Below are 57,671 nucleotides of genomic sequence, written 5' to 3'. Positions count from 1 at the left end.
CCCGCAAGCGCAAGGGCGGTTCGGGCGACTACCGGGAAACCTACTTTCAGAAAGTGGAACTGGCAGACCGACAGCCCTTGTACGTGAGCCGAACCACGCATGAGAAGCTGATGCGTATCGTGACGGTGATAGGCGGGCGAAAGGTGACGGTAAGCAGCTACGTGGAAAACATTCTGCTGCGCCACTTCGAGCAGTACCAAGACGAGATAAACACCCTGTACGAAAGCCACTTCCAAAAGCCTGTCTGACTATGGTAATCTATTGCATACTTACCGGGCTTTTGGTGTACTACATCGCCCTGTGGCTGTGGTATCGCTACACGGACAGCCGGACATCACCGGGCAAAACGGATGATGCGCCGCTTCCACGAAACGGGGTTTCAGGCTACACGCTGATAGGTGAAAGCCGATACAAGAGCGGACAATTTCAGACAGCGCAGGACAAATCGGGACACCTCCCGCAAGCGGCTGAAAATGATACTATTTTTGCGCCGCAGGCTGACGGACTGCCGGAAGAAACGCCCGGTTACGAGAATGACGAACCCGACTACGAGGACGAGGAAATAGCCGGGTACATGGACGGTGACGATGATACCGGGCGGGCTACGGGCGTGAGCTTTGACGAACTGGGCGAAGCGGTACGCACGGCGAACGCCGACAACCCCACCGAAACGGAACAGCGGCAAGCCGCCGGGACACTGGCAAGGATTGAGGGGACGAACCTCTACGATGCGGTGGTGGAGAACATCAACGGCGGGCTGGCAAAGGTGGCGGAACTGCTGGGACGCAACGAAGCGGAACTGGCTGCGGCTGCTGTCCCTGCCGAAGCTGGCAATAAAAGCAAGGAACACGAAGCGTTCGACATGAACGATTTCCTATAATATAATAATGTATAAGCCTGACAGCATGAAACAGCGTGATTACGGTTGATTGGCAACCTGAAAACCAAACAGACAAACGGGACTATCCCCGACCACTAAAATTTCAAATTATTCACCAGCCGGGAAAGGCGGACTATCCACCCGCCGCCCGGCATTAAAAACAAATCACAATGAGAAAGAAAATCTTCTTGTCGGCGGCTATACTTGCCGCCGTGGTAAGTGCCTACGCACAAGGAAACGGGCAGGCGGGCATCACCGAAGCCACGAACCTAATCACCGGGTATTTCGACCCCGGAACAAAACTGGTGTACGCAATCGGGGCGGTCTGCGGCTTGATTGGCGGGGTAAAAGTATATAACAAGTTTTCAAGCGGCGACCCCGACACCTCAAAGACCGCCGCCAGTTGGTTCGGGGCGTGCATCTTCCTGATTGTAGCCGCCACTATCCTGCGCTCGTTCTTCCTCTAAACCTGCGGCTATGTCTGACGAGTTGTTGAGGGCTAAGCCCGAAAAATATCAGGTAAACAGGGGTATCGGGAAGCCCGTGGAGTTCAAGGGGCTGAAAAGCCAGTACCTCTTTATCTTTTGCGGCGGCTTGCTCGCCGTCTTCGTGGTGTTCATCGTCCTGTTCATGGCGGGCGTGAACCAGTGGCTATGTATCGGTTTCATCGTGTCGGCTTCGCTGCTGCTCGTGTGGCAGACGTTCCGGCTCAACGCCAAGTACGGCACGCACGGGCTGATGAAAGCCGCCGCACGCAAACGGCATCCACGCTTCATTATCAGCCGAAAGGCGATACCCCGATTATTCACCTACAAAAAAAGAAAGGAAGAAAGACCATGAGAAATATGTTAAAGGCTACCACGCTGGAAAGGAAATTCCCCCTTTTGGCGGTGGAGAACGGCTGCATCATTTCAAAGGATGCGGACATAACGGTGGCTTTCAGGGTGGAACTGCCCGAACTGTTCACCGTCACCAGTGCCGAGTACGAAGCCATACATTCGGCATGGTACAAGGCAATCAAGGTGCTGCCCGACTACTCCATAGTACACAAGCAGGACTTCTTCATCAAGGAGAACTACCAGCCCGACACGGAAAGGGACGAGCTTAGTTTTTTAAGCCGCTCCTTTGAACGGCACTTCAATGAACGCCCGTTCCTGAACCATTACTGCTACCTGTTCCTGACAAAGACGACAAGGGAGAGAAGCCGCCGACAGAGCGACTTCTCCACCCTATGCCGGGGCAGGATTGTACCGCAGGAGATAGCCGACAAGGAAGCGGCGGCAAAGTTCATCGAAGCGGTCGGGCAGTTTGAAAGGATTATGAACGACAGCGGGTTTGTCACCCTTACCCGGCTGGCGGCATCGGAAATCACCGGGCAGGACGGAAAGGCGGGCATCATCGAGAAATACTTCTCGCTATCGCAGACAGATACCACCTGCCTGAAAGACATCGGGCTGTACCCGGAAGAAATGCGTGTCGGGGACGACATACTGTGCCTGCACACGCTTTCGGACGTGGAAGATTTGCCCGGAAAGGTCGGGACGGACACACGGTTTGAGAAGCTGTCCACTGACCGGAGCGACTGCCGACTGTCATTCGCCGCCCCGGTGGGCGTGCTGTTGTCGTGCAACCACGTCTATAACCAGTTCATCTTCATAGACGACCACGCCGAAAACCTGAAGAACTTCGAGCAGACCGCCCGGAACATGCAATCGCTCTCCCGTTATTCCCGTGCCAACCAAGTGAACAAGGAATGGATAGACGAGTACCTGAACGAAGCGCACAGCAAGGGGCTTGTATCGGTGCGCTGCCACTGCAACGTCATGGCATGGAGTGACGACCGGGAAGAACTCAAACGCATACGCAACGATGTGGGAAGCCAGCTTGCGCTAATGGAGTGCAAGCCACGCCACAACACGGTCGATACGCCCACGCTCTTTTGGGCGGGCATACCCGGAAACGAAGCGGACTTCCCCGCAGAGGAAAGTTTCTACACGTTCTTGGGGCAGGCTCTCTGCCTGTTCGTGGAAGAAACGAACTACAAGAGTTCGCTTTCGCCGTTCGGCATCAAAATGGTGGACAGGGTGAGCGGTCGCCCGCTGCATATCGACATATCGGATTTGCCCATGAAGAAAGGCATCACGACCAACCGCAACAAGTTCATACTTGGGCCGAGCGGGTCGGGTAAGTCTTTCTTTACCAACCACATGGTGCGTCAGTATTACGAGCAGGGGGCGCACGTGCTGCTGGTAGATACGGGTAACAGTTACTTGGGGCTGTCCCAGCTTATCCACAACCGCACGCACGGCGAGGACGGGATTTATTTCACCTACACCAACGAGAACCCGATAGCGTTCAACCCGTTCTATGTCGAGGACGGGGTATTCGACATAGAGAAGAAAGAGAGCATCAAGACCCTTATACTCACCCTGTGGAAGCGGGATGATGAAGCCCCGAAGCGGTCGGAAGAAGTGGCGTTGTCAAACGCCGTGAGTGCCTATATCGAACTGACAGGCAAAGACCGTTCGGTAACGCCCTGCTTCAACACGTTCTACGAGTTTGTCCGGGATGATTACCGCCGACAGCTTGAACAGAAGAACGTCAGGGAAAAGGATTTTGACATAAACAATTTCCTGAACGTGCTTGAACCGTACTATCGTGGCGGTGAGTACGACTACCTGCTGAACTCCGACAAGGAACTGGATTTGTTGCACAAACGCTTCATTGTCTTTGAGTTGGACAACATCAAAGACCACAAGATTTTATTCCCGGTAACGACTATCATCATCATGGAAGCCTTTATAAACAAGATGCGCAAGTTAAAGGGAATAAGGAAGTTAATACTAATCGAGGAAGCGTGGAAAGCGATTGCATCGGCGAACATGGCGGACTATATCCGCTACCTCTACAAAACCGTCCGAAAATATTTCGGGGAAGCGATTGTAGTCACGCAAGAGATTGAGGATATTATTTCTTCCCCTATCGTGAAAGAGAGTATCATCAATAACTCGGACTGCAAAATCCTGTTAGACCAAAGAAAATATCTCAACAAGTTTGACAGCATACAGAACCTCTTGGGACTGACCGACAAGGAGCGTTCGCAGATATTGTCTATCAACATGGCGAACCACCCCGGACGGAAGTACAAGGAAGTTTTCTTCTCGCTGGGCGGCACGCAGTCGGCGGTGTACGCCACAGAAGTTTCATTGGAAGAATATTACACCTTCACGACAGAGGAAAGCGAGAAAATGGAACTGTTCGCACTTGCCGACAAGCTGGGCGGCAACCTTGAACTGGCTATCAAGAGGCTTGCAGAAAGCAAACGTAATCCCCAATCATCAACAACTTAAAAATCAGGAACATGAAAAGAACAATTCTCCTTATGGCGGTATGCCTTTGCTTCATCGGCAACGCATCCGCACAGTGGGTGGTGTCAGACCCCGGCAATTTGGCACAGGGCATCATCAACACCACCAAGCAGATAGTGCAGACTTCCACCACAGCCAAAAACACGCTGGACGGCTTCATGGAAGCGCAGAAGATTTTCCAGCAGGGAAAAGTCTATTACGATGCGCTCAAAGCGGTACACGATGTTGTCAAGGGCGGCATCAAGGTGAAGAAGTCCATTGAACTGGTGGCGGAAATATCCGAAATCTACGTGCGAAACTACCAGAACATGCTGGCTGACCCGAACTACACGCCGGATGAACTCACCGCCATTTCAGCCGGGTATGCCAAGCTGCTCTCCGAAAGTGCGGACGTGTTGCAGGACTTGAAGAATGTAGTGAACGTGACGGGTATGTCGCTGACGGATGCCGAAAGGCTGGCGGTAATCAACAACGCCTACAAAAGCCTGCTCAACTACCGCAACCTCGTGAACTACTACACCCGAAAGAACATATCCGTGTCCTACCTGCGGGCAAAGAAGAAGAACGACACAGACCGGGTGCTGGCTCTTTACGGCTCGGCGGATGAACGCTACTGGTAACATATAAATCGGTATGCCTATGTTATTAGCAGCGGTGGATTTTGACAACCTGCACCAAGTGTTGCGGGTGCTGTACGATGAAATGATGCCCTTGTGCAGCAACATGACGGGGGTAGCCAAAGGAATAGCCGGGCTGGGTGCGCTGTTCTATGTAGCCGCCAAAGTGTGGCAGTCGCTCGCACGTGCCGAACCCATAGACGTGTACCCGCTCCTGCGTCCCTTTGCGCTGGGGCTGTGCATCATGTTCTTTCCCACGTTCGTGCTGGGGACTATCAACACGGTATTGTCGCCAGTGGTGAAAGGGTGCAACCAACTTATGGAAACGCAGACTTTCGACATGAACGAATACCGGGCACAGAAAGACCGACTGGAATATGAAGCCCTGATGCGTAGCCCCGAAACGGCTTACCTCGCTTCGGACGAGGAATTTGACAGGCAACTGGAAGAACTGGGCTGGTCGCCCTCCGATATGGTAACTATGACGGGTATGTATATGGACAGGGCGGCGTACAATATAAAGAAGTCCGTCCGGGACTGGTTCAGGGAACTGCTGGAAATGCTCTTTCAGGCGGCGGGGCTGATTATAGACACGCTGCGCACGTTCTTCCTAATCGTGTTAAGCATACTGGGTCCGCTGGCGTTTGCGATTTCCGTCTATGACGGTTTCCAAAGCACGCTGACCCAGTGGATTTCACGCTATATATCCATTTACCTGTGGCTACCCGTGTCGGACTTGTTCAGCAGCGTGCTGGCACGCATACAAACCCTGATGCTACAAAAAGACATCGAGCAGCTTTCAGACCCGAATTTCATTCCTGACGGGAGCAGCACCGTGTATGTAATCTTTATGATTATCGGCATCGTGGGCTACTTCACCATTCCAACGGTGGCAAGCTGGATAGTGTCGGCTGGCGGTACGTCTGCCTATAACCGCAACGTGGCACGGGCTGGGTCAATCGCCGGGGCGGCGGTCGGTGCGGCAAGCGGGAAAGTAACCGGGAAACTACTCAAATAACCAACATCAATATTTAGTATATGGAATTTAAGTCATTAACGAACATCGAAACGAGTTTCCGGCAAATCAGGCTCTTTGCGCTGGTATTCATCTGCCTGTGCGCACTGGTGACGGGCTTTGCCGTGTGGAACTCGTACAGCTTCGCCGAAAAGCAGCGGCAGAAGATATACGTCCTCGACAACGGCAAAAGCCTGATGCTGGCACTCTCGCAGGACATGGCGCAGAACAGACCCGTGGAAGCCAAGTCGCACGTGCGGCGTTTCCACGAACTTTTCTTCACGCTCTCACCCGACAAGGGGGCTATCGAAAGCAACATCAAACGCTCGCTGTTCCTCGCCGACAAGACCGCTTTCAACTATTACAAGGACTTGGCGGAAAAGGGCTACTACAACCGGGTGATTTCCGGAAACGTCACGCAGACGGTGGAGATTGACAGCGTGAAGTGCGACTTCGACCAGTACCCCTACAAGGTGAACACGTATGCCCGCCAGTTGATTGTCCGGGAAAGCAGCCTGACGGTGCGAAGCCTTGTGACCTCGTGCCGCCTGCTCAACGCCACACGGAGCGACAACAACCCGCACGGCTTCATCATCGAAGCGTTCACCATTACCGAGAACAAGGATTTGCAGACCATTAAGAGATAGCCTTATGGAAAGAAAACGAAACTACATCGGAAAGGTGCGGGACTGGGCGGACGACCGCCTGCGCCGAATGTGCGGACGGATTACGCCGGGCAAAAGGCTGGCGGTTATCCTCGTGATGTTCTTCTTCCTTGGCGGCTTGTCTATCTACATTACCGTTTCATCAATCTACAACATCGGGAAGCGGGACGGCAGGCGGCTGCAAATAGAACACATCAGGCAACTGCCGTTGCACGGCAACGACACAACCAAAAGTATCAACCCCTTAAACAGACCGCAATATGGAAGAAGTACAGAAGAATGAGAACGGCACGACCGTACCGCAGGCGGACGGGAAGCCGAAAAAGGAAGATAAACCCAAACGGGAACTTACCCCGCAGCAGGTGCAGCAGCGCAGGAAAATGATAGTCTTCCCGCTGATGTTCCTTGCCTTTGCCGGGTGCATGTACCTGATATTCGCACCCTCCGGCAAAGAGGACGTGAACGTGGAAAGCGTGGGCGGCTTCAACGCCGACATACCCCTGCCCGCAGAGGACGGGATTATAGCCGACAAGCAAAAGGCTTACGAACAGGCGATGATAAGCCGCAGGCAGCAGGAGAAGATACAGTCCTTGCAGGACTTCGGTTTCACCGGGAACGATGAAGCGGAAGAACCGCAAGCGGAAATCGACCTGATGCCGGAAGAGGATGCGAAGCCCCAAAGGGGCGGCGGTGCTTCTTCGGCATACGCTTACCGGGACATCAACCGCCAGTTAAGCACGTTCTATGAAACTCCGGCGGTGGACGAGGAAAAAGAGGACTTGAAGCGGCAGGTAGCGGAACTGACCGATAGGCTGCAACAACAGAACGCCACACCCACCGCTGACGACCAAATGGCACTCTTGGAAAAGTCCTACGAGCTGGCGGCAAAGTACATGAACGGCGGGCAGGGACAAGTCGCACAAGTCCCGGTAACGGGCGACATTGACCGCAAGCCGGATGCGGTGGCGGTGCAGGCTGTCAGGGAAACGACCGTTTCGGGATTGCGGCAGCCCATGAGCGATGCCGACTTCATCCGGGCTTACAGCCAGCCACGAAACTACGGCTTCAACACGGCAGTAGGCACGGGGTACGCTATGGGAAAGAACACGGTAGCCGCCTGCATCCACCAAGACCAAACCCTGACGGACGGGCAGGCGGTGAAACTACGGCTGCTCGAACCCATGCAGGCGGGGAACATAGTCGTGCCGAAGAATACCCTCGTGGCGGGGACGGCAAAGGTGCAGGGCGAGCGGCTTGACATACTGGTGTCCTCGATTGAGTACGCTGGCAACATCATCCCGGTGGAACTCGCCGTGTTCGACACGGACGGGCAAAAGGGGCTGTCCGTCCCGTCCTCTATGGAGCAGGAAGCGTTCAACGAAGCTATGGCGAATATCGGAAGCGGGCTGGGTACAAGCATTTCCTTTGCCCAAAGTGCCGGGCAGCAGGTGGCTATGGACGTGACAAGGGGATTGCTGCAAGGAACGTCCGGCTACCTCGCCAAGAAGTTCCGAACCGTGAAAGTGAAGCTGAAAGCCGGGTACAGGGTGATGCTTTACGCCAAACAACAATAACCATTTTATCAACCGTTAAAATTTCAATTAGCAATGAAACAGATTTTTGTAATGTTCGCCCTCTTGCTGGGCGTGTGTGCGGCAAACGCACAAACCACTGACACCGTGAAGTATGCGGCTGGCAACGACTTGTACCGGGGGATTACCCGGAAACTCCCGTACCGCCAAATGGTTACGCCCTACGGCGTGGAAGTGACCTTTGCCAAGACGGTGCATATCATCTTCCCCGCCGCCGTCCGCTATGTCGATTTGGGAAGCAACCATATCATAGCGGGCAAGGCGGACGGTGCGGAGAACGTAATCAGGGTGAAAGCCACGACAGAGGGCTTTCCGGGAGAAACGAACTTCTCCGTTATCTGCGAGGACGGCAGTTTCTTTTCGTTCAACGCCAAGTACGCCCGTGAACCGGAAATGCTCAACATCGAAATGAAAGACTTCTTGGAGAATGAAGATACGTCCGACTTCTCACATACCCGGATGAACATCTATTTCCGGGAACTGGGGAATGAAAGCCCGCTATTGGTGAAACTGATAATGCAGAGCATCTACAAGAACAATGACCGGAAAGTGCGCCACTTGGGTAGCAAGCGTTTCGGCATACAGTTCTTAATCAAGGGGATTTACACCTATAACGGGATGCTCTATGTACACACGCAGACAAAGAACAGTTCCAACGTGCCTTTCGATACCGACTTCATCAAGTTTAAGATAACCGATAAGAAAGTACCCAAGCGCACGGCTATTCAGGAAACGGTGCTGGATGCGGTACGTAGCTACAACGAGGTGATAGAGATTGCAGGAAAAAGTACCGTGCGCACGGTGTACGCCCTGCCGAAGTTCACCATTCCTGACGACAAGCTGCTGGTCGTGGAACTCTACGAGAAGAACGGCGGGCGGCATCAGACCATACGGGTGGAGAACGCCGACATCGTGAACGCAGAAGTGATTGACGAACTAAAAATCAAATAGGGAATGAAAAGACACATCTTTATAATGATGCTCTTTGCGCTGTGCCTGACCTCGTTTCAGGCACATGCGCAAAGATACCTGCCGGGCATGAAAGGCTTGCAAGTCACGGCGGGCATGGCGGACGGGGTGCATTGGAACTCCGACACGGATTTTGCCTACCACATCGGGGCGGCGTACAGCGTTTACACCAAGAACGCCAACCGCTGGGTGATTGGCGGCGAATACCTGCACAAGAAGTATGACTACAAGGATATGCAGATACCCGTAGAACAGTTCACCGCAGAGGGCGGCTATTACCTGAAATTCCTATCGGACAGGCGAAAGACTTTTTTCCTTTCATTGGGATTGTCGGCTCTCGCCGGGTACGAAACAAGCAACCGAAGCGAAAAGCTGCTGCCGGACGGCTCTACCTTGCTGGATAAGGATTGCTTCATCTACGGCGGTGCGCTGACGCTGGAACTGGAAGCCTACCTGACCGACCGGATAGCCTTGCTTGTCAGTGCAAGGGAACGGGCGTTGTTCGGCTCGGACATAGGCAAGTTCCACACGCAGGTATCTTTGGGACTGAAATTCATTATCAACTGACCGCTATATAATAATGTATATGAAGAATGTAATGTATAAAATCATCATGGGCTGCTACATCGTGGCCGCCCTCGTGCTTGTCACCGCCTGTAATGACAACTTGGATATTCAGCAGGCGTACCCGTTCAGCATCGAAACACTGCCAGTACCCAAAAGGCTGAAAGTCGGGGAAACCGCCGAAATACGCTGCCGACTGGTGCGTGGCGGCTATTACCAGCCGACTACCTATCAGATAAGGTATTTCCAGCCGGACGGCAAAGGGAAGCTGGAAATGGATAACGGCACGGTGTTCCTGCCCAATGACCTCTACCCGCTGGAGAAAGAAACGTTCTGGCTCTACTACACCTCGGCATCGACCGACCAGCAGACGATTGACATTTATATCATCGACAGCTTCGGGCAGATGCAGCAACTTACACTATCATTTAATAATGACAACAGCGAAGAAGAAACGGAAACAATAACCCCCTAATAATAAAACGACATGGTAAAAATAGAATTGGATATAGAAGGCATCTCGTGGTACATAGAAACCACGTTGGAAACAGATACAGTTCCGGCAGTAGGTGACATCATCATTATGGACAAGGACTGTATTTCCGAACGTGACAGTGCTGAATTATGGAAAACGCCGTCCAATCAGGTTTTCAAATGGGCGGACGAAGAAGATGATGCGCCTGTAATGGAATGGTTCGATTGCGACACGGAAATGCTTGTCAATAAACGGACATGGAAATATGACATCGAGGAAGAAGAAACCGTGTGCATACTTGGTGTAAAATTTATTCACTATGAGGATTTATAGTTGCGACATTCGTTTTTATCATCCTCTTGGGAAACCGGGTATGGAATGATACGCAAAGCGTAAATATCGGGCAGACATCCCGCCGGGAAGCATCGGCGGGATGTTTCCATGATAGGGAAAACGAAAGGCTTCTTTGTTACTTTCTTCACCCGCTGGCAGGCTCACGGAAGAAAGTAACGGCGGCAAGCAGCCGCCGTTTTCTATCAACTGGTTTTAAGGCTCTTTATGGACGTGTATTTCTCTAACCACACCTTTACCTGCTCCATGTTATATTCGCCCGTGATGATTGCCGTATGGTCGTCTATAGCTACAAACCGGACACTTTCATAGCTGTTTACCCAGCCTTGCAGGGAACAGACACCCCACGTTGCAACATCTTCAAAAACACTGCGGTCTATCCGGCTGATTGGTTCGCCGAAAACTACCGTCATTATCTGAAAGTCCGGTTTATCCTCCAACAGTTGCAAATGGTGCAGCGTGCCGAACTCGTCTATTTTGCGCCCCCACGCCCACACATCATTATACAAATCATCGCCCCACTGGTGCGGGTGGTCGAAACGGACTTTTACCTCTATGGTGTGTTCGTTTTCTTCTGTGTCCTCGATAACGCCCGTTACCATTAAGCCCGTAAAAATGCACTCGCAACGCCTGCCGATAAGCTCCTTGTTTACTTCTGTTGTTTTCATGTCCCTAAAATTTACTTGTTTATTACTCCGTTCTTCTTCGCTATCCATTCGTCACGCCTGCGGCGGCACTCGTCCAGCGTTTTGGCTACCGTGCTGAAAAGTTCGCCGTCCGTGTGGCGGTAGTCATATTGATAATAAATTTGTCCCCTGAAAGCCCCTAAACAGCATTTCACGAACTTTTCTTCTCCCGGTGTTTGGGTAATGCTTACCCCGTTTTTGTTAAGTGACTGCATGATGTTCTATTTTTTTTAATGGTTATAATATCAGTAAAGAAAGCAACAGCAGGAAAAGCAGAGCCACGCCCAGCGCATAAAGGGCTGAAAGGCAGACCCGGAGCAGGAAACGGGCGGCACAAAACACGATATACGCCGTTATCGCCGTGCCTGCTCCGGCTACGCTGGTAAACCGCCATGCAAGGCAGAGCAGCAACACCCGCCAAAGGATTTTATAAATGCTTTTCCGTTTCATCGCTTGGTCGTTTTTAACGGGCAGGGCTTTGACACCCCGCCCGGATTGGTTGTTATGCCGCACGGAACACAAAACCGTCATCAAACCAGTAATCGCACATAAAAAGGTCACGGGCGAACTTTTCATAATCGAAATAGGTCTTTGCGAACTCCGGCAGGTCGTAGCATTCCTCGATAATTTCATAGGCGAAATCTTCTTCATCGTCATATTGACCCAGATACTCGTCCCGGAAATCACGTACAAGGTCGTCCGCATCTTCCTCGCCCAAATCATGGCTTTTATAGTTGCACCACACGAAAAAGGCTTCCTGCTCGGTGTCGCTCAAATCCTCCACCGCATCACGCAGGGCGAAGAAGTTTTCAGAAATCCAGCTTTCGCCGATTAAGCCCTCCGGCACGTTCTCCCAGTCCTGAAACATGTATTCCGCATCTTCCTCGTCCTTGTGAAGTTCCCGGCAGGCTTCATAAAATTCTTCCTTGTCCGAATAGTCCGAAAGGTCGAGCCATGCGCCGGACAATGAACCGTTGTTGTACTTGGCATAAGTGCCTACATAAACTTTTGCTTCCGATAATACCTTTGCTTCCATATTGCTGTAATTTTTTAAGTTTTTAATTTTATGCGGATTTGAGAGGTGAGGGAGTTGAAGTTTCACTGAATTTTTTTCCTGTTTCCCGTAAATCCGACTTTTTTTTTATGCGTCTTCCGGTCGGGTCGGTCGTTTTCGTTTCACATAGGCGTAAAAGGGTAGTGTTTAGAGTTTGCAAGGTTTTGGGCAAAAAATACCTCGCAAGGCAGGGAAGATTTTTTCGCCAAACCGGAACGGCTCGACCTTGCAAAATCGTGAAGAACACGTAACTACCTTTGCCTATTGAAATGATTAAAACGACTGTCCCGGCTGGGGGACTGCGTAAGAGGAAGATTTACAAATAGGGAAACTGGGGAAAAGTGCCTGTTCTCTTTCATCTTTTAGGGAACACTCCATGCGGGCGGGAAAGGCAAGGGTGTTGTGAGCTTGCTTGCAATACGCTTGTGCGGGTTTCCAACGGCTCTTTTCACGAAATACAGTCAGCCATGCCACGCACGGCTGGCGTTTCGGGAAATGTGCCAGTTGGAAAAGGATATAAAAAATGCGGGTAGTCGGTAGACTGCCCGCAAGGTGGAAGAATGTACAATGCTGGGATATAGGTTATTAAGTGGAATTTCGTTACCGAAATCGTTACCTATTCGTTCTTGCCACGGTTATAGGTAACGAAACCTACCGGACGGCGTTCTTTCTGTTGTTTCGACTGGCTCAAAAGCTGGGTAAGGACTTGGTACAGTTCGTTGAACTGCGCATCGGTGCTTACCTCCAGTTCCTCGATGCGCCTTGACAGTTCCTCGTAACCGATTGCCATTTGGCGCATGAGGACAAAAGCCCGCATGATTGAAATGTTTACTTCTATGGCTACTTTGGAGCGGAGAACCGAAGAAAGCATGGCTACGCCCTGCTCGGTGAAAGCCATAGGCATAGCAACGCCGAAGTTGTAAGCAGGGGGTATCACATTTTGTGATACCCCTGTGGATAACAGCAAGTTAGCTTCCTCTTGGGTGAGTACAAACATAAAATCACCCGGAAAACGCTCGATATTGCGCTTGACCGCCTGCTTCAAGGCTCGTGTTTCCACTTGGTAGAGTTCTGCCAAATGATAATCGAGCATCACCCGGCAACTTCTGACCTCAAAAATCTTGTTTTGGATAATCTGCAAATCCATAATCGTATATTTTAGGAGATTTAGCAATGTTGGAATAATAGTAAGGACTGGTCACAAATTGTGACCAGTTCCATATAATCAAGATTACATGGCAACTTCCTTGTAAATCTTCTCAATGCCGACAAACTTCTTGTCAAGCCCCTGCATATCGCTGCCTATCTTGCTGTTGGTGATGCGGGCGTAGATTTGCGTAGTTTCTATGTTTGTGTGTCCCAGCATCTTGGACACCGTTTCAATGGGTACGCCCTTTGACAGCGTGGTGGTCGTGGCGAACGTGTGCCGGGCAAGGTGGAATGTCAGGTTCTTTTTAATACCGCATATATCGGCAATCTCTTTCAAGTAGGCGTTTAGCTTCTGATTGCTGATTACGGGAAGTATCTTGCCGTCCGGCAACTTGCCCTTGTACTTCTTCAAAATCATCTTGGGAATATCCAGCAGGGGGACATTCACGTCCGTGTTGGTCTTTACCCGCTTGGTGATTATCCAAAGGTTGCCGTCAAAAGACTTTTGGATATTCTCCTGCCGCAAATTGGCGACATCGCTGTATGCCAGACCGCAGAAACAGGAAAAGACGAACAAGTCCCTGACGTGTTCCAGCCGTTCGGAAACCATTTTCTTTTTAAGGATAATTTTAATCTCGTCCTCTGTCAGATAACCCCTGTCCACTTTTTCCAGCCGGATTTTGTAGCTGGCGAAAGGGTCGCCCACCAGTATGCCGTTGTTACGGGCGATGATGATGATACGCTTGAAGAACTGCATGAACTTGGCGGTGGTGTTGTAGCCGCACTTGCAGGCGGTACGCAAATACAACTCAAAATCGGTAATGAACATCGGGCTTATCTCCTTTATGGATATGTCCGATACGTTGTACTTGCTTTGGATAAATTCAGCGAGGTGGCGGCGGGTCACTTCATACTTGCGGTAGGTCGCTATCGTCTTGGATATGCCTACAAGCTGCTTCACATCGTCATTGTGCTTTTGGAACAATGAAAGGATTGTTTCGTGGCTCTCGCTGTGTCCCAAGAACTCGTTTTTCACTTTCTCGGCGGTCACGTAATTGTCACGCCGCTGCATTTCGTGGTAAATGGTATTCAGGGAAGAACGTATGTCGTCCAAAAGGGCGTTTATCCTCCCGGCATCCCTGCCTTTGGCTTTGCCCGCAGTAATGCTCCAGTTGTCGGGCTGGATGCTCTGTTTCGTACTGAACTGGCAAAGTTTGCCGTCTATGGTGATGCGTGCCATAATCATAACCTCGCCGTTTTTCTTTTCAGAACCTTTCTTCAAATAAAAAAGAACCTTGAATGTCGATTTCATAACTCACTTTTTTTAGTTGCAAAATTAATTTTTACCTCTCGTTTTCGAGTTATGCAGACTATGGACTAATCAAGTCATTATCAGGTCATTTATGGACAAATCGTTACCGTTTTTGTCCGGCGGGGAATAGGTAACGATTTAGTAACGAAACTTTGTCTTTTACCGTACTTTTGAAGTCTTGGAAGCAGGACTTTCGGGCAATAAAAAAAGCCACAAATCATTGATTTGTAGCTTTTTGTCCGTTTGCTGACCATTTCTGTCCAGCACGTTCAGCGGAGAGACAGGGATTCGAACCCCGGGTGCCTCGCAGCACAACGGTTTTCAAGACCGCCGCAATCGACCACTCTGCCACCTCTCCAAAACTTCCTATTCAAGAAGTGCTTTTCTTCTAAAGCGGTGCAAAGGTACAAATCATTTTTAATTCTGCAAACATACTTCCTGTTTTTTCATGAATTAATTGTACTTTTGCATCCATGATATACCCACAGAACTTTGAACAGAAGATAGGTTTCGACCAAATACGCCAGCTGCTAAGAGAGAAGTGCCTCAGTACGCTTGGCGAAGAGCGAGTGACAGACATGGCATTCTCCGACCGTTTTGGTGAAGTGGAAGAGCGTCTGGATCAAGTTACAGAATTTGTACGCATACTTCAGGAAGAAGACAATTTTCCCGCACAATATTTTTTCGATGTACGTCCATCCCTGAAACGAATACGGGTGGAGGGTATGTATCTGGACGAGCAGGAACTTTTCGATCTCCGCCGCTCATTAGAGACGATACGTGACATAGTACATTTCCTTCAAAAAAACGAAGATGAGGAAGACGACCCATCTCCCTACCCTTGCCTCAAACGACTGGCGGGAGACATAACCGTATTCCCGCAACTTATCGGAAAAATAAACGGCATTCTCTCCCCCTACGGAAAAATAAAAGACAACGCATCGGCAGAACTGGCACGTATCCGCCGGGAATTGGCAAGCACAATGGGAAACATTTCGCGTTCATTGAACAGTATCTTGCGCAATGCACAGTCTGAAGGGGTTGTAGATAAGGACGTAACTCCCACAATGCGCGACGGACGACTGGTTATTCCCGTAGTGCCGGCCTTGAAACGGAAAATAAAAGGTATTGTACACGATGAATCTGCCAGCGGAAAAACCGTATTCATCGAACCTGCCGAAGTGGTGGAAGCCAACAACCGCATCCGCGAGCTGGAAGGAGACGAACGACGGGAGATTATCCGTATACTAATGGAGTTTTCCAATCTGTTGCGACCATCTATTCCCGATGTCTTGCTATCCTATGAATTTCTTGCTGAAATAGATTTCATACGTGCCAAAGCATTATTTTCCGAACAAATCACCGGGCTGAAACCCGCTTTCGAAAACAAACAGGTTTTAGACTGGACAATGGCTGTCCATCCGCTGCTGCAACTCTCCCTTGCCAAACATGGCAAAAAGGTAGTACCGCTGGATATAGAGCTGAACGGACAGCAACGCATCCTCATCATTTCCGGTCCTAATGCCGGCGGCAAGTCTGTCTGCCTGAAAACCGTAGGATTGCTGCAATATATGTTGCAATGCGGCTTGCTCATCCCGATGCACGAGCGCAGCCATGCCGGCATATTCAGCAATATATTCATTGACATCGGCGATGAACAATCCATCGAAGACGACCTGAGTACCTACTCTTCGCATCTGACGAACATGAAGATAATGATGAAGAACTGCAACGAACGCAGCCTCATCCTGATTGACGAGTTTGGCGGCGGTACGGAACCCCAGATTGGCGGAGCGATAGCCGAAGCAGTACTGAAGCGTTTCAACCAAAAGCAGACGTTCGGTGTTATTACTACACACTACCAGAATCTGAAGCATTTTGCCGAAGATCACGAAGGGGTAGTAAATGGTGCCATGCTATACGACCGCCACTTGATGCAGGCTTTATTCCAACTCCAGATAGGTAATCCGGGCAGTTCATTCGCCGTAGAGATTGCCCGCAAAATCGGATTACCGGAAGATGTAATCGCCGATGCCTCGGAGATTGTAGGCAGCGAGTACATCAATGCCGACAAATACCTGCAAGACATCGTACGCGACAAACGATACTGGGAAGGCAAACGCCAGACTATCCGGCAGCGTGAAAAGCATATGGAAGAAACCATCGCCCGATACCAGACGGAGATAGAAGAATTACAGAAATCCCGCAAGGAGATTTTGCGAAAAGCCAAAGAAGAAGCCGAGCAACTGATGCAAGAAGCCAATGCCCGCATCGAGAATACTATTCGTACCATAAAAGAGGTGCAAGCAGAAAAAGAAAAGACACGTCAGGTACGCCAGGAACTGAATGATTTCCGCGAATCAATGGACGCTCTTGCCGCTAAGGAACAGGAAGAGAAGATTGCCCGCAAAATAGAAAAGCTGAAAGAAAAGCAGAACCGGAAAAAGGAAAAGAAAGCCGATAAAGGACAGGAAAATACACTGTCCGCCCAGGCATTGGCAGAGCAACAGGCGCGAAAAGAAGCCGAACGCCTGGCAGCAATCGTACCCGGCAGCAATGTCAAGATAAAAGGGCAAACTTCGGTAGGTGAAGTGTTGGAGATAAACGGAAAGAATGCCACCGTTGCTTTCGGCAGCATCAAAACCACCGTCAAGCTGGACAGGCTGGAGCGGACAAACGCACAGCCCAAGCAAGCAGACGTCTCTGCCAAAAGTACCTACATCAGTTCGCAAACCCAAGACAGTATGTACGAAAAGAAGCTGAACTTCAAACAAGATATAGACGTACGCGGTATGCGTGGAGATGAGGCCTTACAAGCGGTTACCTATTTCATAGACGATGCCATACTGGTGGGAATGTCCCGCGTACGCATCCTTCATGGCACAGGTACAGGCATCCTTCGTACCCTCATCCGCCAATATCTGCAAACTGTACCCGGTGTAAGCCGCTTTGCCGACGAACATATACAGTTTGGCGGAGCGGGAATTACGGTTGTAGATTTGAGTTAGTTGAGAATTAAGAAACAGAAGACAGAAAATAGAGACTAATAATCCGATAACTAAGTACTAAAATGAAATCAATCAAAGAACTCTATCGCATTGGCACTGGTCCTTCAAGTAGCCACACAATGGGGCCTCGTAAAGCTGCCGAAATATTTCTGGCAAGACATCCGGAAGCTGCGGCATTCAAAGTAACGCTGTACGGCAGTCTGGCCGCAACAGGCAAAGGTCACATGACCAACATCGCCATAACCGAAGTCCTGCAACCGGTAGCACCGGTAGAGATTATTTGGGAGCCTAAGATTTTCCTCCCCTTCCACCCCAACGGAATGAAGTTTGTTTCGATGGATAAAGAAGGGAGAGACACCGACCAATGGACGGTTTTCAGTATTGGCGGCGGCGCTTTGGCAGAAGAGAACGACGGAGCATCTTCGGTCAATACTCCCGATGTATATTCCATGAACAGTATGACGGAAATTCTGCAATGGTGTGAGCGTACAGGCAAAAGTTATTGGGAATATGTCAAGGAGTGTGAGGACAGCGACATATGGGATTACCTGCAAGAAGTGTGGAAAACCATGCAGGATGCCGTAAAACGAGGGCTGGAGCAAGAAGGTGTATTACCCGGTCCGCTGAACTTGCGCCGCAAGGCCTCAACCTATTACATACGAGCCAGCGGCTACAAGCAGTCTTTGCAATCCCGCGGACTGGTTTTTGCCTATGCTTTGGCGGTAAGTGAGGAAAATGCTTCAGGAGGTATCATTGTCACAGCTCCCACATGCGGTTCTTGCGGTGTTATGCCCGCTGTACTTTATCATCTGTCCAAAAGTCGTGAATTTAGCGACACGCGTATCTTACGAGCCCTTGCCACAGCCGGATTAGTAGGAAATATAGTAAAAACCAATGCTTCCATTTCGGGGGCGGAAGTTGGCTGTCAGGGTGAAGTCGGCGTAGCCTGCGCCATGGCCTCCGCAGCCGCCAACCAATTGTTTGGCGGTAGTCCTGCACAAATAGAGTATGCAGCTGAAATGGGTCTGGAACATCATTTGGGAATGACCTGTGACCCTGTATGCGGTCTGGTACAGATTCCATGCATAGAAAGAAATGCCTACGCCGCCGCACGTGCCCTCGATGCCAACCTCTACTCCTCTTTCACCGACGGTATGCACCGTGTATCTTTCGACAAAGTAGTGGAGGTGATGAAAGAAACCGGAAATGACCTGCCTTCACTGTACAAGGAAACCAGTGAAGGAGGATTAGCTAAGGATTATAAGCCGATGTAAAGTTACGGCCAATGCGTATCATCTTTATCTCCACTGACATCCTTTTGGTCCAATAGGTTACCGCTTTGGTCATAGAACAATTGGTATTCCATATTGCCTTTTTCCACTTCGATGACGTACTGTACAGGCTCCACCGGATATTCCAGCATATCAATATCCTCCCGTTTCCAGTTGGCATATTCTCCGGTATTGAAGGCAGTCTGTACAGCAGCCGGCAAACCCTCCCAAGAAATGTTTACTTCGGTCAATTGCCAGACAGCCTGAGTATCAAACCACACGTCCATTTCCCTACCATCCATCCAACAGTCGGCTACAAAGAAATTACCTTTCCGCTCCCATTCAACGTCCGTAGCAGCCGGATATTTCTCCTTAAACGCTTTAGATATCGCATCCGGGGCAGTTATATTGTCATTCTTATCATCATCGCTGCATGCGCTGAAAACCATTGCGGCAATAAACAACATCGCTAACATTTGAATTTTCATTTTCATACCTTACTGTAATTTTAAAGTTATACATTTAATGTAACAATCAATCATCCATGCTGACAAACTTTCCCTTACTGTTGAATTTCAACGAATAGTCATTGGCAAGTTCCACTTCCACTCCGCTACGGTCTCGTTCAATCTTTGTAATAATCTCTTGTGGAAAATTCTTTTTTACATATTCCTTCACAGATACCGGAATCAATGCTTCGGGTACGGCAGCCTTCTTGCAATCCACATCCGTCCAGTTACCGTTACTGTCAAAATCAATTTCTGTGCGGTCGGTCAATAATACCTCATACTTTTTAGATCCCAATATTCCGGTTTCAATCTTAATATGAGAAATTTGAGGTTTGGTAAAATACTGGTTGATAAAGTTACGGGCAGTCAAAGGCAGTTGCTTGGCATCACGTGTAATGACATCGCCTGCAAATGCAAACTGTACGGCTACAAGAGCCAACACAAGAATAGATAATACTTTTTTCATAATCGTTATTTTTTTAATGTTACTAAATTGTTTTGTATCATTCACACTGCAAATAACGACAGAGAAATAGGAAAGATTTGGGAATAATCGAAGTTAACTGTTATTTTTGTTTTCTTTAACAAGCAGGAAACAATGCATCCCTTCCTGCCATTCGTACGTAAGCCTCAAGGAAGAAATCCGGGCAATGGAGCGGGCTATGGCAAGTCCCAGCCCCGTAGAATCTTTCTTTCCGTCAATGCTGTGATAGAAACGGCGGAACAGTTTCTCACCGTCCAGCGATGTATCTCCCGTATTCTTTATAGCCAGCGAAGCCGGAGTAGTGAGTATCTGCAACTCTCCTCCATCCTCATTATGGAGCAATGCATTCTTCACCAGATTGGAAACCAGAATCTGAGCCAACGAATGATTACAACGGATAATAAAAGGATGTTCTCCCCGCTCACGCACCAAGCGCACTTGCTTATGCTCGTATATATCCATCAAGTCCGGCAGAAGATTATCCAGAATTTCATCTACCGACACATCTTCCAATTCCGTATACTGCCCGTTCTCTATACGTGACAGCAGCAACAGGGATTTATTCAGCTTCACAGCACGTCCCAAAGTAGAATAGATTTCATCCAGTTCTTTCATCTGCTGTTCAGTCAGATTATCATTTTCTGCCAGCAGTTCCACCTTGCCGCGTACTATGGCAAGCGGTGTCTGCAACTCATGCGAAGCGTTTTCTATGAACTGTTTTTGTTCCTCATAGGCCTTGTAGCTACGGTTGCCCATATCTACTGCAGCTTCGCTCAGCTGACGAAACTCACGTATTTTCGTAGGATTTTCCAACACCGGCACCTCCTTTCCGGGCTGAATATTGTGCAGCCAGTCCAGCAGCTTATGCAACGGACGGAATACTCCCTTCAATATCAGCTGAATACCGGCAGACGTACAAATAAGAAGAAGCAAGAACAAAGCTCCCAAATACCAAAGCACCGCCTCTACCATATCGTCCCGTTCCAAAATGGAAATCATCAGGGTCAGTTCGTAAAACTGACCGTCGGGCATACGAAAAGCCGTACGCATCACACGTACCGGTTCGTTCTCATCCTCAAGTTCGATATAAACAGTAGAATCATAAAAGACCTCCTGATAATGCTTCCCCTCTTCTTCAGAGATAGGCAGGAATTTATAAAAAGACATCAAAGAGCCTTCCGTTTCAAGAATAGAAGGGTCATGAAGCGCATGTTCCATCAATATCCCGGCATAATTCTCCAGCGTATCGTCCGTTTCGTCAACAACTTCATCAATAATGGCATAATAAAACAGTACGCCCCACACCGCCATTAACACAAATAGCAGTAAGGAAATTTTACGGTATGTGTAGTACACCAGTTTCATAGTTCGGACAGTTTATAGCCAAAACCGTAGACAGCCTTCAGTTCGACGGAAGCATCGGCCGATTTCAACTTCTTGCGCAGGTTTTTCACTTGCGAATAAATAAAGTCCAAAGAATCGGCTTGGTCAATATTGTCGCCCCACACCGACTCGGCAAGGCTCATTTTATTGATAACCCGGTTGGCATTCACCACGAAGTAATACAGCAAATCGAACTCCTTACGGTTCAGTTGCAGGGGAGCGCCGTCGACTTCCGCCTGCCGCTTGTCCGGATAGAGCAGCAGGTTACCTACGGTTACAGTCACATCGCCTTGCGTTTGGCGGCGGCGAATCAAAGACTTTATGCGGGCATTCAGTTCTGCCAGATGGAAAGGTTTTGTCAGATAATCGTCGGCTCCGAGTTCCAGTCCATCCACTTTATCATCCAGCGAATCTTTGGCGGAGATGATAAGCACACTGTCCGTACGGTGCAATCGCTTCAACTCGCGCAGCAAATCCAGGCCGCTTCCGCCGGGCAGCATAATGTCCAGCAGGATGCAGTCATAGTCATAGTCGTTTATCTTATCCAAAGCCGAAAAATAGTCGGCAGCCGTTTCTACGACAAACTTCTCTTTCAGGAGCGAAGTGCGGATCGTCTCCCGCAAATCTTGCTCATCTTCTACAATCAGGATTTTCATATCAGCAAAGAAACCTCACAAATCTGGAATCATTCTGGAATTACCCGGATATCAGTTGGGAATAGTATCTTCCTCGTACACATCTTCCAACAGTTCTTCTTTCGCCATGGATATTTTACCGTCGGCGGAAACTGTCAATCTGAGAGGCACGTAAAGATCCGTTTGCGGATAGCAGATACTGGCAGCATAGAGAATGCCCTGAGGAGTAGTCTTGTCATATACCAATCCTTCCAGAATGGCATATTTCATAAACCGGGCATCAACCAGCGAAGCAAAACTCTCTTTTGTAAACACCTTGTCCACAATTTGCTTGCCGCCACAAGTAATACGCAGCGTGATGCTGTTGTCAACAAACTTCTCTCCCTGTTCATTCTTCACAACAGGCAAGCTGTCATCCGGACGGCGGACCACAGACGAGCGATATTCCTTACCTTTATAAGTAATAGTCACTTTTGTATCAGAAACCTGCATACGTTGTGGGGCAGACGTCACTGTGCTGTCCTTCATCAATACCTGCACATCCTCTCCGCTCTTGCTTCGGGACGCACAGGAAGCAATCAACAACGCCACTGCACAAAACACTATATAACCAACAGTTTTCATCGATTCTTTTTTTAATTGACAAGGGCAAAGGAACAAAAAGAGCGGGAGAAATACAAATGAAAGCCATAAAAACAATAAGTCAATCAAGGTTCATCCAAATAGTGGACAATGATGCCTACTTGCCTCGGCATAAATGTCCGTACCCTCACATGGTATCCTGTAAGGAGTAATTCCGCATACAATTCACGGTTGCGTTTAATCCAGCGCGTCAGTGTACGAATAGCGCAGCGCGCCGTAGCATTGGGGCAATACAAGCATGCCAGTTCTTTTTTCGTATACGTTCTGATACGAAAGCCATTTTCATTTTCCATAGTCTTTTGCAGGTTTATCATTTATGTGTCATTTTTAATTGTTGATGTAAAGATACAACATCCGGAAGGCGAAGTCAAGTAATTGGAGAAAAGATATGAACCTTTCCTGAGAAAAGTTCATATCATTCTCATACACTGTTATTTGTTTTCAGTCACTTCAGCGCATATTATCCCAACGGGTTGTTATCTTCCCCTCCATCGGGTATGGAATCATTTCCGGAAATGGTTTCCGAACTCTCCCAATTGGCGCGCGTCACGCTGACACGTGTCAGCATCTCCTTGAATTGTTGTCCCGGAGTGAAAATTATCTTTCGGCGGTAAACCGTATCCGACTTCACATCTTCCTCTTTATCCTGACTTTTAGCATTGATTCCCGGACGGAAGCACCCAAAGTCTCCCAATTGCACCGAGAAGCCTTTGTTTATATTCATATTCAGTGTATCTATCAAGCCGTCCAGCACCATTTTCACCACACCGCGCGGCGCCATGCCTACTTTAGTGACTTCATTACACAAATCTCCAAACTCCACCGTTCCCAATGTCTTCAATTGAGCCACATACTTTTCTGTTTTTGTCTTGTCAAAACCGAACACTCTCTTTTTCACTTCGTAATTTAAAGCCATAATCTTTTAATTTTAGATGATTAATAAATTTGTTTTTCGGCTTTGTTCGCTCGTCAGTTTGCAAAACCTGTTTCTTTGTGATCACGATGCAAAGATACAACAGGCACAAAACGGCATGGTGCTTTAATGGTCGTTTACATCACTTTCAAATCTATCAACCGGCATCTAATACAAGAGTAACCCACTGATAACAAAAGGAATAAAATAATCTGAAATTTTTGAGAAATAAGAAGTCCCTCCGTTACAATCTGCCTGCCATACTTTTTTTTAAGATAAGGGCGGATGCAATATCAGTCAACCTCATTCTTTATCCTCCTCCAACTGATTTTCAATATTTTCAATTTGTGGCAGTACAGAAGCCACATCTTCAAAGAGTTTTTCGGTTTCGTATTGTGCAATGCCCAATGGCTGGGTGATGCCGCGCAGAGCAAAACGTGCTTTGGTGTCACTTTTTGAGCGGCATAGTAGTAAACCAATGGTAGGCTTATCTTCAGATGTTTTTACATATTCGTCCACAGCCGAAATGTAGAAATTCAGTTTGCTGACAAATTCGGGCACAAACTCCACAGCTTTCAGTTCCACCACCACATAACAATGTAGTTGCAGGTGATACATTAGAATGTCGATGTAGTAATCATCGCCGTCTACCGTCAAATGGTATTGCCGACCAATGAATGCAAAGCCTTTGCCCATTTCCAACAGGAAATTGGTGATACGTTGAGCAAGGTTCTTTTCGATATCAAGTTCACGCTGTAAAGCTACCGTTCCCAAGAAACTGAAGTTATACGGATCTTTGAAAGCATATTGCGCCAAGTCCGATTGGTAAGCGGGTAAGGTGTCCTGAAAGTTGGTAATCGCATTGCCCTTGGCTTTGATATAACCATTCGTTATCTGCGAAAGCATTACATCACGACTCCAGCCGTTGGCAGCGGTTTCCATAATATAAAACGCACGTTCCGTATTGCTTTTTACCTTAGGTATTAACGAGATATGATGGTACCACGATATTTGGTCAAGTGGCACTTGGCCAAATTCTTCATTCGGCTTTTTGATTTGGTCAAGTATCGCTTGACTAATTGGGAGCAACTCTAATTCAGCAAGTGGCACTTGTATAAACGGAAAATTAGGATAACTCAACGCAAATCCTCTCATATACTTTAAGTTGGTTACAGAGTACCCCCTATCATCGGGAAATCGCTTCGTGAGGTCCTTCGATAATTGCACAATGACTTTTGCACCCCAACCCTGCTCCTTTTGCTTGGTTAGGATATCGCTACCAATTTTCCAGTAAAGAGTAAGCAATTCTGTATTGACGCTAAGGATAGCCTTCAATTTAGACTGCTCAATCAATGAAATGATTTCTTTACGCCAATTATTGTAATTATCGGGAAGCATAGCTTGCCTTTCAGTCATTTGCGGTACTGTTATATCATTGTCCATTGCTAATTGCATTTAGACTACAAAAGTACTGAAAATAGCCAGTTTTCTATTAGGTCAAGTCAAGTATTTAATGTGGCGTCCTATTTTCTCTTCGCATATACCACACTCCTCCCCATCCCATGCCTCATCAGCACGCCATCCTCAAGCAGCTGGTTCAGGTCTACAACCGCCTGCTTGCGGCTGCGTCCTGTGAGCCGGGCATACTGGGCGCGGTTGATACAGGGATATTTTTGCAGATACTCGTCAAGCAGATGCATCCGTTGTTCTGCGGGCAGGACGGTAGCGGCAAGGAAAGTGGATTGCGGATTGCGCTCCAGCTTCATCTTACCCCGCAACTCCTCACAAAACGGCTTGCTCAGACGGAAGTTCAGACCACGCAGAGACACCGAAGCGGCACGCACCTCATCTCTGTCCATAGCATGACGCTGAAAATTCAATGAAGGGGTGAAATAGCCGAGTTCACCCAGTTCCACACTCCAACCGTCGGCAAGGCAGTCACGCATCTCGTCCGTGAAGGCGGCCAGCGCTCCCTCAAGCACGCTGCGGCTGATGCCGGAAAAGAGATGGACACGGTCTATAAATTCTTTTTTATCAATAGTACCTTTAGGTACGAAACGGGCATAAAGGGGTTGTTGCTCACCGGTCCGGCGGATGTCGGGCTTCTCAAAAAGGTCATAATAGGCACTCATAGTAGTCTGAAGTTTGTTGCCGTCAATGCTACACTCAGCAACTTGCCCCTCGACGGTTAAGGGAGAAGATACCCGGAATAAATCGTTCCACCACGGAGAACACTGCGTTCCACCATGGAGAACTTTCCGTTCCACCGTGGAGGAACGAAAAGAACTCCACGGTGGAACGATTTAGTCTTAGGCAACAAAGGTACTAATCTTCCCCGGGAAAAAGCATAAGAATCGCTTTATTTGAAAACAAATTATCACAGCGCCTTCCAGAATTTCCGGAAATCCCGATACCGCCCGTAACACACCAGCTGATCTCCCGCCTGTATTTTATCATTATCCGGCAGTTCGTTCACCACATCATGCTCCGTAAAGGAGATGCCCAAGCAGTTCTTCAGAGTCTCGGCACGTTTCAGGGCAAGCAGCTTCAGCCCGAATTCGTTGTCGAGCTTCAGTTCATTCACATTGTAACCAACAAACCTTCCGGGCACTGTGAACTTCATAACGTAGTAGTTGGAATCCACGCGGAAAGTCTCAATATCCGCACCGAACTCCAACAGATGAACCAGTCCGCGAGCCGCATCTTCCTCAGGAGTAAGGATACGCTCCAGACCGAAGGCTTCGAGCACCGAACGATGCACGCCGTCGATGGCCCGGGCATAAATGCGCTTCACTTTTTTCTGCTTCAACAACGCCGCCACCCGGATGGAAGCGCCGAAATTTTCACCGATAGCCACGATTACGACATCAACGCTGTTCAGAGGGAGTACGGACAAAGCCTGTTCATCGGTCGCATCAATCACAAATGCGGTGGCTATCTTATCCTTTAAACTATCTACACGACCGGCACTCACATCGGCGCCTATCACCTCGTGCCCCAAGGCTGAAAGCTCTTCGGCAAGCACGTGGCCGTAATTACCTAAACCAATAATAATATATTTCATATTCCAACGAATTATATGAAGCCGCCCGCCTTCCGTTCTGCAAAAACGAGCCGCTAAAATCGTGGAAAATTACGATTTTCACCGCTATCTACCAAAAATACGGCTAAAAAACTCAGAACCAACCCAAAATATGAAAGTAAGAAAGAATTTTATTTATGAGAGCAGGAGGTCTGGAAGCAAAAAGAGCACAAAGTTCGGCAAGAACTTGGTCGGTTTACCACTTGTCTTTTGATATATATAATAAATGTATACATACATTATATAAACAAGCGATTTTTCCGCTCTTATTTAACGACACCTTTTTGGTATCTATGTAATTACACCTGTATTACGATTACAAAGTTATGTTTTTTTTTTGTAAAAATGGCATATACGGGATTTTTTTTTGCACCGTTATCTGCATTTCGTCAAAATGACACTATATGCACCGAGGAAACATCATAAAGAGTGTATTTTTATAAATTTCGTGTCTATATAAGCAGTTGGAAGAGGTTAAAAAGCACTCTGTCACCCACACGGTTATTAAGTTAAATATAAAAATGATAAATATATTATTTTTAGTAAAAAATATAAAACTTACACAATTAAAAAAGAAGCATAGGAATTTTTATTATGGTCTATTCTTCTTCCATTCCAAATACCCTGTTTCTTCTTAAAACAGAACCCTTCCGGAGTTTCTTGTAAATTCACCGTTACAGACCATTATAAGGCATATTTCAACTTGTTACCAAGTTCTTGCCGTACTTTTCTTTTCCCTGTTAAAAATGTATTTTTAGCATTTCAGGCAGAAGAATGTAAAAAGAAAGACAAGTCTGTAAGAACTTTAAGAGAGATGAAAATTAAAAAAATATTTTAACGAATTTATACTAATAAAATAACAGATATGCTAAATATCCTATCATTATTAGGTTGTTACATAGCCTTGTTTTCTTTTTTGTTTTGCAATAATCGCAACCAAGAAAACTTGATTCGGTCATTATATCAGTATTACAATGCCAACTTTAATGACAACTTCCGGTTGTCTATCGTTCCTCCCTTCTGATTGATTTTTGAAGGGGAGAAATATGCTATCCCGCCTATTCTTAATCAGAGTTATCTCCCCCAATCGTATTCACAGCACTTTATGAGACTACATTGAAAAACATTGTCGGTCACAGACCCGGCAATATTATTCGTTCAATGTAAGTATGTCCGCGATGGAGTACAACTATTCTATTGATCCATGTATTTATTAAATAATTTAGAAAGAAGTTTTATGAAAAGAAAGATGGTGTTGCTGTTAGGGCTCCTGTTATTGGGAGTCGAAGCAATAACAGCCCAGACACGTAACGTTACGGGAATTGTAATTTCCGAGGAGGACAATCAGCCCGTTATCGGAGCTTCTGTTCTCGTACAAGGAAGTTCCAAAGGAACAATAACCAATGTAGACGGACAGTTCAACTTGGACGTACCCGCTTCCGCCAAGACGTTGCAAATCTCCTTTATAGGAATGAAAACCGAGGTCGTTCCCATAAAGCCGCAGATGAAAGTCGTGCTGAAAGCCGACACACAAATGATGGACGAAGTAGTGGTAGTAGGTTACGGAACCGGTAAGAAACTCGGTTCGGTAGTAGGCTCCGTGTCTACGGTGAACAGTGGCAAGATTGCCAACAAGCCGGTAGCCAATGCAGGAGACGCCCTGCAAGGACAAGTAGCCGGCCTGCAAGTATTCACCCCCAGCGGCGAACCCAGCGGAACGGTTGTAATGCGCCTGCGCGGTGTCAGCTCTATCAATTCAGATACGGAACCGCTGTTCATTCTGGACGGTTCTCCTATCTCGTCCAGTGCGTTCACAGCACTGAACCCTAATGATATAGAGAGCATGACAGTACTGAAAGACGCCTCATCCACAGCCATTTACGGTTCGCGTGCCGCCAACGGCGTCGTAATCATGACCTCCAAGAAAGGCAAGATGGGACAGAAGGCAAGAATCAGCCTTAACGCCCAGTACGGATGGTCCAAGATGACAGGCGACAATGCAAGCATGATGAACTCCGGGCAATGGTTTAACCTTCAGGAGATTATGGACCCGGGAAAGCTGTACGACAGTGCTTTCCAAGAAAGAAAAGCCTTCTATGTAGACAACGGCATATCCACCGACTGGTCGGATGTATTCTTCGGCAAAAGCGCCCCCACACAGCAGTACGACCTTAATGTAGTAGGCGGTTCGGAAGGTGTCAATTATTACCTTTCTTTCGGACATTACGATGCGGAAGGCATCATGGACGACTCTTTCATGCGTCGTGAAACCCTGCGCAGCAATGTAGAAATGAATATCACCAGTTGGCTGAAGGCAGGTGTCAACCTGAACCTGTCTTATCAGAAGTACAACACCACCTCTTTCGGAAGCGTGGCAAACAGTGTCTACAACAAGGCCTATGCAGCCCGTGTCTACCGCCCCGACCAGACGGTGAACGAAATCCTGAAAGACAACGAAGGCAAATTCATCGGCTATGGCAAACGCCTTGACTACTTCTCGGACTTGGGTTTCTACAATCCCTATTACCTCTCCGAGATACAGCCCAACGAACGCAGCACGGCACGCATCAACGGAAATACATTCTTCAACATCAACCCCGTCAAAGGGCTGAATATCCGTGCCGCACAAGCCGTAGAAGCATACGACTACCGCAACAGCCATAAGGTATATCCCGTAGGTCCGTTCGACGGCGCCGGCGAAGCCAGCGAGTCTTTCCAGCGTTACTACTCGTTTACGTACACCAACACCGCCGAATATAAATTCGACCTTGCGGGCAAGCACTACTTCACGGTACTGGCAGGACAGGAGTCCATCATCACCAAGAACGAGAACTTCACCGCCTACGCCACCAAGATACTGGACAAGCGTATGATGCTGATGAGCACCGGTGCAGACTCCGACGTGCCGTTGCATACTAAATATAATAAGGTGTTCAACTCCTACTTCGGCACTATCAGTTATAACTACGACGACCGTTACTACATCGACCTCGCAGGCCGCCGCGACGGTTCATCCCTCTTTGCCAAGCAGAACCAGTGGGCCACTTTCTACTCCGTGGGAGCCATGTGGAACATGAAGAAAGAGAAATTCCTGCAAGACATTTCATGGCTGACCGGCCTGCAGCTGAAAGCCAGCTACGGAACAACCGGTAACTCCGGAATCAGCCCCTACAACGCCCTTGCCCTGGTGAGCGGCGGTTTGATTTACGACGGCAAGGCAGGTATCGCCCCCTCTACCGTGGGCAATGACAACCTGACTTGGGAAAGCATGAAGACCCTGAACGTAGGCCTTTCCACCAGAGTGTTCGACCGCGTATCACTGGATATAGAGTTCTACAACCGTCATACGGCAGATATGTTGATGGCCTATCCCCTCTCCTTCACCACCGGTCACAGCAACAGCGTGGAAAATGTGGCAAGTATGCGTAACCGCGGTTTCGACCTCAGCCTTGCCGTAGACATCATCCGGAACAAGGACTGGAACTGGAGCGTATCCGGCAACATCAACTACAACAAGAATGAAATCACCAAACTGTTCAACGGACTGGACGAATATACACTGCCCGACACCGGACTGAAAATGGAAGTAGGCAAAGCCTGGGGCGAATACTATTACGTACGGTGGGCAGGCGTTGACCCGCGCGACGGCTACAATATGTGGTATGACAAGAACGGCAACCTCACCAAAAACTACTCCGAAGAAGACGCCGTATTCGTGGGCAAACAACGCTACGCTCCCTGGTCGGGCGGTTTCGGCACACAAGCCGGCTGGAAAGGTATCTTCATCAGCGCCGATTTCTCCTTCATGCTGGGACAGTATATGATGAACAACGAACGATACTTTACCGAGAATCCCACTTTTGCCGGTTCCAACAACCAGACAACGAAGGTACTGTCCATCTGGCAAAAACCGGGTGACGTTACCGACATCGCCGTAGCCGATTCTCCCATGCAGTTTGATACCCACTTGCTGGAAAACGCGTCTTTCATGCGCCTTAAAAACCTGACCATCGGTTACAACCTGCCTGCACAATGGCTGCGCAAGACCGGTGTCATCAACAGCGCCAAAGTGTACTTCACCGGAAGAAACCTGCTGACCGTAACCAAGTACCAGGGTTACGACCCCGAGGTGGACAGCAACCTCCAGCTGGGTAACTACCCCAACACCAAGCAATACACTTTTGGTATTGAACTAACTTTCTAAACCTATTAAAAAGTATAAAGCCAAAATGAAGAAAATATCTATCATAGCATTTACTACATTGATGTTCGGGCTGAGCGCGTGCGACATGGACATGATGCCCTACGACTCAATACCCGCCGACGAGGCTCTTAACTCCATCAATGCTTTCGAGGAAGCACGTACCGGTATCTACGCCGCCTATATAGGTCTGGCGGGCGGCAGTTACGTCCTCGCCCCCGAATTTCAGGCAGACGGCTTTAATGCCACTGCCGACTTTTCCAATACCTACGGTGACTTCTACCGTTGGAACTTCCAGAGCAGCAACTCTTATGTAGAGGCTATCTGGTCTAACTGCTACGCCGCCATCGGACGCGCCAACTTCTTTATAGATTCTGCCAAAAAGATGGACGAAGGCGAGGAAAACGACCTTACCGACGTACAGAAACAACAGCTTGCGGTGTACGTGGGCGAAGCGTACTTCACGCGCGCTTACTGCTACTACTACCTCACCACGCTTTACTGCGCCGACTATAATCCGGCTACCGCCGCTTCCACTTTGGGACTGCCCCTGCAATTGGAGTACAAACCCAAGATTTCCGCTTCCGAATATCCGGAACGTTCTTCACTGGAAGCTACCTACAAACAGATTACGGAAGACTTGGCGGAAGCCGACACACGCATCCAGACAGCCCGTTCAGGCATTGTAGACTATGACCGTTACATCAACGGCGCCTATGTCAACATAAACACAGCCCCCAAGCAACGCGGCAACTACATCACGGTAGACGTAGTGAAAGCATTGCGTGCCCGCGTGGCGTTGCAAATGGACGACTACAAGAATGCGGCTGCCTATGCGGAGTCCCTGATAGACTCGGACTTCTATCCGCTGCTGAACAATGAAAGCGGACTTAAAGATATGTGGCAAGAGGACGGCGGTACGGAAACCATCTGGCAGATAGCCATGCAGAGCGCCGACGACGCCGGTTCTCCGCTGGGAACACTCTTCATCGGTTATCCCACCACCAAGAAAGACTACATCCCTACCAAGACGTTGATAGACCTTTACGATGCCGACGACCTTCGTCTTGCCGTATACTACGGAGACTACAAGCTGAGCGTTTCTACCGGAACGGCTGCCCAAATCAAGTTCTTCAACAAGTATCCCGGCAACAAGAACTTCAATACGCTGGGCGGAACAACCCGCTACCTGAACCAGCCGAAGCCCTTCCGCATTGCCGAGATGTATCTCATTGCCGCCGAAGCCAATACGCGTATCGGTACGGCACGCAGTCTGGAGAAAGCGCGCGGCTACCTGAAAACGCTGAAAACCGCCCGTATTCCCGGATTCTCCGGCGGAAACTACAACAACCAAGAAGTCCTGATGAACGAGATTATGGACGAGCGCGAGCGCGAATTGGTATGTGAGGGCTACCGCATGATGGACCTCAAGCGTTGGGGCAAAGGCGTGAAGCGCGGCCTGCCGCAAAATTCCGGTCTGGTATTGTTCCCCGGACAAGCCACTACCGACGGACTGAACAAACCCGCCGACGACTACCGTATGGTATGGCCCATTCCCAAGTCGGAAATGGATGCCAACACGTCACTTGCCGGACAGCAGAACCCCGGATATTAATAGATAGAAAGAGTAAACCATTAATGATAAAAAAGAGTAAGATGAAATACTTGAAGATAGCTACCCTCCTTCTGTGCGGTGTCCTGACAGTGTCCTGTTCCGAAGACGAGGCTACGCTCAATACGTCAGACGCCACCGTCAATTTTCAGAATACTGAAATGGAAGTGAAAGAGACTGCCGACCTGTGCAACATACCGGTGGAAGTGACAGGCGAACGCAACGGAGACATCAAAGTAACAATCAGCATCAGCAGCGAGAATGCCGCGGAAGACGAAAATTACATCGTGACTACCAAGACACTCGTTATCTCCGCCGATGAAGCTGTCGCCAACTTTGAGTTCAAACCCGTGGACGATGAAGAAATCAATGCAGACCGCATTCTCACCATCGCCATCACCTCGGTAGAGGGCGGACAGGCCGGTCAGAAAAGCAGCATGACCATGAAGATTCTCGACAATGACTCCAATTACTACGAAACGCTTGCCGGAACGTGGGCATTCACCGGAACGGCTTCGGGTACTTCCGTCATGGATATGCAGGTAGGCTTCTCCGTCAAGGTGAACCTCGCCGAAGAAGGTACGGAAGCCTACGGCAAATACTTGGTATGCTCCAACGAGAAAGGTTTCGACCCGGAAGGAGATATTGAATGGACCTTCAACTGGCGTATGCGCTACGAATATGACGAAGCCGCCAAGAAGATATACGTGTACATCATGCAGGGTGAAGACGTAGCTGCCAACGGCCCCTACACCATCCGTTTCCGTGAGAACGCAAGCAGCGTGGGCTATGAAGGCTACCGCGGCGAATACGATCCGGCAACCAAGACCATTACCTTCACGGGCAACACCCTGATAGGCGACCTTTACAAGGACTGCAAAGTGGCTACCATGAAATTCAATATACGCAAATGCGCGATGGAACGCATTAAATAATACTGATTATTAATTAAAACAAAGAACTACTTATGAAAACATTTATCACTGCCGCGTTATTGTGCCTGTCTATGGCTTGCACTACCGCATGGGCGCAAGTGCCCTCGGTCAAGATAGAGAACTCCAAAGGAGAGCTCGTAAATACCGCCTCACTGGTTGATAATAAAACCCCGATGATTATCTCGTTCTGGGCCACTACCTGCAAACCCTGCATCCGCGAGCTGGACGCCATTAACGAGCTGATGCCCGACTGGCTGGACGAAGCGCAGTTCCGCGTGATAGCCATCGCCACCGATGACAACCGTTCCGCCGCCAAAGCCCGTTCGCTTGCCGAAGGTCACGGCTGGAGCGACTTCACCGTACTCTACGACAAGAACCAAGAGTTTATGCGTGCCATGAACGTGACGCTTACCCCGCAAGTATTCGTGGTGGACGCCAACGGCAAGATTGTCTACTCGCACACCGGATACACTCCGGGCAGCGAGCAGGAGTTGCTGAAAACAATCAAGGGTTTGAAGAAATAATTTATTTACTGACACAGCTAACGTTTCACGAGCATGAACAAACTATTTTTCCGGACATTAGCGCTGCTGACCTTAGTGTCGGCAGCCGCCGGAGCACAAGAGACGAAAAACAAAGGTTACCTGACCGGAAGTTTTGAAACCAATACCAATTACTACAAGGACGACAGCAAGACAAAAGCTGAATCTCCCGACGACCATTTCGGTAGCAACAACTACCTGAAACTGGACTACTATCACGGAAAGTTCACCGCCGGCATACAGCTGGAAGCCTACGAGCCCGCCCTCTACGGCTATCCTTCCGAATTGGAAAAAGCCAAGATGACCAATTACTACGCTTCATGGGTGGACAAGAATTTCTCTATCACCGCAGGAACATTCTATGACCAGTTCGGCAGCGGACTGCTGTTCCGCAGCTGGGAAGACCGGGCATTAGGACTGAACAATGCGGTAATGGGCGCACGCTTCACCTATAACTATAAGAATCTGGTGGCTTTCAAGGCTATCTGGGGCGCACCCCGCTTCGGCATGGAATTTTCCGACACGCAGGTACGCGGCGCCGACCTCAGCTTCTCCCTCTCCAACCTGCTGAACTGGCAAAGCACTTCGCTGGCAATCGAGGCATCCGCCCTGAACCGCTACGAGAAAATCCAGATGGTGGACTTGCAGGAAGAAGGCGGAAAGCCCTATACCAACGGTTTCTCCGGCAGAGTGAACTTTGAGCGCAACGGCTTCACCGCCAAAGGTGAATACGTGGACGGCGGCAACAAGTTCTACGCCTTTGCCCACGATGACAAACAGTACGTCCGCAAACGCGCCAACGCGCAGCTGCTGGAGCTGGGTTACAGCAAAAACGGGCTGGGCATCAACCTGACCGGACGACGTCTGGAATGGATGGACAGCAAAATCATCTCCGACAACACCTCCACCTCCAACCTGCTGAACTATGTGCCTGCCATGTGCACGCAATACACTTACCTGCTCACGACCCTGCATCCCTATACCCCGCAGATAGGCAGCATGACGAACAGCTACACCAACAGCGGCGAGATGGGCGGACAACTGGACGTATTCTACTACTTCAAGCGCGGCACTGCCATCGGCGGCAAACGCGGACTGAAAGTACACGGTAATTTCTCTACCTACTATGCCCTCTCCGAGGAAGGCACTGCCAAGACAGGCAATATGCTGTTCCGTGATTTCAGCGTAGATGTAGAAAAACAGTGGACCAAAGAGTTCAAGATGAACCTGCTTTACTCCATGCAAGAGTACAGCCCCTCGTATGGCGCGACCAAGGTCACCAACCTCTCCAATATTTTCGTAGCCGACTTGCTGTACAAGTTTACACCGGACTTCTCCACTCGCCTGGAACTGCAATACCTCACCAGCCAAGAGAACGAAAAGGACTGGATGGCAGCTTTGCTCGAAGTGAACTTCGCCCCCAGTTGGAGCATCTACGGCAGTGATATGTACAATCACGGAGACACCAAAGTGCATTATTACAATGTAGGCGTCAGCTATGCCAAGTCACGCACCCGCATTGCCCTGAGCTACGGCCGCAACAAGGAAGGCTATGTATGTTCCGGCGGTGTATGCCGTCTGATACAGGCATATACAGGCGCCAACCTCTCTATCACGACTTCTTTTTAACAATATCAATTCCAAAACAGTAAGAGTATGAAGAAAAATTTAATGTTTTATGTATGCAGTCTGGCATTTGCCGGCTCACTCGCCTCATGCAGCGGTTCGTCCGACGAGGTGGACATCCCTACCGAAGTAACCGGCCCCATCACGCTGACAGCGGATAAGAGCGTCATTGAAGCAAACGGAGAAGACATGGTGACCTTTATCGTGAAAGACGCCAACGGCATTGACTTGACCGCCAATGAAGAATATAAGAAAGAAATATATTTCCAAGATGTCACTACCGATACATATCTGGAAAGAAAGACCAAGACTTTCAAAGCAGTGGTAAACGGTACCCACTCTTTCAAGGCATATTACAAAGACTGGGTTTCCGAGCCTTTGGAAATCAAGGTGCAAAACCGCAAGAATTACGAAGTGTTCTATCGTAAGATTGCAGTATTCAAGATGACCGGAACGTGGTGCGTAAACTGCCCGCGCATGACTGCCGGCCTGCACGCCGTAGAAGAAGAGATGCCGGGCCGCATGGTTCGTATGGGCTTCCATGCTTCTTCCAGCGCCGCAGCCGATCCTTTCCACCTGAATGAAACCGGCAAGATAATGTCCGCTTTCGGCGCAAGCGGTTTCCCGACCTGCATCTATGACCTTATAGATATGTCAAGCAACAGCGGAAAGACTGTTATCAAAGAACTGTTCAACGAGCATATGATGAAATATCCGGCTACCTGCGGTATTAAAATCAACTCAGCCTACAATGCCGCAACAGGAAAAATTACGGTAAACGCTTCACTGAAATCAAACAAAGGCGGCACTTACGATTTGGTATACGCTTTAGTACAAGACGGCTTGACCGCGCAAGACGCAGCCGAAGACGTTTACGACTATACGGTAATGGGCATTTCTCCGAACTATATGAAAATGAGCGATGCAAAATTCACGGTAGCAGCCGATAAAGAACACAATGCAGCCGAATACACAATTGAGGCAAAAGACCTTGATGCTTCCAAAGCACGTGTAGTAATTTATGCGCTGACCCGTGTAGACGGCAAAGACCGTGTGGACAATATCACCGAATGTCCCATCAACGGCAGTGTAGACTATAAGTATAACGATTAACCCGCAAGTTTATGAAGAGATTTTATTTAAACGGATTCCGCTTTTTCCTGCCCTGCCTGCTGGCGTTTTTTGCCGCCTGTTCCGGCAATGACGGTGAAATAGAAGTGGAATACCCGGACGACGGCGCAGTACGTATCAAGGCTGACAAAAAAAGTATTGTGGCTGACGGTGCGGAAACGGTGACCTTCTCCGTACACTACGGTTCAAAGGATATCAGCGAAGACCAGTCCATGAATCTGGTGGTAACGAAAGAATCGGGCGAGGAAGTAAATATGGCGCTTGGCGCACACGCATTCAGCACCACCGTAGCAGGCACCTACAAAATCAAGGCACGCTACTACTACGGCAAAGAGCTGTACAGCGATGAAGTAACGGTTACCGCTACCGCCATCAGCGGCGGCAAGGACTATTACCACAAGGTGCTTACCATGCAGTTTACATCCGTAGGTTGCACAAACTGCCCCACGCTGAGTGCCGCCCTGAAGAATATCCAGACTGAAAAGCCGGGACGCCTTGCCGTGGCATCTTTCCATATGAACTACGATATAAGCGACCCGATGGCTATTCCGGAAACCAATAAGTATAGAGTCAATGTACTGGGCAACTTCGGCGGACTTCCCCGTTGCTTCTTTAATATGCGCCCGGGAGGCGACATGATTAGCATACAGAGCCAAATCACTCAGAAGCTGGAGGAAGAACTTGCCAACTACCCTGCTACTTGCGGTGTAGCGATAGCCAGTACATACAATGCGGGCACTTCCAAAGTGAGCGTAACCGCTAAAGTAACTTCCAACACGGCAGCCGGTTACCGCTGCATCGTTTATCTGGTAGAAGACGGTATCAACTATATGCAACTCGGTGTGGACGGCGGAACTTACCAGCATAACAATGTGGTGCGTGCAGTGCTTTCCGCTTCCGGCTCGCTCTATGGCGACTTCCTGCCTGAAAAGCCTGTCAAGGCGGGTGAAGAAACAAGCATGACTTTCGACGCGACACTGAATGCTAATTGGAAAGCTGACAATATGCGCGTCATCGTATGTGCGCTGAACTCTTTGGACGGTGGCAAGAGTTATACTTGCAACAACGTGAATGAATGTAAATTGGGCGCATCAGCTGACTATCTGTATAACAAATAAACGAATTTTCTATGCTAATGAACCTTTATCAAACAGCAGCCCTGCTTGCCTTACTTGTAACGGCAGGCTGCGGGCTGAGCTCCTGCTCCGGCGCTACGGACGACTCTGAAACAGCGCTTGCCGTAGAGCTGGCTTACGACAAGGCATCCATAGATGCCGACGGAGAAAGCGCCGTAACTTTCACTGTGAAGCAGGGTGGCGTGGACATCACCGCCAAAGCAACCATCAGCTATACCTACGGCGAGGAGACAAAAGAACTGGCTCAAGCCACTTTCTCCACCAATGTAGCCGGTACATATACTTTCACGGCAACCTACGACGGACAAAGTTCCAAACCCGTTTCCATCACCGCCAATGAAATCACGGTAGTGAAATCGCAATTCGTAAGAAGAATTTGCGTCATGGAATTCACCGGAACTTGGTGCACGTTCTGTCCGAGCGGAGCGCTCCGCCTGCAAGATATGCTTGTGCGCAACTTCGACGGCATATATGACCTGATGGCTTTCCATCTTGACAAAGACCCGATGGCGATTCCGCAATCCTCCACCCTTATGAAGAAATTCAAGCAAGACGGCGCTCCCGCCTGTGCTGTGGATATGCGTGAGGGCATGGACATCAGCAGCGGGCCTGCCAAAGCAAAAAAGGCTTGTGAGAACTCACTGGAAAACTATCCCGCACACTGCGGCGTAGCCATTGCATCGGTCTATAACGAAGCGAGCAAGACAGCCGAAGTTACAGTGAAAGTAACCTCGGAAAAGACTTCCAAGTATCGCTTGGCTGTGTATGTATTGGAGGACGGAATTGTCTATCCGCAGGCCGACGGCAGCATCACACGCGACGATTATGTACACAACCATGTAGTGCGCAAGCTGATAGCCGCATCCGGCTTGGTAGAAGGTGACGACTTGGGAGAGATAGCTTCCGGCAAAGAAGCTACCAAGACTTACCAAGTAAACATCGACAAGGCATGGAACATAGAGAACCTGTCATTCTATGCATTAGCGCTCGATGCGGAAAACCGGGTGAATAACCTGTCTGTCTGTGCTGCAAAGAACGGTAAAACAGATTACGAATACAACAAAAACAATTAATCCATTAATTAATCTTTTAGGCTTATGAAAAAGTACTTTAGTTTTTTATTGCTACTGGGAATGCTGGTAGCTGTGAGTCCAATCTTCTCGGGATGCTCGGATGACAACACAGAGACTCCGCAGCCGGAACCGGAACCTACTCCCGATGTTCCTGACAACCCCACCCCTATTCAATGGGATGAAATGGAAGCCAAAGCAGGAGAACGCGGCGTAGGTATCAAAGTAACCAACCTCAGCGAAAATGACTTCTCCTTTGAACTGACACCGGGCGCCAATGTACAGTCCTACCGTATGGACGTATATCCGGTATCGCGTATGTATAACTACCTGCTGGAAGAAGGCGGTAAAGGCGCTGATGCGGACAAGATAGAAGAACTGGTTCTTGCCGCTATCTATAATTCACAGGGTGCGGGCGGTTATACTTTCAAACCGAGCGTAAAGACTTTCGACAGCTGGGCTACTTCCAAGTATGCACAATCGGAAATCGTGCCGGATGCGGAATATATAATCATCACAGTAGGATGTAACGACGACAACGGACAATCACCTGCCGATGTGCATATCTGCCACCTCACCACTCCTAAAAAAGAGATAGTAGGCGACCCGCGTATGGACATTGATGTGACACCCGGATTTACTATGGCACGCATCACCTACAAGCCGAATGCCGACTGTAAATACTTCTATCAATATTGTGTAGCCTCTAAATATATAGACACCTACATCGAAGCATACGGAGAAAAGATGTACATTGATTTCCTCCGTCACACTTCCAAGAATGCACTGGATGCGCAAACAACCGAAGAGGATTTGACCTATTATCCCAATTTCGGCGAAACGGCAGATCCCAACACCCCGATTTGCGTAACCGCCATCGCTCTGGACGAAAACAAAACGGCCGGCAAATTTATGCGTAAAGACTTCAACCTGAATGCAATTCCTGATGAAGCCAAGCAAGCAAGTTGTACAATCACAATTGGCAGAGTAGGCTCTAACACCGTAGAGCTTAAGTCTGTAATGGACAAATATTGTAGAGCGGCATTCTACCGCATATTCAGCAAATCTGATTGGGAAGACGGTAACTATGAAAATAGTGAAGAAAACACAAAGGCGCTTATCGCACAGCTGTCCGACAGCGGTTGGGGACTTAAGAACCCGAACTACTCTACTAATGAGGATGAAAGTAAAGAAGGAGAAAAAATAGACATTCCGTTCGATGTCAACCCTAACACGGAATATGTGCTTGCTTATATTGCAAGCAACAGATACGGTCAAAGCTCCGGTTTGAAAACCGCTACCTTCAAAACTATAACGCAACAATATAACCCGGAAGCTGCTTTGGGAGGAGACGAAACAACAGTAGAATGTACATCAACAGACCGTACAAAGATTGCGCTGAAATACACTTTTGATCCGGATATGGCAGTCTTATTCCATCAATTTATTTACACAGTCAAGGATGACAAGGGAAATATTATATATGATTTTGACCGAATGCTGAAACTTGGCACAGACGGCAAAACTTATGAAATCAACGATGAAAAAGAAATAATAAAATTCCTTCTCGACGATAGATTGAACACGGAATGGGATAGAAGCAAAGATGGCACATACACATATACACAGACTGGTATGTCCCCCGGCACAACATATGTCTACGCTTATATGACAGTAGACTGGTACGGTAATCTGTCACAGGTTAAGCTGCTGCAAGCCACCACAGCGGCTATCCAAGGCGGTCCTAATCCGACCATGATATTAAGCGGTAAAACAGACCAATACAACAGATTCGAAGTGGAATTCAAGATAGACAAGGATGTTGCCAAGTTCCGCTATATGATAACGAAAGATACATATTCTACAAACAGCCGATATAGCTATAAAGACTGTATGGAAGGATATAGAAGTGACGTTATGGGAGAAGCCGGTCTGGAAACAATAAACTCTACCAGCCTTAATTCTTCAGAAACCGTTGATAAAGTAGGCCGTTTCGTTGCATTATGTGTTCCTATCGGTAAAGACGAACAAGGTCAGGACAAAGTTGGAGATTTGTACACGCTATGGTATGACCAGAGCTTGGGCGGTGTTATCAGTGACCCTGCCAAGATATTCAAAGACTATGTAGCTCCTACGGCAAAATACAGCACAATTTCCGAAATGTCCAAAAGAGTACAAAAGATGGACAGAAGAACTCCCGCTTATCTGCTCACCCCGGAAACCCGGGATATGAGACGGGTCTCAACTGTAAGCAATATGGATGTGAAAACAATTGTGATAGACATGAAGCAATTGGGCACTCATCCGCATGCCAAATAATACCGGTTTCTATTCATTCAAAAATCAACCAAAGACTGCTCAGGCAAAAACAATCCGGGAAACCGGATGCCTGAGCAGTTACTAAAAAAACATGAAGTTATGGAAAAGAACAGTATTTTTTCCTGCCGACGCAACGGCAGAAGCTTTCTGTATTTATTGATAGCTTGCGTCACCATGTTTGCATCATGTTACAATGATGATGATCTTAAAAACTCTATTTCCTCATTGGAAGACAGGGTTGCCAACCTCGAATCTTCACTGAAAAGCGTACAAAGTGACATTGCCACACTGAATACACTGCTGGACGGAAACAAACAGATAAAATCTGTAGTAAAGGACGAAGAAAGCGGCAATTATACCATTACTTTCTCTGATGACACCACTGTCACTATTCAAGGTATCAATGAAAGTGCGGATGTACCCAACATCACAGTTATCAAAGAAGAGAACGGCATCTATTACTGGGGAATAGAAACAAACGGTAAAGCTGAATATTTAAAAAACAGCAAGGGAGAGAAAATGCCTGTCACGGGTTCCGCCCCCTATATCCGTATCAACTCCGAAACCTACGAATGGGAAATCTCTACCGACAACGAAAACTGGACAGGTACGGGAGTCATTGCAAGTGACAAGTCCAATGCCTGCTCTTTATTCAGCAGTATAGAGGATAAAGGTGACTACGTTATCATTACACTACGCAGCGGAGTTACTTTGGAAGTCGCTAAAGTACAGGATTTGAAATGTATGATTCTTTGCGGTAAATTATATTTTGAAGCCGGCAAGACACAGTCAGTAGCATTAGAGATGAACGGTATATCCCAATACATCATCACCAAACCTGACGGTTGGAAAGTATCTATTGCAGACAATAAACTGAATATTACAGCTCCTGCCACGGACGAAGCTGCACCTACAACTAAAGCGTATATAGTAGAAGCCGAGGAAAAAGGAAAAGTCGCAATTCTTGCAGTAGCCACAAACGGAAAGAGCGTCATTTCCGAGATTCCGGTAGAAATAGGTACTGCACCTATGACAATCAGTGCTAACAATGAAAACAGAACTGTCAGCACAACTTATGCTACAGGAACCTATGGTTGTTACTTAGGAGTGATGAAGAGCAGTGAATACTCTGCCGATAATGTCGTGAAATTACTAAGCGATGAAACGGTAAAAGCCAAATATCAGAAAAGAAGCGCCTTACAAGATGAGACGTTGGAAAGATTACTCAGCATCGAAGGCAGTACGATGGAAGATGGCACAACTTATATGATTTGGGCGATGCCTGTCGGAAGTACTTCTGAAATTGTTGCGGATAATGTTATCGCAACAAGCATACAGTCGCCCGGCATAGTAGAATTGGCATCTTCGGACATCACGTTTGAGAGTGCAAACTTAACCATCACGATGAAAGGCTGTAATGAATATGTTTGCGGTGTATTGAAAAGCAGTGCTTTCAATGCTTCCCAGCTAATCGCTTCCCTGAATCAAGATGGAATAAATGACTACGTCACTAAAACATCCGATTACAATGGAGGATTGGACAAACTGGATACTTGGGCTGTGTCCAAGATTGTTGCAGGAACTAAATACACTGCATGGGCCATCCCTGTAAGTACGACTTATGAAGAAAAAAGACTGAAACAAATAGAAATTGAAATTCCGGCTATTACTTTCGATGGCACAGCAACCATTAGCATCGGAGATATTATCGCTGACTTCAGTAGCGTAAAAGCAGACATTACACCCGGAACAGATTGCTATAAGTTCTATTATAATTACTTCAGCAAAGATTTATTAGATACCAAATATACTACAGATGAAGCCATTAGAGACTATCTACTTCAAAGTGGAGCATCTTCAAAAACGGTTGCCACCTGCAGTAAGACTTACATGAATCCGGGTGATAAAGGCTCTATTTGCGCCATTGCAATTGGAAAAGACGGAAAAGCAGGTAGTTTGGTTAAAAAAGAAGCTAATGTCAAAGAAGTAGCATATAACAATATCAGTTTAAGCATAGCAACAACTGCCGCTCCCACTTCCCTGTCATACAAGATTACGGCAAGCAATGGAACCCCTACAGCATATCGTTATTTAAACTTGACGGATGGTGATTTGGAAGGTTATGCATATGGCAATGATGAGAAAAAAGTGGAAAATGCTTTAGTTACAAAGAGTGGTAGAGTAACAGAAATCGCAATAGCAGATTTGAGTGAAGGTACATTGAAAATTGAGAATTTGCCGATAGAAACACAATATAACTTCTTTGTTATGGCTGTAGATGCAGAAGGCAATGTATCTAAAATGTTTAAAGCGACTAAAGAGGAATCGATAACTAAATTTCCGGTATTCTTGGATGAAGAGGTATGTAATGCGGCAACCTATCCTACGGTTACCGTAACAAGCTGGGGCGATGAAGTAGTAGGTCCGGCCAGTACATACAAAAGAATTACTTACAGTATTTCTATGCCTGAAAACTGCAAAGAGTATTATGTCTATAACAATAATACACAGTTATCCGGAATGTATGATGAGCAAGCCAGAAAAGTACTGCAAAGGGGAACCAAATATACGGCTATTACTTCTAATAAAACAACCACTATCGTAAAAGATGCAAAAAAATACTTCTACATTATGTGGATAGATAAAGACAATAAGTACTATAGAGTAAGGGAAACCAAAATCGACTACCAAACCGATACAACTCCGGCTAACTTATAATTTGTATTACAACAACTTTTGAAGATTACCCGCCTCCGGCGGAAACATCGGCAGGCGGATAATCTTCTTTTTTACTTACTAATATTTTAAACAACAATTTTTAATGAGAACAATTCAAAACATTTTCCTACGCACAGCATTGTGCATTATGTGTGTGTTTGCCTCAACAGCCTGTTCGGAAGACGAAGAAGGCGCAGGAGGAGGAGGCGGTCTTGATAACACCGGTATTACCGAAAGCGCCACCGAACTGGAACAAACCGTGTCTGTATACGGTGAAACCAACACACTGTCTTTTACAGCCGCTGCCGCTTGGACAGCTGCACTTGCCGAAACCGTAGACTGGGCTAAAATATCCGGAACAACAGGTAATACCGCTGCCGGAAAAGGTTCAGTCAGAGTAACTGTGGAAAAAAACACCACCGGAAAAGAACGTACCGTATCAGTCAACATCAAAGTAGAAGGCTATACCAACATCGCTACTTATAAGATTACGCAAAGTGCAACAGCAAGCGGTGCAGATGTATCTACTACAGACATGGAACTGAACGAGAAGATGCACAACTATCTGAAAGAGCATTATCTCTTTAAAGATGAATACAACACACTGACCGTAGCTACCGACAAATGTCCGTACGGTGAGTTCCTAAACCAATATCTGCCGGGTATGAAAACCAATGCAGAAGATGGCGGTATCTACCGTGAATATTCTTCTTATGCAGGCGAACGCTACATTTACTCTTATATAGAGAAAGCCGGTAGCGCCACTCGCGGCGCAAGTACACGCGCCACCACAGTAAGCGGATTGGGACTTGGAACATTCTTCTCCTCTTATATTGACAATGCTTATACTAAAATCGGTCTTGCTATCGGCTACGTGTATGAGGACTCCCCTGCCGCAAAAGCCGGCTTACGCCGCGGTGATGTTATCAGTGGTGTAAATGGAGTGACTTTGAATAAAAACAACTACAACAGTTATATGCAGGAGTTGTTCTACGCCACCGGCGGAACATATAAAATTGACTATCTCCGCCACGAACCTAATGAAGCACTAAAGAAATATGACCTGATACCGTATGAAACAGAAGTAACAGCTGCCAGCTATATCAACAGTCCGATACTGACTTCATATATAATCAGTGAAAAAGATAAACCGGAAGGTTATAAAATCGGTTATATGGTATATCAGGCATTCGACTTGAACTTCACCAAAGAACTGGAATTCACCCTTAACCAGCTGAAAGAAGCCAAAATTACAGATCTTATTCTGGATTTACGTTATAACTACGGTGGTTCGGTACCCGTAAGCTGCTACTTGTCCAGCGCCATTGCCGGAACAGCCAACAATGGTAAAGTATTCACCAGCCTCGAACGCAGCACTACCAAACAACGCGAAGATATCAAGTTCGGTACAGACTATGAACTGGGAGTAAGCCCCGTTGACTTGGGTCTGAACAGAGTAATAGTTATCATGTCGGAAGAAACAGCTTCTTCCAGCGAACTGTTGATAAGCTCTCTAAAAGGCATTGATTTCGATGTTTATACAGTAGGTAGCAAGAGCGAAGGCAAGAATGTGGGTATGGAAGTACAGACATTGACTGCCGGAGGCGGAACTTATGAGTTTGCACCCATCACGTTCCGTACGTACAATGCCAAGAACTGGTGTGACTATGCTGACGGTATGATGCCGGACGTAGTAATGAATAATCAGAATACTTCTTACAAAGACGACATCGACAACCTCTTCCCATATGCTTTCGGTGACTGGACAAATATGGACTTCAACCTCCCGTTGTGGTACTCATTCTGCAAAATCACCGGTCAAAATCCTGCACCGGAGGAACAGCTGACAGCCACAGCAATCAATCTGAAAGCTCCCGCAACAAGAGCTGCCAGCACCATAGAACGCACTGGGTATCGTCCTGACATCAACATCGTTCCATTGAAATCCGCTCCGCTGAAACGCCCGTTGGGTACTTTCGGCTCATTGATTTACAATCAGGCGGAAACTGAAAAATAATTTTCTTTTTTTTCTCTAACACTCTGACAGGATGCTTCCCGCCAATGCTGATGAAGCATGAAACGGGGGCATCCTTTTTTATGAAACAAAAAGATATGAGAAATCTACTAATATTATGCCTTGTATGGTTTGCTGTCGGTTCTGCCCAAGCGCAAATCAAAGAACCGGTAAAGTTCAAGACCGAACTTAAATCGCTCTCCGATACAGAGGCCGAAATCGTATTTACAGGAACAATTGAGGAAGGCTGGCACGTGTACTCCACCGAATTGGGTGAAGACGGCCCCGTACCTGCCACCTTCAATCTGGATGTATGCACCCATGCGGAAACCGTGGGCAAACTGCAAGCCGTGGGCAAAGAAATAAGTACCTACGACCAGATGTTTGAAATGAAAGTACGCTATTTTGAGAAGAATGTCCGGTTTGTCCAAAAGGTGAAATTCACCGGAGGCGCTTATGAGCTGGACGGCTTTCTGGAATTTGGCGCTTGTAATGCGGAAAGTTGCCTGCCGCCCACCAAAGTACCTTTCAAGTACACAGGCAAAGTGGCAGGAGCTGCCAAAGACACAGCAAGCGAGGAAAATGCGAAAGCCGACGTACCCCTTCCCTCCTCCGCCACCGCATTGGAAAACGACCTCTGGACTCCCGTCATAGACCAGCTGCAACAGCAGGACGATACGCACGACACCACAGACAAATCATGGCTCTACATCTTTGTCACCGGATTCTTGGGAGGACTGATAGCCTTGTTCACTCCCTGCGTATGGCCCATCATCCCCATGACAGTGAGTTTCTTCCTGAAGAGGAACAAGGACAAGAAGAAAGGCATCCGTGACGCCTGGACTTACGGCGCTTCCATCGTAGTGATATATGTGGCGCTGGGATTGTTCATCACTCTGATATTCGGAGCAAGCGCCCTGAACGCCCTCTCCACGAACGCCATATTCAACATCTTGTTCTTCCTGATGCTGGTGGTGTTCGCCGCTTCTTTCTTCGGTGCATTCGAACTGACACTGCCCTCCAAATGGAGTAATTCGGTAGACAGCAAAGCGGAATCTACCAGCGGCCTGTTAAGCATCTTCCTGATGGCTTTCACCCTGTCGCTGGTGTCTTTCTCGTGTACAGGGCCTATCATCGGCTTCTTGCTGGTGCAGGTCACTACTACGGGAAGCGTTGTTGCTCCCACTGTCGGTATGTTGGGGTTCGCCATAGCATTGGCACTGCCGTTCACACTGTTTGCCCTGTTCCCGTCGTGGCTGAAATCAATGCCTAAATCGGGCGGCTGGATGAACGTAATCAAAGTGACGCTCGGTTTCTTGGAACTGGCATTCGCCCTGAAATTCCTGTCGGTGGCAGACCTTGCCTACGGCTGGCGCATACTGGACCGCGAAACATTCCTTGCATTGTGGATTGTCATTTTTGCCCTGTTAGGCTTCTACCTGTTAGGCAAAATCAAGTTCCAACACGATGATGACAACGACAAAGTAGGTGTGACACGTTTCTTCCTCGCACTCATTTCGCTGGCATTCGCCGTATATATGGTTCCCGGCCTGTGGGGTGCACCGCTGAAAGCTGTCAGCGCGTTTGCTCCACCGACATCCACACAAGACTTCAACCTCTACTCCAACGAAGTGCATCCCAAATTCAAGGATTATGACGCAGGTATGGCATATGCCCGCGAACATAAACTTCCGGTTTTGGTGGACTTCACCGGGTACGGTTGCGTGAACTGCCGCAAAATGGAAGCTGCCGTATGGACGGATTCCAAAGTAAAAAGCATTATCAACGATAAATATGTGCTGATTTCCCTCTATGTAGACGACAAAACCCCGCTACCCCAACCCATCAAGATTATGGAAAACGGGACGGAACGCACGCTACGCAGCGTAGGCGACAAATGGAGCTACCTGCAACGCATGAAATTCGGAGCCAATGCCCAGCCTTTCTATGTGCTGCTGGACAATGAAGGAATGCCGCTGAACAAGTCGTATGCCTACAATGAGGATATTCCGGCTTATGTGGAATTCTTGCAAAAGGGGCTGGAAAAGTATTAGAGTTGAAAGTGAAAAATAAAGAGGTGTCAAAATACACCTGATGATTTCTTTCGGGCACGGATTACATGGATTTCACAGATTTACTTTATCCTTTTTTCCGCGAAATCCGTGTAATCCGTGCCTGAAAAGAAACAAATAGAAAACGTTTTTTTGTTTGGATTCAACCCCCTCAACTTAATTTATTATGATTTGTCCGCTCGGATACCGATACTTCGTATGTTTCTTCTGCTTGATAATGCCGAGCATTAATGTTATCAGCCCCACACGACCTACAAACATCAAAAGTGCAACCAGCAATTTACTGTCGTCGCCCAACAAAGGGGTGGCATTCAAACTGGAACCTACCGTACTGATGGCGGAAACACATTCAAAAGTAATAGCCAGCAAAGACAGATTAGGCTCCAAAATACTGATAATGAATATAAATATAAACAATACTCCAAAGGACATCACCACCGTAGCATTGGAACGACGAATGGAGTCGTAGGACAGCTCCCGCCCGAAGACCTCTACCCGCTCCGTTCCGCGCAATACAGCTACAAGATTCAAGACCACAACCGCAAAAGCATTCACTTTGATACCGCCCGCAGTGGACTGTGAGCCACCGCCAATCCACATAAGTATGAGATAAACCAACAAAGTCTGTACACCCAGCCCGGCTAAATCCACACTGGAAAATCCCGCCGTACGGGGACAAGACGCATTAAAAAATGCCTGTGTCCACTTATCGGCAACCGACATACCCGCAAAAGAAGCATTCCACTCAAAAAGAGCGATACTGACCGTACCCACCACCAACAACAGAAAGGTGACAATCAGCACGATACGCGTATTCAGGTTATAAAGGTGGTAGAACCTGCGCCCCTCCCATCGCCAGGTATGCAGAAATCTCCAGAAACGGCGTACGTGATACAGAATAATATCCTTGAAATTCACCAATATCGGAAAACCGATACCGCCGAGAATTATCAATAGGGAAATATATATGTAAAACGGATTATGCCCTCCTGCCATCAACAACGGATTGCCCAAATTGCCCGGCAAAGTAGAGAAACCGGCATTACAAAATGCCGATATGGAGTGAAAAGCAGAAAAAGCCAGTTCTTCGTGTATATCCATACCCATCGTACCGTGAATGTCACTCCAAATAGCAAGCATCCCCACTCCCTCTATCGCCAACGTAAAAGCAAGGATATAGACCAATGTGGACAACAGCGAATTCAAGGAGTTGGAACTCACCATATCACGCACCACCAGCTGGTTGTACAGGGAAGTATTTCCCATGAAGAACATGGCAAAAAAGCTCGTCAGCGTCATTACTCCCAAACCGCCAATCTGAATCAGCAAGATAATGATAACAAACCCCGTCGTCGTAAAAGTGGATGCCACATCTACCGAGGTCAACCCCGTAACACACACCGCACTGGTAGAAATAAACAGAGAATCGACCCACGAGATACCCGCCACCGTAGAACGGGGAAGCATCAGCAATCCCGTTCCTATAAGTATAATAATAAGGAAGCTGACAGCCAGAATAAGCGAAGGGTTGGTACGCCGTCCCAACAGACGCACCAGGCCATAAGATAAATTCAGGAAAGACAGCACCAACAGCAACGCAAGATGATACATCTTGCTGTTCAGGATATCCCAAACAGTCTGTATAGCCCCTTCCACCTCCGGACGATGAAAAATAACCGGAATCAACGTCGAAAACAACAGAAAGGTCAATATCCACGTCAACTTGCTAAAAGTCTGCCTCGTATCTTTATATTCCAACAGGATATGCAAAAACATATCAACCAGAAAAACAATCCATACCGCATGATACAGGCGTTGCAGCTGCAGGGCTTCCACCGGAGAAATTGTAAATCCGTGTTCATATACCAAGCCGACAATCAACAGGATAGACGCCAAATAGGTCAAGGTTGTCATAACCCCCAACGCCACACGTATATAAGGATGAATCCATTTATTTTGATACAAAAGAAACTTGTGGTAAATCTTCATAAATATATAGATTAATGAGACGTGGCAAACTTAGACAAATCTACCTTCATAAACAAAAAACAATGGAAAAAAGAAATTGGTTTAAAAATAATAGCTACATTTGGACACTGAATTACTTTTAATTTATTAACCACTATGAGCAACAAGACAAAAAGATTTATTCTTCCGGAAGACGAAATTCCACGTTACTGGTATAACATACAAGCCGATATGGTGAACAAACCCATGCCGCCGCTTAACCCCGCTACCAAGCAACCGTTGAAAGCTGAAGATTTGTATCCCATTTTCGCAAAAGAACTTTGCCAGCAGGAGCTCAACCAAACTGATACTTGGATTGAAATTCCCGAACAAGTACGTGAAATGTACAAATATTACCGCAGTACTCCGTTGGTACGTGCCTACGGACTGGAGAAAGCACTCGGCACACCGGCACATATATATTTCAAAAATGAAAGTGTCAGCCCGATGGGTTCGCACAAGCTGAATTCAGCCATACCGCAGGCTTACTACTGCAAGCAGGAAGGCGTAACGAACGTCACTACCGAAACCGGAGCCGGACAATGGGGAGCCTCACTGGCTTATGCCGCCCGTCTTTTCGGACTGGAAGCCGCTGTATATCAAGTAAAAATCAGCTATGAACAAAAGCCCTACCGTCGCAGCATTATGCAGACATTCGGTGCACAGGTAACTCCTTCACCGTCTATGTCCACCCGCGCCGGAAAAGATATTCTGACCGCCCACCCCAATCATCAGGGTTCATTGGGTACGGCCATTTCCGAAGCCATCGAACTGGCACGAACCACTCCCAACTGTAAATATACGCTCGGTTCCGTATTGAGCCACGTTACTCTGCACCAAACCGTCATCGGCCTGGAAGCTGAAAAGCAAATGGAAATGGCAGGCGAATATCCTGATACCGTTATCGCCTGCTTCGGCGGCGGTTCCAACTTCGGCGGTATTGCGTTCCCATTTATGCGCCATACCATCCTCGAAGGTAAGAAAACACGCTTTGTCGCCGCAGAACCTGCTTCCTGCCCAAAACTGACACGCGGCAAATTCCAATATGACTTCGGCGATGAAGCCGGATATACCCCGCTACTGCCGATGTTCACACTGGGACATAACTTTGCCCCCGCCAATATCCATGCCGGAGGTTTGCGCTATCACGGCGCCGGTGTCATTGTGTCGCAACTGCTGAAAGACGGCTATATGGAAGCCATGGATATCAAGCAACTTGAATCTTTTGAAGCCGGTTGCCTTTTTGCACAGGTAGAAGGTATCATTCCCGCACCGGAATCCTGCCACGCCATTGCAGCTACTATCCGCGAAGCGAACAAATGCAAGGAAACAGGTGAAGAAAAAGTTATCCTGTTCAACCTTTCCGGTCACGGCCTCATCGATATGGCATCGTACGACAAATACCTTGCCGGCGATTTGCAAAATTATGAATTGACCGATAACGACATCCGGAAAAATCTGGATGAAATAGGCAACCTGGCTTAATAGATATTTGCCATACTGACGAGCGGTTCATAGAGTTTCTCTATGTCCTGCGAATCCATTTCAATCTGCACCTGGTCCCCCGGAATCAAACTTGTTTTCGCAGGGATCAGGTTTTTTCCATCCCTATGCACATTGATAATGACACAACGTTCGGGCAAGGAAAGTTCACTTACAGACTTTCCATCGAAGTAAGAGCCGGTCATAACCTCGACAGACAACGTATAGCGTTTCTCTTCCTGAAAGTCGGGAGAATTAATCATATCTTCATATAAGGTAACATTGAAAGGCTTCATCTGGAGTAGTTCCGTAAAATAGTAAGTCAAACCGCCTACCACCACCGAAGGATAGAAAACCTCAAAATGCCCGGTTATCTCCGTTATCAGGACAATAGCCGTAAGCGGAGTGCGCTCAATGGCCACCAAAAAGGCGGACATGGATATCAGCATGACATAAGTGATATTTTCGTACCCGATAATGCCATATTTCACAGCAACCAGTCCCACAAGTCTCCCCAACAGCCCGCCCGTCACCAACGTAGGAATAAAATTTCCACCCGGAAGCCCGGAAGAAACAGAACACACCGAAAAACCGAAATGCAGCAGCATAACAGCCAGTACCCACATTATTTCATTACTGCCGTTTTGCGCCTGCTCCAACAGAAATTGTTCGCCGCCACCCGTCAGGTTCACCTGCATCAATGAGATAATGTAGGCAACCAGTACCAAATAGAGCATCTTGATATATACCGGAGACTTGACCGTGGAATATACCCGCTTAAACGAAATTATAAGTACAGAGTATACTTTACCCGCAATGGAGACTATAACAGCCACTATAAGGAAATACTTCATCTGGACGAAAAAAGCCAAAGTCGGCTCCGACACTTCAATCAGATGATAAGGATTGACAGGAAAGACCAAACTGGCAATTGCCCCTGCCACTACACCTGCCAACAATGTAGTAATAGCCGTCTTGGGAGCATCGAAACGCTCGATGGATTCGATGACAATAAGTGAAGAGGCCAGCGGCGCCGCAAAAGCCGCCGCAAGCCCCGCTCCCGCCCCGGCCGCCAACAACTGCTTGCGCTCTCCTTGCAGGATGTGTGTCCACCGGGAAACAAGGCTGCCAATATAGGAACCAATCTGTACGGAAGGCCCCTCTCGCCCCAATGACAACCCGGCGGATACAGAAAGGATTCCACCCGCAAATTTAGAAACCAGTTCTATGAACGGGTGCTTGTAGGTTATCCTCCCATTGATTACCCCGCGTGTTTGCGGAATACCACCACCACTGATAAGAGGCATTTTAATGACCAGACGGGATACAATTATCAGAATTCCCCAAAACAACAGGAATAATGGAATATGCCAGTACCATGCAGGACAGGATGCAAAAAACTCACTACGGATATGCAACAGATAGTAAAGCAGATAATGATAAGGAACCGCAATAAGCCCCGTCAGCAAGCCTACAATCATACTGACAAAATAAAGCCGCGCATCTACTAACTTCAACTTCCAGATATGCCAGCCACGAACCGTTTTCCAATTCTTTATTTTCTGAAACAACCGCATGGAGTATTCTTTGTTATCTGCATTCCCCTACAACAAATTCTCCCCGGTGAAGTTCTAAGCCGGCACAGGATTATATTTATTTCACCGTACCGGATGTTTATGCTTTCCTTGCACTACAGCCTGTTTCTTTCTACGGTCAAACTCTTTTTTCAGCTTATTGGCATTGTTCTTCTCCATCTGATATATTTTCATAATCTGTTTGGGAGAAAGTATTTTCCTGAACTCATTATAATATTTTTCACGCACATCCAGTATCTTTCGGCTTTGCGCAAAACGCCCTTTTATCTGCTGCTCTACTTCGGCATCGGTCAGCAACGGTTTAGGTTCAGGCTTCATGCCCGGCACTTCGGCTCCTTGCTTTCCGAAAGAGGACTTACGGTTCATTATTCTGCATTCGCGAAGTTCTTTTAAATAGTTTTGATAAACCGGAACGAATTTGGCAGTGGCGGCATCATCCAACATCAATATTTTTACCATTTGGTTAGTCTGTCGCTCCACAAGTTGTTCCGGTGTCTGGCGTTTCTTTTTATCCCTGTTCGTCGGGGTTTGAGCAGAGATACCAAGTTGGCTGCCTACCATGAGGCACATCAAGAATACATAAATAAATTTTGCTTTCATAATTCTTTCTTTTTAAGACAATACTATTAATTTAAAAATATATCGTTTTCGGAGAAGCTGACGAGCTCTTCCAGCTCCTCGTCCGACATTTCACGAATCCATTTATCAGCCGGCGCTACCGCTGTACAGTTTTCCGTATCCAGTATTGGCAAATCCGAGATTCCCCTATCACCTTGCCAGAAATGGGACGGTATAAACAGGAAACCGACCAATACCGCAGCTATGGCAGCACTTGTAGAAAGGGTTATCCATAAGCGATGCCCTGCCGGCTTATTGCTGCAAGTACGCTCCTGCACCTTACGCTGCATCTCGTCAAAGAAACCTTCAGGTACACGATAGGGCGTCTTTTTTCCTATATCATCAAAATCAAACTCTTTTTTCATAGTCTTAATTATTTAGTATATATTCTTTTATCTTTTCTTTTGCATAATGATAATTCACTTTAAGCGTGTCAACCTTACTATCAAGAATGCGGGCTATTTCCTCATAATCAAGTTCGTCATAGTAACGAAGATTGAATATTAACCGCTGTTTTTCCGGCAATCTCAATATCGCCTCCTGAAATTTGACAGCCAATTCATTTTCATAGTCCACATAGTCCGAAGCCTTTAACTGGGCAATCAGGGTTTCCTGAACATCTTCAGTTGCAAGGGTTTCCCTCCTTTTACGGTTATTCAGCAAGCGGAGGCTTTCATTCGTCGCAATCCGATAAACCCATGTACTCAATGAACTTTCATTGCGAAACTGCTCCCAATACTTGTATATCTGGATAAAGACTTCCTGCAATACATCTTCCGCATCTTCATGCAAAACCACCAAACGCCGTATATAATAATATATCGGTTCCTGAAAATATTCCACCAACAACTTAAACCCTTGCTCACGATTGGATTTATATACTTGCAGAATTTTGTTTTCGTTAATCATCAGTTCATCCGGTTTTTACAGGTTAGAAAGGCAAAAAGCAAGAAAGTTAAACGAGGAAGGACACATTTGTTGTTTATTAACAAAAAGTTGGGGCTGCATCTTTCAAGACACAGCCCCAACTTCTCTGTTTATTAGTATACAGCGATTACCAGAACCTGTTTCGTGCAGGGTTATACTCAAAACCCACCGTTTTCAGTGTCCGGACAATTGCCTCTCTTTCTACATTCATATCCTCACAGAGTGCATCGAGTGAAGGATAAAAATCACGCAACTTCATGTTGATGAAGCTATACAGCATCATCGGATCTTCAGGTAATTTCATAGTCACAATCTTTGTTTAAATTAAAAACTAATACCGGGCGCAAAAGTACAATAAAAAATAATATGAAAGAGCATTATCCTTTGAAATCTGCAAGGCGTCTATGCAAACGATTGAAATATATTTATCAGGATAATCCTATCTTTCCTCTATCAGTTAAAATGCTGAGGATTTCTCTGACTTATAATAACATAGATAATTACCGGAGCTCCAATAATCGGTGTCACCGCGTTCAGGGGAATAATACCGGCCTCACCGGGCAGGACACATATCAAATTGCACAGCAGAGCCACCGCCCCACCGCTCAAAATAGTAACAGGCAACAAGGAATTATGATTGGCAGTCCTCAATATCATGCGAGCTATATGAGGCACAGCAAGACCGATAAATGCAACCGGTCCACAGAAAGCGGTAGTTATGGCAGTCAGCAAACCGGTAACAACCAAGAGCCAGTTGCGCACACGACCGGTATTAACTCCCAAGTTTTCGGCATAACGCTCTCCCAACAACAAGGCATTCAGAGGTTTTATCAGTAATAACGAACCGAATAATCCTGCAACGGTGACCAATGCAAAAGCAGGCATCTGCTGCAAAGAGACCCCTCCGAAATTACCCAACCCCCATATCATATAAGATTGTACCCCCTCTGCCGTAGCAAAGAAATTAAGCAAAGCAATGGCGGATGAAGCGATATAACCTATCATGATACCTGTTATCAGCAACATGATATTGCTTTTCAACAATGTAGAGAAAAAAAGGATAAGTCCCATTATCAACATGGCTCCCACAAATGCCCCCGCCAATACTGAAAAGAAACCGGACAGACTGAAAGCGCCGGCCGATATACTCCCGCCGAACAACAGCATTACAAACGCCACTCCCAAACTGGCACCGGAGTTAATACCCAAAATAGACGGTCCTGCCAACGGATTCTTAAAAGCAGTCTGCAACATCAGCCCGCAAACTGCCAGCGCACTTCCACAGAGCAGTGCCGTCAAAGCTTGGGGCAGACGGGACTCCCACACAATAAAACTCCAGCTCGCCTTCTCGCCCTCGCCTCCTATAAGTATATGGAAAACATCGGATACAGGAATCGCAACCGATCCTACCAACAGATTAGCCATAAACAGTAATGCAATTACTATCCCTAATCCGACACCATATTTCCACCCTTTACTCATTTAACTTGCAAAAATAGCGCAAACCGCCTAAATCTCCTATTTCAGGATGCAGAATTTGTATCAAGTCCGCCAATAAATAATCCGGACGGAAAGGCGTTTCTTCATAGAAAGGAACTTTCGCCGTATTGCATCCGTAAATATTCCGTGTTTTGAATGCTTTGAAACCTGTATATCCAATATAATCGGCTTCCATATCAGAGTAGGTCATGTCGCGGTCGCGGTTATACTTGATGAGCCAAACATCAGCATCACCGGCTTTATCGAAAACCGTTTCAAAAGCCAAAGGAATGGAGCCGCTATGCTTATCTTCCGCAAAAACATATCGCCCGCAGGCATCATCAAACAAACGTCCCGTTGTACTGCGTCCGCCCGGCACATACCATGCCGAACCACTTTTCAGTTCGCTGACGACAGACAGAGACACTGACGAAAGCATCGCGCGCCTTTTAAGCTGCTCATAGCTGTTATCCACTTCAGTAAAAAGGCTGTCGGCCTCCGAAGCAACTCCCCAAAGTAATCCGTAAAAGCGCATCCATTCGGCACGCCCTAAGGCGGAAGTCTCCATATAGTCCGCACATTCAATAATGGGAATATTCAGTTTCTCAATGCGCCCATAGCCACCACTATTCTCAAAAGGAGAAAGCAAAATAGCATCAGGATGCAAGTCGATAATCTTTTCCATATCCGGATTCATACCATCGCCGCAGTCCACGATAGTTCCCCTACGGCATCCATCTTCTACTGCCGGAAGTTTGATGTACTTCAGGTCGCAAACGCCACCTATACTGCTTGCGACTCCCAATTCATCCATAAGGCTGCAATGCACCGAGGAATAAACCAACGATTTACGAAGAGGGGTACGAACAACAGTACCTTCCGGCAGGTGAGCCGGCAATGATTGGGATGACGGAACCAATATATACGTATGTAGTATTTTCAGGGTATCCCAAGGGTTGCGCAAAGTGGCAACAGTGTAGTCGGGATAGGTTATCAATGTAAGGTTGTCGGCATAGCGCAGGGGAATAGTGTCACCAGCCGCTAAAACAAAAGCAGTTTTACTTCTTCCCCCGCAAGAAGAAAGAAGTAAAACTACTAAAAACGAGACTGATAATGCAAGCCTTCTCATTGCCGCTGTTAATTAAAGAATACAGCAGAATTCGGGTTTTGCCCGCCACAATCAAATTTTTCCATATATGTACCGTCATTTTTGAAACGGTAAATATCACCGTTAACATCACTGTGTCCTGTAGTACCGATATAAATATCACCGTTACTATCGTTGACCGCTATCATGTAAACAACTGCCGTGCCAAGTTCTTCAGGAGCATTTTTCAAGAAAGATCCGGAGCTTTTGGTACCGGCCTTCACATCATAAGTGTAAAACGTATTGACTGCTGCGACTTCCGGCCAACTGCTATAATCTACTCTGGAGTCTACACAACCTTAATTCCGCAACACTATTATAAAATATTTTTTTTAAGTACCTGAGCAACAAAAAGTTGCTCAGGATTTTGCCATGTCAGAGGATTCACTTAACTTAGTGTTGCAAAAAAATAATCA

Annotated in this window: 54 protein-coding genes and 1 tRNA gene (1 of these 55 running past the window's edge); 29 read left to right on the top strand and 26 right to left on the bottom strand. The window is 47.5% G+C overall.

From position 1 onward, the window contains the following. The 14 genes from KG118_RS11765 to KG118_RS11700 all read left to right on the top strand — a co-directional run. Window positions 1–248, top strand: the 3' portion of a protein-coding gene (locus KG118_RS11765; protein ID WP_007478184.1) for a DUF3408 domain-containing protein. Its footprint begins 181 nt before the window's first position; the window shows 248 of its 429 coding nt (coding positions 182–429); its start codon lies beyond the left edge, outside the window; its stop codon occupies window positions 246–248. A gap of 2 nt (window positions 249–250) precedes the next feature. Further along, the gene (locus KG118_RS11760) at window positions 251–880 is read left to right on the top strand and encodes a hypothetical protein (RefSeq protein WP_007478186.1); all 630 of its coding nucleotides are present in this window, start codon (window positions 251–253) and stop codon (window positions 878–880) included. Between the two features lie 170 nt (window positions 881–1,050). Continuing rightward, entirely contained in the window at window positions 1,051–1,347 is a 297-nt protein-coding gene (locus KG118_RS11755) for a DUF4134 domain-containing protein (RefSeq protein ID WP_004308755.1), read from the top strand. Window positions 1,348–1,357: 10 nt separating this feature from the next. After that, entirely contained in the window at window positions 1,358–1,720 is a 363-nt protein-coding gene (locus KG118_RS11750) for a DUF4133 domain-containing protein (RefSeq protein ID WP_007566699.1), read from the top strand. After that, window positions 1,717–4,230: a TraG family conjugative transposon ATPase gene (locus KG118_RS11745; protein WP_007566701.1), complete on the top strand. Its 2,514-nt coding sequence runs from the start codon at window positions 1,717–1,719 to the stop codon at window positions 4,228–4,230. The genes KG118_RS11750 and KG118_RS11745 overlap by 4 nt, the downstream gene beginning before the upstream one ends. Window positions 4,231–4,241: 11 nt before the next feature. Continuing rightward, the gene (locus KG118_RS11740; RefSeq protein ID WP_007566703.1) at window positions 4,242–4,868 is read left to right on the top strand and encodes a DUF4141 domain-containing protein; all 627 of its coding nucleotides are present in this window, start codon (window positions 4,242–4,244) and stop codon (window positions 4,866–4,868) included. Window positions 4,869–4,887: 19 nt separating this feature from the next. Continuing rightward, a complete protein-coding gene (traJ, locus tag KG118_RS11735; RefSeq protein ID WP_028728967.1) occupies window positions 4,888–5,883 on the top strand; it encodes a conjugative transposon protein TraJ in 996 nt (331 codons plus the stop codon). Window positions 5,884–5,903: 20 nt separating this feature from the next. Continuing rightward, the gene (gene traK / locus KG118_RS11730) at window positions 5,904–6,527 is read left to right on the top strand and encodes a conjugative transposon protein TraK (RefSeq protein ID WP_004325451.1); all 624 of its coding nucleotides are present in this window, start codon (window positions 5,904–5,906) and stop codon (window positions 6,525–6,527) included. A 4-nt stretch (window positions 6,528–6,531) separates the two neighbouring features. Then, entirely contained in the window at window positions 6,532–6,828 is a 297-nt protein-coding gene (locus KG118_RS11725) for a TraL conjugative transposon family protein (RefSeq protein WP_007754134.1), read from the top strand. Then, on the top strand, window positions 6,806–8,119 hold the full coding sequence (gene traM / locus KG118_RS11720; RefSeq protein ID WP_007754131.1) for a conjugative transposon protein TraM: 1,314 nt from the start codon (window positions 6,806–6,808) through the stop codon (window positions 8,117–8,119). The genes KG118_RS11725 and traM overlap by 23 nt, the downstream gene beginning before the upstream one ends. Window positions 8,120–8,152: 33 nt before the next feature. Next, a complete protein-coding gene (traN, locus tag KG118_RS11715) occupies window positions 8,153–9,088 on the top strand; it encodes a conjugative transposon protein TraN (RefSeq protein ID WP_007754128.1) in 936 nt (311 codons plus the stop codon). A gap of 3 nt (window positions 9,089–9,091) precedes the next feature. Further along, window positions 9,092–9,673 (top strand): conjugal transfer protein TraO, encoded by a 582-nt coding sequence (locus tag KG118_RS11710; protein WP_007754126.1) that lies wholly within the window; start codon window positions 9,092–9,094, stop codon window positions 9,671–9,673. A gap of 13 nt (window positions 9,674–9,686) precedes the next feature. Further along, entirely contained in the window at window positions 9,687–10,145 is a 459-nt protein-coding gene (locus KG118_RS11705) for a DUF3872 domain-containing protein (RefSeq protein WP_007754124.1), read from the top strand. A gap of 12 nt (window positions 10,146–10,157) precedes the next feature. Next, the gene (locus KG118_RS11700) at window positions 10,158–10,478 is read left to right on the top strand and encodes a hypothetical protein (RefSeq protein ID WP_007754121.1); all 321 of its coding nucleotides are present in this window, start codon (window positions 10,158–10,160) and stop codon (window positions 10,476–10,478) included. Between the two features lie 203 nt (window positions 10,479–10,681). Here the strand turns inward: KG118_RS11700 and KG118_RS11695 are convergent, their stop codons facing one another. The 7 genes from KG118_RS11695 to KG118_RS11665 all read right to left on the bottom strand — a co-directional run bounded on the left by KG118_RS11695 (window position 10,682) and on the right by KG118_RS11665 (window position 15,055). After that, the gene (locus KG118_RS11695) at window positions 10,682–11,164 is read right to left on the bottom strand and encodes a DUF7258 domain-containing protein (RefSeq protein WP_028728958.1); all 483 of its coding nucleotides are present in this window, start codon (window positions 11,162–11,164) and stop codon (window positions 10,682–10,684) included. Between the two features lie 11 nt (window positions 11,165–11,175). Continuing rightward, on the bottom strand, window positions 11,176–11,397 hold the full coding sequence (locus KG118_RS11690; protein WP_007754116.1) for a DUF3873 domain-containing protein: 222 nt from the start codon (window positions 11,395–11,397) through the stop codon (window positions 11,176–11,178). 22 nt (window positions 11,398–11,419) lie between these two features. Then, window positions 11,420–11,632, bottom strand: coding sequence for a hypothetical protein (locus KG118_RS11685; protein WP_007754115.1), 213 nt, complete (start codon window positions 11,630–11,632; stop codon window positions 11,420–11,422). A gap of 52 nt (window positions 11,633–11,684) precedes the next feature. After that, the gene (locus KG118_RS11680) at window positions 11,685–12,218 is read right to left on the bottom strand and encodes an antirestriction protein ArdA (RefSeq protein ID WP_007754113.1); all 534 of its coding nucleotides are present in this window, start codon (window positions 12,216–12,218) and stop codon (window positions 11,685–11,687) included. 634 nt (window positions 12,219–12,852) lie between these two features. Then, window positions 12,853–13,383: an ORF6N domain-containing protein gene (locus KG118_RS11675; protein ID WP_007478213.1), complete on the bottom strand. Its 531-nt coding sequence runs from the start codon at window positions 13,381–13,383 to the stop codon at window positions 12,853–12,855. A gap of 84 nt (window positions 13,384–13,467) precedes the next feature. Continuing rightward, complete coding sequence (locus KG118_RS11670) at window positions 13,468–14,697, bottom strand: site-specific integrase (RefSeq protein WP_007478215.1); 1,230 nt, start codon at window positions 14,695–14,697, stop codon at window positions 13,468–13,470. Window positions 14,698–14,970: 273 nt separating this feature from the next. Beyond that, a tRNA-Ser gene (locus tag KG118_RS11665) sits at window positions 14,971–15,055 on the bottom strand. 115 nt (window positions 15,056–15,170) lie between these two features. Between KG118_RS11665 and KG118_RS11660 the strand changes: the two genes are divergently transcribed. Together KG118_RS11660 and KG118_RS11655 are read left to right on the top strand one after the other, a co-directional pair. Then, window positions 15,171–17,705: an endonuclease MutS2 gene (locus tag KG118_RS11660; RefSeq protein WP_213388473.1), complete on the top strand. Its 2,535-nt coding sequence runs from the start codon at window positions 15,171–15,173 to the stop codon at window positions 17,703–17,705. Between the two features lie 62 nt (window positions 17,706–17,767). Further along, the gene (locus KG118_RS11655) at window positions 17,768–18,979 is read left to right on the top strand and encodes an L-serine ammonia-lyase (protein WP_117712837.1); all 1,212 of its coding nucleotides are present in this window, start codon (window positions 17,768–17,770) and stop codon (window positions 18,977–18,979) included. A 2-nt stretch (window positions 18,980–18,981) separates the two neighbouring features. Here the strand turns inward: KG118_RS11655 and KG118_RS11650 are convergent, their stop codons facing one another. From KG118_RS11650 to KG118_RS11605, 10 genes are all read right to left on the bottom strand, one after another. Beyond that, the gene (locus tag KG118_RS11650; RefSeq protein ID WP_213388471.1) at window positions 18,982–19,470 is read right to left on the bottom strand and encodes a PepSY-like domain-containing protein; all 489 of its coding nucleotides are present in this window, start codon (window positions 19,468–19,470) and stop codon (window positions 18,982–18,984) included. Window positions 19,471–19,510: 40 nt separating this feature from the next. Further along, window positions 19,511–19,951, bottom strand: coding sequence for a PepSY-like domain-containing protein (locus KG118_RS11645; RefSeq protein WP_117712859.1), 441 nt, complete (start codon window positions 19,949–19,951; stop codon window positions 19,511–19,513). A gap of 93 nt (window positions 19,952–20,044) precedes the next feature. Beyond that, window positions 20,045–21,334 (bottom strand): sensor histidine kinase, encoded by a 1,290-nt coding sequence (locus KG118_RS11640; protein WP_117712839.1) that lies wholly within the window; start codon window positions 21,332–21,334, stop codon window positions 20,045–20,047. Further along, a complete protein-coding gene (locus tag KG118_RS11635) occupies window positions 21,331–22,008 on the bottom strand; it encodes a response regulator transcription factor (RefSeq protein WP_117712840.1) in 678 nt (225 codons plus the stop codon). The genes KG118_RS11640 and KG118_RS11635 overlap by 4 nt, the downstream gene beginning before the upstream one ends. A gap of 51 nt (window positions 22,009–22,059) precedes the next feature. Next, window positions 22,060–22,611: a DUF4738 domain-containing protein gene (locus KG118_RS11630; protein ID WP_213388469.1), complete on the bottom strand. Its 552-nt coding sequence runs from the start codon at window positions 22,609–22,611 to the stop codon at window positions 22,060–22,062. An 83-nt stretch (window positions 22,612–22,694) separates the two neighbouring features. Then, window positions 22,695–22,922 (bottom strand): DUF4248 domain-containing protein, encoded by a 228-nt coding sequence (locus tag KG118_RS11625; protein ID WP_117712860.1) that lies wholly within the window; start codon window positions 22,920–22,922, stop codon window positions 22,695–22,697. Between the two features lie 167 nt (window positions 22,923–23,089). Beyond that, window positions 23,090–23,545 carry an HU family DNA-binding protein gene (locus KG118_RS11620; RefSeq protein WP_117712842.1) on the bottom strand — a complete coding sequence of 152 codons (456 nt, stop codon included), beginning with the start codon at window positions 23,543–23,545 and terminating at the stop codon, window positions 23,090–23,092. 300 nt (window positions 23,546–23,845) lie between these two features. Next, window positions 23,846–24,985, bottom strand: coding sequence for a PDDEXK nuclease domain-containing protein (locus tag KG118_RS11615; RefSeq protein ID WP_118323209.1), 1,140 nt, complete (start codon window positions 24,983–24,985; stop codon window positions 23,846–23,848). 80 nt (window positions 24,986–25,065) lie between these two features. Next, window positions 25,066–25,674 carry an HU family DNA-binding protein gene (locus KG118_RS11610; RefSeq protein WP_118323208.1) on the bottom strand — a complete coding sequence of 203 codons (609 nt, stop codon included), beginning with the start codon at window positions 25,672–25,674 and terminating at the stop codon, window positions 25,066–25,068. 245 nt (window positions 25,675–25,919) lie between these two features. Then, window positions 25,920–26,606, bottom strand: coding sequence for a potassium channel family protein (locus KG118_RS11605; RefSeq protein WP_117712845.1), 687 nt, complete (start codon window positions 26,604–26,606; stop codon window positions 25,920–25,922). Window positions 26,607–27,861: 1,255 nt separating this feature from the next. Between KG118_RS11605 and KG118_RS11600 the strand changes: the two genes are divergently transcribed. From KG118_RS11600 to KG118_RS11545, 12 genes are all read left to right on the top strand, one after another. Continuing rightward, the gene (locus KG118_RS11600; RefSeq protein WP_213388468.1) at window positions 27,862–30,828 is read left to right on the top strand and encodes a SusC/RagA family TonB-linked outer membrane protein; all 2,967 of its coding nucleotides are present in this window, start codon (window positions 27,862–27,864) and stop codon (window positions 30,826–30,828) included. A gap of 25 nt (window positions 30,829–30,853) precedes the next feature. Continuing rightward, entirely contained in the window at window positions 30,854–32,440 is a 1,587-nt protein-coding gene (locus KG118_RS11595) for a RagB/SusD family nutrient uptake outer membrane protein (protein ID WP_213388467.1), read from the top strand. Between the two features lie 41 nt (window positions 32,441–32,481). Next, window positions 32,482–33,372, top strand: a complete 891-nt coding sequence (locus tag KG118_RS11590; RefSeq protein ID WP_213388466.1) for a Calx-beta domain-containing protein — start codon at window positions 32,482–32,484, stop codon at window positions 33,370–33,372. A 32-nt stretch (window positions 33,373–33,404) separates the two neighbouring features. Next, window positions 33,405–33,896: a TlpA family protein disulfide reductase gene (locus KG118_RS11585; RefSeq protein ID WP_117712848.1), complete on the top strand. Its 492-nt coding sequence runs from the start codon at window positions 33,405–33,407 to the stop codon at window positions 33,894–33,896. A 33-nt stretch (window positions 33,897–33,929) separates the two neighbouring features. After that, complete coding sequence (locus KG118_RS11580; RefSeq protein ID WP_117712849.1) at window positions 33,930–35,543, top strand: DUF6029 family protein; 1,614 nt, start codon at window positions 33,930–33,932, stop codon at window positions 35,541–35,543. 27 nt (window positions 35,544–35,570) lie between these two features. Further along, a complete protein-coding gene (locus tag KG118_RS11575) occupies window positions 35,571–36,653 on the top strand; it encodes an Omp28-related outer membrane protein (RefSeq protein WP_213388465.1) in 1,083 nt (360 codons plus the stop codon). 11 nt (window positions 36,654–36,664) lie between these two features. Further along, complete coding sequence (locus KG118_RS11570; RefSeq protein ID WP_117712851.1) at window positions 36,665–37,789, top strand: Omp28-related outer membrane protein; 1,125 nt, start codon at window positions 36,665–36,667, stop codon at window positions 37,787–37,789. Window positions 37,790–37,800: 11 nt separating this feature from the next. Next, a complete protein-coding gene (locus KG118_RS11565; RefSeq protein ID WP_233555772.1) occupies window positions 37,801–38,880 on the top strand; it encodes an Omp28-related outer membrane protein in 1,080 nt (359 codons plus the stop codon). Window positions 38,881–38,904: 24 nt separating this feature from the next. Further along, window positions 38,905–41,196: a hypothetical protein gene (locus KG118_RS11560; protein ID WP_213388464.1), complete on the top strand. Its 2,292-nt coding sequence runs from the start codon at window positions 38,905–38,907 to the stop codon at window positions 41,194–41,196. Between the two features lie 99 nt (window positions 41,197–41,295). Further along, window positions 41,296–43,914, top strand: coding sequence for a PL29 family lyase N-terminal domain-containing protein (locus KG118_RS11555; RefSeq protein ID WP_213388463.1), 2,619 nt, complete (start codon window positions 41,296–41,298; stop codon window positions 43,912–43,914). 103 nt (window positions 43,915–44,017) lie between these two features. After that, window positions 44,018–45,931, top strand: coding sequence for a S41 family peptidase (locus tag KG118_RS11550; RefSeq protein WP_117712855.1), 1,914 nt, complete (start codon window positions 44,018–44,020; stop codon window positions 45,929–45,931). A 95-nt stretch (window positions 45,932–46,026) separates the two neighbouring features. Then, window positions 46,027–47,982 carry a protein-disulfide reductase DsbD family protein gene (locus tag KG118_RS11545; RefSeq protein ID WP_117713321.1) on the top strand — a complete coding sequence of 652 codons (1,956 nt, stop codon included), beginning with the start codon at window positions 46,027–46,029 and terminating at the stop codon, window positions 47,980–47,982. Window positions 47,983–48,156: 174 nt separating this feature from the next. On the opposite strand, the gene KG118_RS11540 is transcribed toward KG118_RS11545, so the two are convergent. After that, window positions 48,157–49,989 carry a TrkH family potassium uptake protein gene (locus KG118_RS11540; protein ID WP_117713306.1) on the bottom strand — a complete coding sequence of 611 codons (1,833 nt, stop codon included), beginning with the start codon at window positions 49,987–49,989 and terminating at the stop codon, window positions 48,157–48,159. Between the two features lie 135 nt (window positions 49,990–50,124). Between KG118_RS11540 and KG118_RS11535 the strand changes: the two genes are divergently transcribed. Then, window positions 50,125–51,492, top strand: coding sequence for a TrpB-like pyridoxal phosphate-dependent enzyme (locus KG118_RS11535; RefSeq protein WP_117713307.1), 1,368 nt, complete (start codon window positions 50,125–50,127; stop codon window positions 51,490–51,492). Here KG118_RS11535 and KG118_RS11530 read toward each other — a convergent pair. The 8 genes from KG118_RS11530 to KG118_RS11495 form a co-directional block, all read right to left on the bottom strand. Continuing rightward, a complete protein-coding gene (locus KG118_RS11530; protein ID WP_117713308.1) occupies window positions 51,489–53,066 on the bottom strand; it encodes a chloride channel protein in 1,578 nt (525 codons plus the stop codon). The genes KG118_RS11535 and KG118_RS11530 overlap by 4 nt on opposite strands. Window positions 53,067–53,147: 81 nt before the next feature. Further along, complete coding sequence (locus KG118_RS11525; protein ID WP_117713309.1) at window positions 53,148–53,684, bottom strand: hypothetical protein; 537 nt, start codon at window positions 53,682–53,684, stop codon at window positions 53,148–53,150. 26 nt (window positions 53,685–53,710) lie between these two features. After that, complete coding sequence (locus KG118_RS11520) at window positions 53,711–54,067, bottom strand: hypothetical protein (RefSeq protein WP_117713310.1); 357 nt, start codon at window positions 54,065–54,067, stop codon at window positions 53,711–53,713. Between the two features lie 4 nt (window positions 54,068–54,071). After that, entirely contained in the window at window positions 54,072–54,611 is a 540-nt protein-coding gene (locus tag KG118_RS11515) for an RNA polymerase sigma factor (protein ID WP_117713311.1), read from the bottom strand. Window positions 54,612–54,756: 145 nt separating this feature from the next. Then, window positions 54,757–54,933, bottom strand: a complete 177-nt coding sequence (locus KG118_RS11510; protein ID WP_117713322.1) for a DUF4250 domain-containing protein — start codon at window positions 54,931–54,933, stop codon at window positions 54,757–54,759. Window positions 54,934–55,082: 149 nt separating this feature from the next. Beyond that, complete coding sequence (locus KG118_RS11505) at window positions 55,083–56,111, bottom strand: iron ABC transporter permease (protein ID WP_117713312.1); 1,029 nt, start codon at window positions 56,109–56,111, stop codon at window positions 55,083–55,085. Further along, complete coding sequence (locus KG118_RS11500) at window positions 56,104–57,237, bottom strand: ABC transporter substrate-binding protein (RefSeq protein ID WP_117713313.1); 1,134 nt, start codon at window positions 57,235–57,237, stop codon at window positions 56,104–56,106. The genes KG118_RS11505 and KG118_RS11500 overlap by 8 nt, the downstream gene beginning before the upstream one ends. An 8-nt stretch (window positions 57,238–57,245) precedes the next feature. Continuing rightward, window positions 57,246–57,446 (bottom strand): hypothetical protein, encoded by a 201-nt coding sequence (locus tag KG118_RS11495; RefSeq protein WP_213388462.1) that lies wholly within the window; start codon window positions 57,444–57,446, stop codon window positions 57,246–57,248. Window positions 57,447–57,671: the final 225 nt, after the last annotated feature.

The sequence above is a fragment of the Bacteroides propionicigenes genome (genome assembly GCF_018390535.1).
GTDB lineage: Bacteria > Bacteroidota > Bacteroidia > Bacteroidales > Bacteroidaceae > Bacteroides > Bacteroides propionicigenes.
Note: the sequence above shows the minus strand (reverse complement) of the source record. Positions and strands in the feature narration are given on the sequence as shown.

Coding starts and splice junctions, on each gene's coding strand:
- KG118_RS11760 (WP_007478186.1), top strand. CDS start 251: ATGGTAATCTATTGCATACTTACCGGGCTTTTGGTGTACTACATCGCC.
- KG118_RS11755 (WP_004308755.1), top strand. CDS start 1,051: ATGAGAAAGAAAATCTTCTTGTCGGCGGCTATACTTGCCGCCGTGGTA.
- KG118_RS11750 (WP_007566699.1), top strand. CDS start 1,358: ATGTCTGACGAGTTGTTGAGGGCTAAGCCCGAAAAATATCAGGTAAAC.
- KG118_RS11745 (WP_007566701.1), top strand. CDS start 1,717: ATGAGAAATATGTTAAAGGCTACCACGCTGGAAAGGAAATTCCCCCTT.
- KG118_RS11740 (WP_007566703.1), top strand. CDS start 4,242: ATGAAAAGAACAATTCTCCTTATGGCGGTATGCCTTTGCTTCATCGGC.
- traJ (WP_028728967.1), top strand. CDS start 4,888: ATGTTATTAGCAGCGGTGGATTTTGACAACCTGCACCAAGTGTTGCGG.
- traK (WP_004325451.1), top strand. CDS start 5,904: ATGGAATTTAAGTCATTAACGAACATCGAAACGAGTTTCCGGCAAATC.
- KG118_RS11725 (WP_007754134.1), top strand. CDS start 6,532: ATGGAAAGAAAACGAAACTACATCGGAAAGGTGCGGGACTGGGCGGAC.
- traM (WP_007754131.1), top strand. CDS start 6,806: ATGGAAGAAGTACAGAAGAATGAGAACGGCACGACCGTACCGCAGGCG.
- traN (WP_007754128.1), top strand. CDS start 8,153: ATGAAACAGATTTTTGTAATGTTCGCCCTCTTGCTGGGCGTGTGTGCG.
- KG118_RS11710 (WP_007754126.1), top strand. CDS start 9,092: ATGAAAAGACACATCTTTATAATGATGCTCTTTGCGCTGTGCCTGACC.
- KG118_RS11705 (WP_007754124.1), top strand. CDS start 9,687: ATGTATATGAAGAATGTAATGTATAAAATCATCATGGGCTGCTACATC.
- KG118_RS11700 (WP_007754121.1), top strand. CDS start 10,158: ATGGTAAAAATAGAATTGGATATAGAAGGCATCTCGTGGTACATAGAA.
- KG118_RS11695 (WP_028728958.1), bottom strand. CDS start 11,164: ATGAAAACAACAGAAGTAAACAAGGAGCTTATCGGCAGGCGTTGCGAG.
- KG118_RS11690 (WP_007754116.1), bottom strand. CDS start 11,397: ATGCAGTCACTTAACAAAAACGGGGTAAGCATTACCCAAACACCGGGA.
- KG118_RS11685 (WP_007754115.1), bottom strand. CDS start 11,632: ATGAAACGGAAAAGCATTTATAAAATCCTTTGGCGGGTGTTGCTGCTC.
- KG118_RS11680 (WP_007754113.1), bottom strand. CDS start 12,218: ATGGAAGCAAAGGTATTATCGGAAGCAAAAGTTTATGTAGGCACTTAT.
- KG118_RS11675 (WP_007478213.1), bottom strand. CDS start 13,383: ATGGATTTGCAGATTATCCAAAACAAGATTTTTGAGGTCAGAAGTTGC.
- KG118_RS11670 (WP_007478215.1), bottom strand. CDS start 14,697: ATGAAATCGACATTCAAGGTTCTTTTTTATTTGAAGAAAGGTTCTGAA.
- KG118_RS11660 (WP_213388473.1), top strand. CDS start 15,171: ATGATATACCCACAGAACTTTGAACAGAAGATAGGTTTCGACCAAATA.
- KG118_RS11655 (WP_117712837.1), top strand. CDS start 17,768: ATGAAATCAATCAAAGAACTCTATCGCATTGGCACTGGTCCTTCAAGT.
- KG118_RS11650 (WP_213388471.1), bottom strand. CDS start 19,470: ATGAAAATGAAAATTCAAATGTTAGCGATGTTGTTTATTGCCGCAATG.
- KG118_RS11645 (WP_117712859.1), bottom strand. CDS start 19,951: ATGAAAAAAGTATTATCTATTCTTGTGTTGGCTCTTGTAGCCGTACAG.
- KG118_RS11640 (WP_117712839.1), bottom strand. CDS start 21,334: ATGAAACTGGTGTACTACACATACCGTAAAATTTCCTTACTGCTATTT.
- KG118_RS11635 (WP_117712840.1), bottom strand. CDS start 22,008: ATGAAAATCCTGATTGTAGAAGATGAGCAAGATTTGCGGGAGACGATC.
- KG118_RS11630 (WP_213388469.1), bottom strand. CDS start 22,611: ATGAAAACTGTTGGTTATATAGTGTTTTGTGCAGTGGCGTTGTTGATT.
- KG118_RS11625 (WP_117712860.1), bottom strand. CDS start 22,922: ATGGAAAATGAAAATGGCTTTCGTATCAGAACGTATACGAAAAAAGAA.
- KG118_RS11620 (WP_117712842.1), bottom strand. CDS start 23,545: ATGGCTTTAAATTACGAAGTGAAAAAGAGAGTGTTCGGTTTTGACAAG.
- KG118_RS11615 (WP_118323209.1), bottom strand. CDS start 24,985: ATGGACAATGATATAACAGTACCGCAAATGACTGAAAGGCAAGCTATG.
- KG118_RS11610 (WP_118323208.1), bottom strand. CDS start 25,674: ATGAGTGCCTATTATGACCTTTTTGAGAAGCCCGACATCCGCCGGACC.
- KG118_RS11605 (WP_117712845.1), bottom strand. CDS start 26,606: ATGAAATATATTATTATTGGTTTAGGTAATTACGGCCACGTGCTTGCC.
- KG118_RS11600 (WP_213388468.1), top strand. CDS start 27,862: ATGAAAAGAAAGATGGTGTTGCTGTTAGGGCTCCTGTTATTGGGAGTC.
- KG118_RS11595 (WP_213388467.1), top strand. CDS start 30,854: ATGAAGAAAATATCTATCATAGCATTTACTACATTGATGTTCGGGCTG.
- KG118_RS11590 (WP_213388466.1), top strand. CDS start 32,482: ATGAAATACTTGAAGATAGCTACCCTCCTTCTGTGCGGTGTCCTGACA.
- KG118_RS11585 (WP_117712848.1), top strand. CDS start 33,405: ATGAAAACATTTATCACTGCCGCGTTATTGTGCCTGTCTATGGCTTGC.
- KG118_RS11580 (WP_117712849.1), top strand. CDS start 33,930: ATGAACAAACTATTTTTCCGGACATTAGCGCTGCTGACCTTAGTGTCG.
- KG118_RS11575 (WP_213388465.1), top strand. CDS start 35,571: ATGAAGAAAAATTTAATGTTTTATGTATGCAGTCTGGCATTTGCCGGC.
- KG118_RS11570 (WP_117712851.1), top strand. CDS start 36,665: ATGAAGAGATTTTATTTAAACGGATTCCGCTTTTTCCTGCCCTGCCTG.
- KG118_RS11565 (WP_233555772.1), top strand. CDS start 37,801: ATGCTAATGAACCTTTATCAAACAGCAGCCCTGCTTGCCTTACTTGTA.
- KG118_RS11560 (WP_213388464.1), top strand. CDS start 38,905: ATGAAAAAGTACTTTAGTTTTTTATTGCTACTGGGAATGCTGGTAGCT.
- KG118_RS11555 (WP_213388463.1), top strand. CDS start 41,296: ATGGAAAAGAACAGTATTTTTTCCTGCCGACGCAACGGCAGAAGCTTT.
- KG118_RS11550 (WP_117712855.1), top strand. CDS start 44,018: ATGAGAACAATTCAAAACATTTTCCTACGCACAGCATTGTGCATTATG.
- KG118_RS11545 (WP_117713321.1), top strand. CDS start 46,027: ATGAGAAATCTACTAATATTATGCCTTGTATGGTTTGCTGTCGGTTCT.
- KG118_RS11540 (WP_117713306.1), bottom strand. CDS start 49,989: ATGAAGATTTACCACAAGTTTCTTTTGTATCAAAATAAATGGATTCAT.
- KG118_RS11535 (WP_117713307.1), top strand. CDS start 50,125: ATGAGCAACAAGACAAAAAGATTTATTCTTCCGGAAGACGAAATTCCA.
- KG118_RS11530 (WP_117713308.1), bottom strand. CDS start 53,066: ATGCGGTTGTTTCAGAAAATAAAGAATTGGAAAACGGTTCGTGGCTGG.
- KG118_RS11525 (WP_117713309.1), bottom strand. CDS start 53,684: ATGAAAGCAAAATTTATTTATGTATTCTTGATGTGCCTCATGGTAGGC.
- KG118_RS11520 (WP_117713310.1), bottom strand. CDS start 54,067: ATGAAAAAAGAGTTTGATTTTGATGATATAGGAAAAAAGACGCCCTAT.
- KG118_RS11515 (WP_117713311.1), bottom strand. CDS start 54,611: ATGATTAACGAAAACAAAATTCTGCAAGTATATAAATCCAATCGTGAG.
- KG118_RS11510 (WP_117713322.1), bottom strand. CDS start 54,933: ATGAAATTACCTGAAGATCCGATGATGCTGTATAGCTTCATCAACATG.
- KG118_RS11505 (WP_117713312.1), bottom strand. CDS start 56,111: ATGAGTAAAGGGTGGAAATATGGTGTCGGATTAGGGATAGTAATTGCA.
- KG118_RS11500 (WP_117713313.1), bottom strand. CDS start 57,237: ATGAGAAGGCTTGCATTATCAGTCTCGTTTTTAGTAGTTTTACTTCTT.